Origin of the sequence: Ruegeria sp. ANG10 (genome assembly GCF_040705255.1) — a bacterium.
Classification (GTDB): Bacteria; Pseudomonadota; Alphaproteobacteria; order Rhodobacterales; family Rhodobacteraceae; genus Ruegeria.
Genome location: NZ_JBFCVU010000002.1, coordinates 391,956 through 445,766, shown reverse-complemented (window position 1 = coordinate 445,766; position 53,811 = coordinate 391,956). Strand labels below are relative to the sequence as shown.

Below are 53,811 nucleotides of genomic sequence, written 5' to 3'. Positions count from 1 at the left end.
CTTTGACGGTGACTTCTTTATCCATCGGTCGCTTGAACGTCTCGGCCATTTCCTTGGTGAAAGCGGCTTTGGCGCCAGTCAACGCGACATAGTCCTGTGGACGTTTCGGACCCGACACGGCCGGAACAATGGTGCCCATGTCGAGCGACAGGGTGTCCGTGTAGATCGGGGCGTAGCTCTCATCCCGCCACAGGCCGTTTTCCTTGGCGTAAGCCTCAACCAACGCAAGGCGATCCTCGTCGCGTCCGGTATTGCGCATGTAACGCAGGGTTTCGCCATCAATCGGGAAGAAGCCGCAGGTCGCACCATATTCAGGCGCCATGTTGGCAATGGTCGCGCGGTCAGCCAGTGGCAAGCGATCCAGACCGCTGCCGTAGAATTCGACGAATTTGCCAACCACGCCTTTTTCGCGCAGCATCTCGACCACTTTCAGAACCAGGTCGGTGCCGGTGGTGCCTTCGACCATCGCGCCGGTCAGTTCAAAACCGATGACCTCGGGGATCAGCATTGAGATCGGCTGACCCAGCATCGCGGCTTCGGCCTCGATCCCGCCGACGCCCCAACCCAGAACGGCCATGCCGTTAACCATGGTGGTGTGGCTGTCGGTGCCAACCAGAGTATCGGGATAGGCAACTTCCTCTCCGTTCTGGTCTTTGTCGCTCCAGACGGTTTGGGCCAGATATTCCAGGTTCACCTGATGGCAGATGCCGGTGCCGGGGGGCACGACGCGGAAATTGTCAAACGCTGACTGGCCCCATTTCAGGAACTGATAGCGTTCCATGTTCCGTTCATATTCGCGATCCACGTTCATCTGGAACGCGCGCGGATTGCCAAACGCATCAATCATGACTGAGTGGTCGATAACCAGATCCACCGGGTTCAACGGATTGATCTTTTGCGCGTCACCACCCAGTGCTTTGATCCCGTCACGCATCGCAGCCAGATCGACTACGGCCGGAACGCCCGTGAAGTCCTGCATCAATACGCGGGCAGGGCGATAGGCGATCTCGCGCGGGTTTTTACCACCATTTGCGCCCCATTCGGCAAAGGCTTTGATGTCATCAACCGAGACAGAAAACCCGTCATCCTCAAACCGCAGGATGTTTTCCAGCACCACTTTCAGTGCCGCAGGTAGTCTGGAAAAATCACCCAGACCGGCCTCTTGCGCGGCACGAATCGAGTAATATGCGATGGACTTGCCGTTCACATTCAAGCTGCGGCGTGTCTGCGCTGAATCCTGTCCTACGGTAATGGGCATTGTTGGCCTCCCTTTCAAAATACTGGGTTTGGGGATTTGCTGATTGTTTTCTGTAGCATGATTGCCGTGCATTCAAGGCTTAGATACCTTGACCTCTAAATTGTATGCTAACGTATACAATTCAAGGGCGATTGTTTTAAATCTCAAGAAACCTTGATTGGCGGTTGAGCGTTGATCCGTTTAAACCGGATAAGCACCCCAAAAGTCCGAGATTTCATATGTTCAGAATTGCTCCTGTCACTGTGTTTGTTTCCCTGTTTCTGGCCACCTCAGCCGTGGCCGAGAATGACCCGGTTGTGGTCGAACTGTTCACGTCACAAGGGTGTTCGTCCTGCCCGCCAGCTGATGAGTTGATGCATGATCTGGCACAGCGTGACGATGTGATCGGACTGGCCCTGCATGTGGACTATTGGGACTATATCGGTTGGAAGGACGAATATGCCGATCCCAATCACACCCTGCGTCAGCGCGCCTATGCGCGTCAGGGCGGGCGGTCGATGATCTACACGCCGCAGATGGTTATCAACGGTCAGCAGGATGTGGTCGGTGCAAAGTCGCAAGAGTTGGAGTATCTGATCGACGCTCATCTCAAAGCCGCACCCGAGGCCGAAGTAGTGGCGACCCGTTCGGGCAACGATGTCACGGTCAATGTGACGCCGGTCGAACTGCCAGAGGGTGAGCTGTATGACGTGCGCGTGGTGCAGTATGCACCGATGCGCCATGCCTCGATCCGCCGAGGAGAGCTGGCAGGGCATGAGCTGGACTATGCAAATGTTGTGGATACCTGGCAGGAGGCCGGGCAGTGGGACGGGGTGGCGCCGCAGCAGTTTTCGGCGGTGTTGACCTCGGACCTGCCAGCGGTCGTTCTGGTGCAGAAGGTCGGGCATGGCCCAATCGTTGCCGCCACCAAGGTCAAGTGATCAGGGCATATCCTCGGGCTGAACACCAAGTCCGTTCCAGGCTTTCCAACGCCGGTGAATCCAAAACCATTGCCCCATGTGCTGCCGCACCACGGCTTCAAGATCATCATTTGTGAACTGCGTCATGGTTTTGGCGTCAGTATGCGGAACCGGGTCATGCAGTACGATTTCGAAGTCAATGCCATTGGGCTGACGGATCGCATAGCAGGGGATCAGTTCGGCTTTGTATTTCATTGCCAATTCGGCGTTCAAAATGGATGTCACGGCCGGTTTGCCGAAAAACGTCAGCTCTTCCCCGCCGTGGGCGTGCAGGTCTGAGACGATGGCGATGATGCCGCCGCTCTTGAGGGCGCGCACCATCTCAACCATGCCGCGGCGGCCCTGTTCGAACATGGGCGCGCCGGTCTTGTAGAACGCATCAACATACATGTCGTTGAAATAGGGGTTCGCCATACGACGATAGAGGCAACCGATGGGCTGTCCACTGCGGGTTTGCAGGGCGATCCGCGCAGCCAGATAATGGCCAAAATGCGCGGTAATCATCATGACGGGTCGCCCTTCGGCCACAGCAGCGTCAAAGGCAGCAATGCCAGGGCCGGAAACCTTGGCAGTGGCCTGGCGTTCCGTGAACCCTTCGGGCGAAAAATGCTCCATGATGGCGCGACCTGCATTGTCGGGCACAGCACGGCAGATGCGTTTCACTTCGGCGTCCGACAAGTCAGGGCGGGTGAGTTTCAGGTTATTGCGCACCCGCTTGGTGAAACCGACCAGAGGGGCAAGCCCGCGTACAATGGCCCCCATAGTTTCGATACGCCGTTCATACGGCAACAGCCGCATTGCCCCGATTACACCTTTCAGAAACAGGCCGGTGACATAGTATTTTCGAAGCGCCCCGCGGCTTAGTTCCGACTTTTCGACGGGCATAATCTGGTCTCACCGGCTATTGCATTTTGCCGGGTCAGACATACAAGGCACATTCCGCGACCACAAGCATTCCTATGATCTAAGTAGTGGTGCTTGCCTAATCCTCATTGTCTTCTTCGATCAGGGCGATCGTTCCTTCGTCAATAAGGGCACGAATAGCGCCAACAATCTGCGTCATGGCATCTTCAGCCTCGGATTGTTTGACTTTGCCGTGTTCGCCGATTTCTTCGCGCAGGTTGTCGGCCATTCGCGATGACATGTTGGACAGCAGGAACTCGACCGTTTTTTGGTCATCGTCCGTTGCGGCCCCGGCTAACGCGGTGACCAGATCGGCCTGATCCACGCCGCGAAGAATCGCCGGAACATCGCGCGGAAGAATACGGGCGGGGACATGTGCAAAGGTAAAGATCGAACGGCGCACGACGCTGGCGAAATCCGAGTCATCTTCGTCCAGCGCGGTCAGCAACCCGTCGCGGGTGGAGGCCGTGGATTGATTCAGAATCGCGCCCACGCGCGCCCCGGGACCATCGGCAAAGGCCTGCGACGGTCTTTGGTCCAGCTGAGCTGCCAGCGACCAGCCGATACGTTCCACCGCCTCGGGTGTGACATTGGCAGTTTTCGAAATCGCAAAGGTGATCTGACGGGCAACAGGACCGGGCAGGTTCCCCAAAAGCTGCGCGGCTTTTGCGGTTTCCAGTTTCGATAGCATCACGGCGGCGATCTCGGTGCTTTCTGCTTGTGCCATGGCAGCCAGGTCTTCGGTTGGTACCTCGCGCAGCCGTTGCCACGGATCGCCGATCTGGCGCACCCCGGCCACCTTACGCAGCCGCGCGGCTGTGGCCGGGGCAATCTTGCCATCCACCGCGTCCAAAGCACCGGCCAGACCGTGCGGGAAAGACAGGCCGACACTGTCCAGCGCCTGTGCAAACTCCTGCGCCACTGCGTCCAATGTCACACGATCCACCAAGCCCATCTCACCCAGTTGATGGGTCAGTTTTTCCTGCAGATCATCGGGAAGGTCTTCCAGCGGGATATCCGCGCCTTCATTCAGCAGCAGCCGCACGACCACTGCGGCCTTCTGCCGGTTGCTGAGTGCGCGGGGGATGACGCGAGGCGCGTCACTGTCCGCCTGATCTGTCACCGGAGCCGCCCCCGGTGCCACCTGTATCAAAGTGTTTGTGTCCTGCATCTGCCTGCGGTGCCATAGTTGCGTTCCACAGGCAGATTACGGAGAGTCGGGTAAAGAAAGGCTGAAGCTTAGTAGTTATAGGTCAGCCCGGTGCGGATTGCCTCGCGCAGCGACGCCTCGGCCCAGGTCCCTTCACCACCGCGCGCCTTGATCTCGCGCCACTGGGCAATTGCCAGATCGGTTTTCCCTTCGGCCACAAAGCCCTGACCCATATAGCTGCGTGCCAGGATATTGTCGGGGTTGGTTTCGATGGCATTGGAATAAAAGACATTGGCCAGCTCAAGCTCACCCATTTTGCGATAGGTAAAGCCCCAGTAGGTCAGCACACGATCATCGTTTTGATCCATGATGCGTAGAATATTCTGAGCGTTTTCTAACTGGCCGTCATATGCCAATTCGCGCACGGCTTCATACAGCTCATCTTGGGTAAAGTTGGTCTTGTCCGGCTTGACACAGCGCCCGGCATCCTTGTCGTAAACGCGGCCAAACAGGCATTTCTTGGTTGTGTTCGTTGGTTTGGGGGCTGTACTGCCACCGCCACCCGCGGCATATGCCGCCGGTGCAAAGACAAAGGCCTGAAGGGCAATAGCTGAAACAAATACAAGACGCATTTTCCTACTCCGTTCTCTGGGCTGCTCTGATCAAGCATAGTGCGATCTGATAAAAAGCTAACAATCGCGGCCTCGCTTTTATTCACAAGTAGGAAATAAAATTCTCAGCTGTTTACGATTTTCGCGCAGGTTTGGGTTTCGGGGTCCCAGTATGTCCCGTCCGCGCAGGACTGGGTTTGCTTGGAATGGCCAGTACAGGCCAAAGCGACCGAAGCTGAAAACGTAAGGGCCAAGGCGCAGAGAATTGTGCGGATCATGCTATTTCTCCCGTTCGGAAATACACGCGCACCATAGCTGATTTTGAACCGTCTGGCAAAAGAACAGGGCCCGGATCGCGTTGTGCGAACCGGGCCCTTTGAACCGATTGAACGGTCAGGATTTATTCGCCAAACACGCGGGCGAAGATCGTGTCGACGTGTTTGGTGTGGTAACCGAGGTCGAACTTCTCTTCGATTTCTTCAGGGCTCAGCGCGGCGGTGACATCGGCGTCGGCCAGCAGCTCTTCTTTGAAGTCGGTGCGATGTTCCCACACTTTCAACGCGTTGCGCTGAACCATGGCATAAGCATCTTCGCGGCTGACCCCTGCTTGGGTCAGCGCCAGCAGAACCCGTTGGCTCATCACCAGACCGGGGAATTTGTTCATGTTCTCCAGCATGTTCTCGGGGAAGATCAGCATCTTGTCGACCACGCCTGTCAGGCGAGCCAGTGCAAAGTCCAACGTGATCGTGGCGTCCGGTCCGATCATCCGTTCGACCGAGGAATGCGAGATATCGCGCTCATGCCAGAGCGCCACGTTTTCCATTGCCGGGATCACTGCCGCGCGCACCATACGTGCCAGACCGGTCAGGTTCTCGGTCAGGACCGGGTTTTTCTTGTGCGGCATGGCCGACGAGCCCTTTTGACCCATCGAGAAGAACTCGGCCCCTTCCAACACCTCAGTCCGCTGCATGTGGCGGATTTCGATTGCGATGTTTTCAATGCTGCTGGCGATGACGCCGAGGGTCGCAAAGAAGGCCGCGTGGCGGTCGCGCGGGATGACTTGTGTGCTGATCGGCTCTGGGACCAGACCTAGCTGATCGCAGACATGTTCTTCGACGCGGGGGTCGATGTTGGCGAATGTGCCAACCGCTCCGCTGATCGCACCGGTGGCGATTTCCGCACGGGCATCGCGCATGCGGGACAGGTTGCGGTCCATTTCCGCGTAAAAACGGGCAAAAGTCAGGCCCATGGTGGTCGGCTCGGCGTGTATGCCGTGGCTGCGGCCGATGCGGACGGTGTTCTTATGTTCGATCGCGCGGCGTTTCAGGGCGGCCAGCAGACCTTCGAGGTCAGCAATCAACAGGTCGGCGGCGCGGGTGAGCTGCACGTTCAGGCAGGTGTCAAGTACATCCGAAGAGGTCATACCCTGATGGACAAAGCGTGCCTCTTCACTGCCGACATGCTCGGCCAGATGGGTCAAAAAGGCGATAACGTCGTGCTTGGTGACGGCTTCGATTTCATCGATGCGAGCCACGTCGAATTCCACGTCCTTGGCCTTCCAAACTGCCTCGGCATTTTCGCGCGGGATAACGCCCAGATCGGCCATGGCGTCGCAGGCGTGTGCCTCGATCTCGAACCAGATGCGGAACTTGGTCTCGGGCGACCAGATGGCAACCATATCGGGGCGGGAATAACGTGGAATCATTGGCGGCGAGACCTTTTTGTGTTTGGGATAGAGCGTTGGCGCGGGGTTTAAACCCAGCCGCACAAGGGAACAAGGCACGAGTGCAAGTATGAGACGGTTTGCCCTGATTTTGGCCGTTTGGCCGGGTATTTTGGCGGCGGAAGAGTTTCGGACATTGACCGGAGACGAGATTCTGGATGCCTTGACCGGTCAGAAGCTCGATTATAGAGACGGCGTCTGGCAGACATTCGATGAAACGATGCTGACGCAGTATTACTCGGGCCGCCCAAGCGCGGGCCGCTGGGCGGTGCGCGAGGATCGGTATTGCTCGGTCTGGCCACCGTCTGATCTGTGGGCCTGTTACGACGTTCAGAAAAAGGATGACGTGATCCGGTTCGTCGACGACAGCGGAGGCACTACCGACGGGACTTATGCCGAATGACCCTGCCGAGCAGCCTAACCGAGTTCGAAGGTAGCTGGAGCTTGAGCCGAACCATTAACGATGCGCGGGCAGGGCAGGTCGTGCAAGCCGAAGGTCATGCGGTTTTACGCCCGTCCGAGGATGGGTTGATCTATGACGAAGAGGTCACATTGCGCGTTCCGGGGCAGGCCGAGATGACAGGCACCCGGCGCTACCTATGGCGGGATGCAGGCGAACGGGTTTCGGTTCATTTCGAAGACGGGCGGTTTTTTCATAGATTGAAGCTGGGGCATTCGCGGTCTAATGATCATCATGATTGTCCGCCAGACAGCTATGACGCGGTTTATGATTTCTCAGCTTGGCCGATTTGGTCCGTCCACTGGACGGTGAACGGACCGCGAAAAGCCTATGAAATGAAAACCGAATACCGCCCTCGATAGCGCAATCATCTTGAAGTCTCGATGTGAAATGGGCCATCCTGTGCCCAAATTTCCATCCGAACGTGGAGAAACGAAAATGACTACAAATGTTCTGGCCGAAGCAATCGGTCCGCGCGAGGGCACAGCGCTGCGCTTGAAACAGGTAGCGCTGGTTGCGCTGGGCATCGTGGCCCTGGCGATTGCTGCAAAGATTAAAGTGCCGATGTGGCCGGTTCCGATCACTATGGGCACCTTTGCCGTGTTGACCATCGGTACCGCCTATGGCGCGCGTCTGGGTTTGATCACCATGCTGGGCTATCTGCTGGTCGGCGCGCTGGGTTTTGACGTTTTCGCCGGGTCCTCGGCCGAAAAATTCGGGCTGACCTACATGATGGGCGGCACGGGCGGTTATCTGGTCGGCTACCTAATGGCTACCGTACTGCTGGGCGCGTTGGCCGCGCGCGGTTGGGATCGCTCGGTCGGGAAACTGGCGCTGGCGCTGGTGCTGGCCAATGTACTGATCTATGTGCCCGGCCTGCTTTGGCTGGGTCAGCTCTATGGTTGGGATAAGCCGATCCTGGAATGGGGTCTGACGCCCTTCCTGATGGGGGATGTGATCAAACTGGCGCTGGCCGCTCTGCTGATCCCCGGCCTGTGGAAACTAGTTGGCGACGCCCGCAACTGATTTCCGAAAACCCATGTAAATGACACCGCGCCCAGAGCAATTCGGGCGCGGTTTTTTGTGGCCCATTCCAAGAGATGCTGGACAAAAGCGGCCGCCAGAGTCCAAGCTGCATTCAACGAAAACATCAGGTTATTTAGAAATGAGAATTTTTACTGGCTCGACTCTCGCCGCCTGTGCCGCCCTGTGGTTGGGGGCCGTGACACCTGCGTTTGCCGATACTCCTGTCACATATACCGAAGCAGGGCGCGCCCTGTTTGGCTTTTCGGTACCCGACTATTGGGTCGTGCGAACGGGCGGCCCGCGTGAGATTGAGGATACCGAACTGGGTGATCTTCGCGCGGTCGCACGTGTCATGGCCATACGGCCTTTGACCGATGACAACGTCTGGATGGGGTTTGTTTCACCCGCGGGCGTAAAGTCAATTAACGATGGACTGCAATATCTTGAAGATATTGATAAGTTTCTTGTTGAAGATCCCGAAGTCACCAACACGTCTGACACACGAATTGGCGGTTTACCGGCGCGGGTGATCCGGGGGACCGGCACCCGTGACGGGCGTGGCATCAACTTTACGGCCTCGGTCATTGACTTGCCAAACGGTCGCGTGGCCGTTGTTGTCGCGATCCTGCGCAATGGCGCTGATCCGGCATATGTTGACGACCTGAATGCCGTTTTCGCTTCGTTTCGGGCCTCGCAGTAAGGAGATGTGCTGATGATCACAAAACGTATCAAACGTACAATCCTTGCGCTGGGGCTTGGGGCCGCAAGTTTTACTCTGTCTGCGTGTGACGGTGTTTCAGTTGGTGTCGGCTATGGATACGGCTACGACCCGTTTTATGACTCGATGCTGTGGAATGACTATTATCGACGCGATGTTGACGTAGATATTGATGTCGACCGGCCTCCGCGGCCGAAGCCGCCTGCGGGTAAACCTCCGGCAAGACCAAAGCCGCCGGTTGCAAAACCACCTGCGCGACCGCGTCCGCCAGTGGCGCGACCACCCGCAGCCAGACCGCCTATCCATCGCCCGGCGCCACGACCGCGCAGATAGTTTCAGAGGGTCAGTTCAGAAGTTCCGTAGTGATATGGGCTGACCCTTCCAACGTTCTGTGTACAGGGCATTTATCTGCAATCTCCAGCAGTCGGGTACGCTGTTCCTGATCCAGCGGTCCTTCCAGGCGGATTTTGCGGCGGAACACGTCGATCTTGCCGTCTCCGGCAAGACCGGCATCCTGACCATGTACTTTGTTGTGGCAGACATCGACCGAGATACCCGTCAGTGGCCACCGCTTGCGTCGCGCGTACATGCGGATAGTCATCGACGTACACGCCCCCAGGCCCGAGGATACAAAGCCGTAGGGCGACATACCCTGATCAGTACCGCCATAGGACTCAGGTTCATCCGCAACCGCGTGATGCCGGGGGCCGGATTGGATATCCTGCAGGAACCCTGAGGCATCAACCTCGGTCACGCGCACCACGCCCTCAGGCGCGCCCGGCGGTGGTGCCGGCGGGCAGAGTGTGACGTATCGCTTGACCCATGCCGCGATCACATCCGCCGCGTATTCAGCATCCGAAGCCCGCGTAATTAGGTGATCGGCATCGTCCAACGTAACAAAGCTCTTGGGATGTTTGGCAGCCAGAAAGATGGTGCTGGCATTGTCGATGCTGACGGTTTCATCCCGCGGGGCGTGCAGAACCAGCAGGGCAGCTTTCAGATCGGCAATGGCTGGCGTCAAAGCCGTTTCTGAAATGTCGTCGACAAAAGCCTTGCCGATGCGGAACGGGCGACCGCCCAGCATGACCTCGGCGGAACCGTCTTGTTCGATCTGTGGCAGGGCAGCTTCAAAATGGTGCGAGACATGTCCGGGATCAGCAGGCGCGCCCAGCGTGACCACTGCCTTGACGCTTGGGATTCCAGCGCGCGCACGCAAAACGGCCGCCCCACCCAAAGAATGACCGATCAGCAGAGCGGGGGCCATTTTGCGCCCGGCCAGATAGTGGGCGGCAGCAATCAGGTCTTCGACATTCGAGGTAAAAGTGGTGTTCGCGAACTCTCCGCCCGAATGACCCAACCCGGTGAAGTCAAAACGCAATACAGCAATGCCCATAGCCGCCAGACGCGCAGCAATACGGCGGGCGGCGGGAATATCCTTGGAACAGGTAAAACAATGCGCAAACAACGCGGTCGCTAGTACCGGTCCATCCGGCAAATCAAGGCGCGCAGCCAGCTGGTTGCCGTCGTGACCGGCAAAAGTGATGCGTTCGGTGGGCATGACAATTCCTTACCTATCGGGATGGCCCCAATAGTGTGTGCTTCGGTCTGGGCACTCAACCCCATTGTAAGAAGCGTCACGGGAAGGTGAGGGGAATACAGATATTTGGGTCGGATTCTTGGGAGAATTTGATGTTCAATATTTGTGATGCTTAATCAGTCAAATATTCGTTTTAATTATTTTGCTCTGATGTCCATCTTGCAGGTGTCACACACAGTCAGCCAAGGAGGCTAACATGGTACATACTGCATCCGCCCCGCGTGGCGTGGTTATTCGCCCTGATCTTTTGATCATCATTGCCCTGACCGGATTTCTGGGATTCTCAGTGGGGCAAAATTGGCCACAGGCGGCACCGTCTACGACCGAAGCCGCCATCCCGTCCGAGGACTGGCACGGGAATGTCCGCCGCTCAACCTGGCCGGACTGAACCTTTACGCAAGCCCCATAAGCTGAGAGTCGAACGGGTATGTGGTGAGGTTTTCATACCCATCCTCGGTGATCAGCACCTGATCTTCCAGCTTGACCGAGAAATCGCCCCCAACCTCGCCACAGGCGGCTTCGACACACAGCACCATGCCGGGCTCAAGCGGGTAATCGTATGAGCCCGGCACCGCCTTGTCCGGATGGGCAACAAGCGGCCATTCATCGCACAGACCCACACCATGCATCAGGCAGCCATATTTTTGCGCTTGAAACTTGTCATCAAGCTTGTGCGCGTTGGCCGTCAGCTCGGGGATCATTACACCGGGTTTCAGCATCTCCATATTGGTCATGATGTGTTCATGAGCGTGCTGCATGGTGTAGATCATATCGGGTCGTGGTTTTTCATCTCCGATCCACCATGTGCGCGAGATGTCGATGCAGATACCGTAAGATCCGATCAGATCGGTATCAAAGGCGATGATTTCGTTCTTTTGCGTGATGCGCGGGCCGCATTCCTGAAACCAAGGATTGGTGCGCTGCCCCGAGGCCAACAGGCGGGTTTCAATCCACTCCCCACCGCGCCGGATATTTTCGGCATGAAGCACGGCCCAGATGTCATCCTCGGAGGTCTTGCCGTCACCGACATTGGCGCGTGCGAACTTCTCCATCTCGGCCACCGCGGTTTCACAGGCGTGATTGGCACAGCGCATGGCCAGGATCTCATCCGTGCCTTTTACGGCGCGGGTCTTTTCGGTGACCTCTTCGCCCTCCATGATCTCGAACCCTTGGGCCTCAAGCGCGCGCAGGCCGTGCAACATGATCTTGTCGACGGCCAGCCGTTTGTTGCCACCGCCATGTTCGTCGATCAGCAGCCGTACCTCGTTCGAGAACACGTCGGCCTGAACATCCACCTTGTCACCACGGTCAAAATAAAACAGGTCCGCGCCCGAGCGTTGTTCGCGCACTAGCGGATTGAATTTCGACAGGAAGGGAGAGTTCTTATAGTCCCAGATCACCATATAGCCATCGGCACACAGCAGCACGGCGCGGAACGGGTTGTGGGTGTTCCACAACTGCATATTGGTGCTGTCGGTGGCATAACGAATGTTGAGCGGATCAAACATCAGCAGCCCACCATAGCCACGATCCACGATGGCCTTGGTCAGGCGCTTCCACCGGTATTCCCGCATCCGCGCCAGATCGGGCAGGGCAAGCCCGGCGGCTTCCCATTCGGTAAAGGCCAGCTGCGTCGGCCCGATCTCAATCCGATCATTCTCGTTCGGGGTGCCGTCGCCAAGCGTAGCGCCCTTTGTCGGGTCGATCTTGCGGGCGTCGCGATAGTGCTGGTTCATAGTGGGTCTCCCTGCCTGCGGTCGAGCGTGGAGAATCATTTCCTCCGCGTCTTGAAGGTTTGCGACCGCGCATCCGTCGCTTTTTGACCGACAATCCAGTAAACTGGTGTTAGGTCAAAGGCATGACGATCCTCCAGACCTCAATTCCTTATGATCCGCTTGCCCCACGTCCTTTGCCCGGTATCCAACCGGGCAGCATGGGTGATTGGCTGCATTGTGATGATGTGTTTGCCGCGCAGATGCAGCGGCGCACGACGTTGTTGGCCGAAAGACGGGCAGAGGTTCTGGCGCTGGACCCAAGTGCCGAAACTGCGGCGCAAGAGCTGTTGGACCTTGTCCTAAAGCACGCTTACCCAGGGTGTTCGGACCGGGTCACACGCCCGGACGGGCAGGGTGTTGAAATCGACCGCTCTAACCCCATGGATACGCTGTGCCACCTGGTGCAGGAAGATTTCTGCATCCTTCAAAAGCACCGGGATGAACACGTTCTGACCGGGGCCATCCTGTGTTTTCCCGCAAGCTGGCGTTTGTCTGAAAAATTCATGCGCCCCTTGATCGACATTCATGGGCCCGTCGCCAGCTATGATGCCGATATCGCCCGCCGCGTGCAGCGCCTGTTTGACGGAATACAATCTGACCGTCCGCTTTGGCGCTTCAACGCCTTGTGGTACGAGGACGCGGAACTGCACCAACCCCGCAGTGCCAGCGCACCGCGTGATGTCCAAGAGCCTGGGGGCGCACGGTATCTGCGAAGCGAACGACAGACGCTATTGCGTCTGCCTGAAACGAAGGCCGTGGTCTTTTCAATCCATACTTATGTGCTTGAGGCACAGCACCTGCGCAAAGCGGAAAACCCCGCCTAAGTGGCGGGGCTTCCAAGGAGGGTCTTCGGTTTAGTGCTACATGCCAAACGCGTTTGCGACACCGGCAATTGCCCCGCTTGTGCTGAGAGCGGAGATTGCGACGGAGTAGGCAAGTACCTGAGTATTAAGGCGAAAATCTTCACCTTTGATCAGGTTCACTGCGGCCAGAGAGACCGCGATCGGAACTGACACGCTTGCCACGGCCCCGGTCAATCCCCAACTGGACAGTCGCAGGATATCGCTGGGCTTATCGTGGTCGAGGGGGGGCGTATCTTCGTCCCGATCAGTAGGCTGCTCAATAGGTTCTGTCCGGAAAGCGATGCTGAGCAACTGCTCATCCGACAGCTGGATCGGCCGGGCTGCTGGTTTCAGCGCCTCTTTTTGTGGCTCATCCAGGTCTTCTTCAGTAATGGCCAGCCCCGCGAACGGGCCTGTCACTGCCTCGAAAATCTGTTGTCTGTTACGTGGTTTGGAAGGCGTCAGCGTGTTGAACGCGCTCATGAACTGTTCCACGGTCAGAACTGTGTTGGGCGACAGCCATTCGACGCGCTGCGTCGCGCAGATATCAACCATCCGATACAGGATGACCACCAACATAAGCTCTGATATTTCACTGTCATCCAGCAGCGCCGAGACCGGAGAAATAGTGATCGCCAAACGGCTTTGCGGAAGGGTCACAATCGGCCGATGGGCGGTCTTTAACCCGGCGGCACGGTCCAACCGCTCAAAACGGTCTTCTGCTCCGGTCGCCTGAGTTTCCAATGTCAGGCGCACCAGATATTGGCTGGATACGATGCTGGCTTCGGTAGCGCTTAGCATGGTCTTACGCTCGACCAGATGGCCATAGTCTTCCAACGTCGCGGCGACGATGGTGCCGAACCGCTCGATCGCGCCTTCGATCTCACCGTCGAATTGAAGACCACCATGATAGCTGTGCTTCGTAGTCACTGCGCTGTCCCTTGTCGCATCCTATCTTACCAAACAGGTTAACAAGCGATATGGGGCAGAATTTGGCAGAAATGGAAAAAAATCCAAAATTGGCAGGATTGATTACTCTATGGAAACCTAGACATTTTAGGGGCCACTTAATGTCTGTGGCAACAATGTGGCCGGATTGGGGTGTGCAGGCGCGGATTTGTGGCAGGTCTTAGCCGTCGATTCGGGCTGCCATAATCGCAATGGATTGCTGATAGACCGTGGCTGCGTTCCATTGCTGAATTACAGCGAAATTGGGTTGCCCCGGCTGGTAGCCACGCCCCGGTTTCCACCCTTTTTGGCGTAGAAAATTGGCTGTCGAGGCCAGAGCGTCTGTCATATTGTAGAAATCGACCTGGCCGTCGCCGGTTGCATCGACCCCATAGGTCAACGCATTACCCGGCAGGAATTGAGTGTGCCCCAATTCGCCATGTTTGGCCCCTTGGGTTGCCGTCGTAATACTGCCTTGATCGACCAGTTTTAACGCACCGATGGCATGAGGGATAAAGAAGTCAGAACGGCGACAATCGTAGGCCAGTGTTGTGATCGCAGAAACAACCTGACTGTCCCCCATGAAATTTCCGAACCCCGTTTCCATCCCGTGAATGGCGATAAGCACCCCGCTAGGGACGCCGTATTGACGTTCCAATGCGGCATAGAACTGTGGGTTGCGGGCCTTGCGCTTGCGTCCTTGTGACACGATCGCGTCGGCACCGCGCACACGCATGAATTTGTCCAACGAGTACTTAAAGCTTTTCTGATTGCGGTCCGCCGCGATTGTCCGGGTGGCGTATTGGCTTTGCGCTAGCGCCTTCAATCCCTTCTTTTTAACGCCCGCGCGTTTGGCCTGTTTGGCAAAGTCCTTCTTCCAGACCTCAAACCCGCTGCTGGTATTGCCGCAAGGGGCGCTGGCCGCAATTGTGGGCAGAGCCAGCGCAAGGGCCAGTAATATTGCAAATCGCTGCATGAAAAGAATCCTTAAGAAAGCTAATTCCAACCGACCCCACGATCCGAGTGGCACTTATAATGCACGCTGCAGATCCTCGGCCGTCAGGACGGGCTGAATTTCGATATTGGCGTTCAATGCAGCAAACAGGGGCTCGTTGATTTTCGGCATGCGGGCTTGATCGGTTTCCTCGAAAATGACAATCCCCATGCGCTTTCCGTGTTCCAGCGCGAAATAGGCGGCCTCGGCATTAACGTCTTTTACAAGCGCTTCGATAGCTTTTCCCAGCGATCCGTCCCGTTCTGCCTGATTGCCTTTTTCAACCGGTATCGTGAATTTCAACATCAACCGCATCGCGCCCTCCCAAAACCCTCTGATCAATACTTTGGGAAGAGGCTCGGACGTTCGTGAGTGTCAGTCAAGATGTGTTATCCTGAACGGCAAAAGGGCGCCCGATGGGACGCCCTTTGCTTTTCTTAAGTTCAACCGCAGCTTAGCAGCTGTAGTACATGCCGTACTCAACAGGGTGCGGGGTATGCTCGTAGGTTTCGACCTCTTCCATCTTCAGTGCGATGTAGCCGTCGATCTGGTCTTTGGTGAACACGTCGCCCTGCAGCAGGAAGTCGTGATCTGATGCCAGGGCTTCCAGAGCTTCACGCAGGCTGCCGCAAACGGTCGGAATATCGGCCAGTTCTTCGGCAGGCAGATCGTACAGGTTCTTGTCCATGGCTTCGCCCGGATCGATCTTGTTCTTGATGCCGTCCAGACCGGCCATCAGCAGCGCGGCAAACGCCAAGTAGGGGTTTGCGGCCGGATCAGGGAAACGGGCCTCGACGCGCTTGGCTTTCGGGCTTTCGGTCCACGGAATACGGACACAGCCCGAACGGTTACGGGCCGAATAGGCGCGCAGAACAGGGGCCTCAAAGCCCGGGATCAGACGCTTGTAGCTGTTGGTCGACGGGTTGGTGAAGGCGTTCAGGGTCTTGGCGTGCTTCAGAACACCACCGATGAACCACAGGGCCTCGTCTGACAGATCAGCGTATTTGTCGCCGGCAAACAGCGGCTTGCCATCTTTCCAGATCGACATGTTCACGTGCATGCCGGTGCCGTTGTCGCCTGCAATCGGTTTCGGCATAAACGTCGCCGATTTGCCGTATGCGTGCGCAACATTGTGGATGATGTACTTGTATTTCTGCAGCTCGTCGGCCTGTTTGGTCAGGCTGTCAAAGATCAGACCCAGCTCGTGCTGGCACGAGGCAACCTCGTGGTGGTGTTTGTCGACCTTCATGCCCAGACGCTTCATGGTCGACAGCATTTCCGAACGCAGGTCCTGCGCTTCGTCGATCGGGTTGACCGGGAAGTAACCACCCTTGACGCCAGGACGATGGCCCATGTTGCCCATCTCGTACTCAGTATCGGTGTTCCACGATGCGTCAGTTGCATCAACTTCGTAGGATACTTTGTTGATAGTGTTCGAGAAACGAACGTCGTCGAACAGGAAGAACTCGGCTTCGGGGCCCATATAGGCCACATCACCGATACCCGATGCCTTCAGGTAGGCTTCGGCTTTCTGAGCGGTGCCGCGCGGATCACGCTCATAAGCTTCGCCAGTGTCGGGCTCAACAACCGAGCAGTGTACGCAGATGGTTTTTTCGGCGTAGAACGGGTCGACATAGGCGCTGTCGGTGTCGACCATCAGCTTCATGTCTGATGCTTCGATCGACTTCCAACCCGCAATGGACGAACCGTCGAACATAAAACCTTCTTCCAGGAAATCTTCGTCGACCTGGTCGGCCATCAGGGTCACGTGCTGCAACTTGCCGCGCGGGTCGGTAAAACGAACATCGACGTATTCGGCGCCTTCGTCCTTGATCAGCTGAAGAACTGCGTCCTTGCTCATACTCTTATTCCTCTATTGGGTGTTCGATTACAGGGCTTCCGAACCGGTCTCGCCGGTACGGATGCGAATGGCTTGTTCAACGGGCGAGACAAAGATCTTGCCGTCGCCGATCTTGTCGGTTTTCGCGGCAGAGACGATGGCCTCGATGGCGGCGTCGACCTGATCGTCATCCAAAACGACCTCGATCTTCACCTTAGGCAGAAAGTCGACCACGTATTCGGCACCGCGATAGAGCTCGGTATGGCCTTTCTGTCGGCCAAACCCTTTGACCTCGATCACGCTGAGGCCCTGGACACCCACGTCCTGCAGCGCCTCTTTCACTTCGTCCAGTTTGAACGGTTTGATGATCGCTTCGATCTTCTTCATCCCGGGCTCCTATAACACTTGTCAGAAAGGCACTGATCACGTCTAAGATCGGTCGGCAATCTGATTGCGAAAATGGCCGGGCCCTTGTGGTGAGAAATTAAGCGGCGGGTGAAATTTTGATCAACTTGCACAAAAAGTAATCAGAATTGAATCGTCGGGGGAATTTGAGATGACGGAATTGCTGACAGCTGCGCAGATGCGGGCCATCGAACAAGCCGCGATTAAGTCTGGCGAGGTAACCGGTCTGGAGTTGATGGAACGGGCCGGGCGCGGCGTTGTCGAGGCGATTTTCGAAGAGTGGCCGGAGTTGGCGAAAACCTCTGGCCGAGCGGTGGTGTTGTGCGGGCCAGGGAACAATGGCGGTGATGGATTTGTCGTTGCCCGTTTGCTGAAAGAGTGGGGGTGGGAGGTCGAGGTTTTTCTTTATGGAGATCCGCAGAAATTGCCGCCGGACGCGCGTAAAAATTACGAACGCTGGACCGGCATGGGAGGCGTCGAACCTCTTGATGGACAGTTGGAGCCTTCGACACGCAAGGCCAATGTGGTTGTTGATGCCCTATTTGGTACAGGGCTTACCCGCCCCATATCGAATCTTGGTCTCCTTATGCTTGACCTGCATGACAGTCAGGGGCTTGGTGCCGCTATGGAGGTGGCGCAAAGACCTGACTGGTGTCCGCTGATTGTGTCAGTTGACCTGCCAAGCGGTTTGTGCAGCGACAGTGGTCGTGCTTTGAGCGCGCCGGATTTCGTAGGACTTCCAGCTAAATTAGAGGCAATGTCTTCCGCTAGCGATCTTACTGTCACCTTTCACAGTAAAAAGCTGGGTCACACGCTGGCTGATGGGCCTGAATTGTGCGGACGTGTTGTCGTTAAGGGGATCGGGCTAAAAGTGTCCAAGAAGGATGAGTGTGTATCTGAGGTGCATGCCGGTTCTGGTCGGAGAGGAGGTAAAGAGAGTACATCGCACAAATACTCCCACGGCCACGCCCTGATCCTTTCGGGTGGCGCCGGGAAAACCGGGGCCGCTCGGTTGGCGGCGCGCGGGGCTCTGAGGATTGGGGCAGGGCTGGTGACGCTGGGGGTGCCTCCGGCGGCGCAGATGGAGGTCGCGGCGCAGGTCACGGCCATCATGTTGCGGCGGGTTGAGGGGGCGGAAGGCCTGACACAAGTGCTGCAGGACGAGCGGCTCAACGCATTGTGCCTTGGCCCCGGGTTGGGGCTGGAACGTGCGCGGAATTTGGTGCCAGCGGCTCTGGCTGCAAAGCGCGCGACTGTGCTGGATGCGGACGCGTTGACGGCTTTTGCGGATGATCCCGCAGTGTTGTTTGCGCATTTGCACGAAAACTGCGTTTTGACACCTCATGGTGGTGAATTTACGCGGCTGTTTCCGGATATCGCAGAAAAGCTGTCGGCACCCGCAACCAAAGGCCCGGCCTATTCCAAGGTGGATGCAACACGCGAAGCCGCCAAAGGGGCAGGGTGTGTTGTCCTGTTCAAAGGGCCGGACACAGTGATCGCTGCGCCGAACGGACGGTGTTCGGTCAATGCAGCAGTCTACGACCGTGAGGCCCCGTGGTTGGCGACGGCCGGGTCCGGCGATGTTCTGGCTGGTTTTATCACCGGGCTGCTCGCGCGTGGATTTGACCCGATGCAGGCCGCAGAAACAGCGGCTTGGTTGCATGTGGAATGCGCGCGTGCATTTGGTCCGGGTCTGATCGCTGAAGACCTGCCCGAGTTGCTTCCTGAAGTTTTCAAACAACTTAATATATGATTTTTTAGGCAGATTTTGGCCGATCCGCCCGATCTTCGGCGGCATTTGGCCGACGGGTTTGCGGTGCGGTCAAATCGAGTGTTTGCCAGACGCATAGCCGGGCGTCAGAATTCGCTTGGAGCGGGTCTCCGGCTGCGGTCTTCCTGCAGGTAATACGTTGATTAAAATAGGAATTATTTCTGACTTTCCTGCTCTGAGTGGCAGACATGCAATACTTTGAAAGTATCGCAAAAGGCCACTGGAGCCATGGCGGCATGCGCGCGATTGATGAGCAAAGAAAGCCGGAATTTTCAAGGTGAATGAAATGACCCAGAAACTAAAACTGTCCTCAATGGCTGCGATGCTGGTTGCAACAACAGCAATTCCCGCGGCGGCCGAGTTGAAATACGAAAACAACAGCGGCGGTTACGTTCTGTTGTATGGACAGCTCGATCCGGTGATTGTGTCGGTCGACGATGGTGAGGAAACAGAAACGCGCTTGCTGGACAACGACCTGTCCAACAGCCGCGTCGGCCTGCGGCTGATGCAGCCCTATGGCAGCAATGAATTCATGTTCCGTTTTGAAACCGGACTGGGTCTGCCGAGTACGGGAACGGCCAACCAGAATGGAACCAACAATGACGGATGGTCACGGGAAGACATTCGACATGTCGATTTCTCGCTGAAGGGGGGATACGGCAAGTTCGCGGCCGGGCAGGGTAGCATGGCGTCGGACGGCGCAGCTGAGGTCGACCTGTCTTATGTCGGAACGGCTTTGTATTCCTTTACGAACGACGAAAACGGCGCGTTCTTCTATCGCGGCACGGACGGTGTTCTAAGCGGTATCACCGTCGGTGACTCTGCCAGCAACTTTGATGGCGCGCGCCGTGGTCGTATTCGTTACGACACCCCCGATTTCAACGGATTCTCAGCGGCAATTGCCTACGGTCAGAACATTCTGTCCAGCAGCGACGACGATGACTACTACGACATCGCGGTTTCTTACGGCAATACTTTCTCAAATGGCGTGGAGTTTGCCGCAAGCGTGGCCTATGCGGTGCGGGATTTTGACAATAGCTCGGGTGAACGCAAAGACACGATCGGGTCCGCTTCGGTTTTGCTGCCCAGCGGTTTCAGCTTTACGGCCGCTTTAGGTACGCGTGATGACACTGCCACCGGTGCCAGCGACCCGGACTATTGGTACACCAAGCTGGCTTACGAAGGCGACTGGGTGTCCTGGGGCAAAACTGGTGTAGGGATCGACTATTTCGATGGGTCGGATTTCGAAAACGACGGGTCCAGCACAAAATCCTGGGGTATCGCCGTCGTTCAGCGGATCGACAGCATCAACACCGATGCGTACCTGAAATATCGCAATCATGACTTCGACGACACCGTGGACTTTGACAAGAACGAAGCCTGGGTCTTGGGGGCGCTCTGGAAGTTCTGATCCCGACCTTCTTGGGAATAGGCGCCCCGGCGCAGTCCGGGGCGTTTTTTTGTTCAAATCGACGGCAAAACAAGGCTCATCCGGGCTTTGCCCCCTTGCGCGTGGGCGGCTGGGCAAATAGAAGGCGTCAAATTTGCCCGGCGCGCCGTTTTGCGCGCCCCGAATCCTATGGGGACTACCATAATGCAGGTTACCGAGACGCTGAACGAAGGTCTGAAACGCGGCTACAACATCGTTGTGTCCGCAGCCGAGCTGGACGACAAGGTCAACGAAAAGCTGACCGAAGCGCAGCCCGAAGTTGAGATGAAGGGCTTCCGCAAAGGCAAGGTGCCGATGGCCCTGCTGAAAAAGCAGTTTGGTCAGCGCCTGCTGGGCGAAGCGATGCAGGAAAGCATCGATGGTGCCATGAACAAGCACTTTGAAGACAGCGGTGAACGCCCTGCACTGCAGCCCGACGTCAAGATGACCAACGAAGATTGGAAAGAAGGCGACGACGTTCACGTCGAGATGTCTTATGAGGCGCTGCCGGAAATCCCTGAAGTTGACCTGAAATCGGTTGAGCTGGAAAAGCTGGTTGTCAAAGCTGACGATGAGGCCGTCGAAGAAGCGCTGAAGAGCCTGGCAGAAACCGCGCAGGACTTCAAAGCGCGCCGCAAGGGGTCCAAAGCCAAAGACGGCGATCAGGTTGTGATCGACTTTGTTGGCAAAGTGGACGGCGAAGAATTCGAAGGTGGCTCGGCCGAAGACTACCCGCTGGTTCTGGGCTCGAACAGCTTCATCCCCGGCTTCGAAGAGCAACTGGTCGGTGTGAAAGCCGAAGAAGAAAAAGACGTGAACGTCTCCTTCCCCGAAGAATACGGCGCCGAAAACCTGGCCGGTAAAGACGCAGTTTTCACCTGCACGGTGAAGGAAGTGAAAGAGCCCGTTGCAGCTGAGATTAACGACGAGCTGGCCACCAAGTTCGGTGCCGAAGATCTGGCTGGTCTGAAAGCTCAGATCGCTGAGCGTCTGGAAGCTGAGTATTCCGGTGCGTCGCGTGCGGTCATGAAGCGTGCGCTGCTGGACGCGCTGGACAAGATCGTTTCCTTCGATCTGCCGCCGTCGTTGGTTGAAGCAGAAGCCAAGCAGATCGCGCACCAGCTGTGGCACGAGGAAAACCCGGAAGTGGAAGGCCACGACCACGCTGAGATTGAACCCACCGACGAGCACAACAAACTGGCCGAGCGCCGCGTGCGCCTGGGCCTGCTGCTGGCCGAGTTGGGTCAAAAGGCCGAGGTTGAAGTCACCGATGCTGAGATGACGCAGGCGATCATGAATCAGGCGCGTCAGTACCCGGGTCAGGAACGTCAGTTCTTTGAGTTCGTGCAGCAGAACGCTCAGATGCAGCAGCAGCTGCGCGCGCCGATCTTCGAAGACAAAGTCATCGACTATATCGTTGAACTGGCGCAGGTGGCTGACAAGGAAGTCAGCAAGGACGACCTGCAAAAAGCCGTTGAGGCACTGGAAGAGGAGTAATCCTCTTCCGTCCTACCCACAGGGCACAAAAAAGCGGAGCCGTCTGACAATCAGACGGCTCCGGTGGGTGGCTTTTGATCTTATGAGGTGAGGGGGTCAGGCCTCATGAGCAAAAGCACGGGGGGTACTCAGCAGAGCAGTCTTTTGCTCTGGCGTGAAACGATCTGACAGCGCTTCGATCAGTTTAAGCACGTCTTTGACTTCGTCTTTTGATTTTGCCGAATGCATCTGTTCGACGAAGTATTTCTCAAGCTCGGTCAGCGGTTGGTGATCGACATTAGCGGGTTTTTCGGCCTTGCTGAGCGCGAACAGACTCAGCGCCTGTTCTTCGGTCAGAAAGACATCATGCTCGATTCCCGCATAGTCCCGAATGCCCGAAATTCGTTCATCCGAGCAATCCATCATCGCTGCCATCGCAACCACTTTGCCCATTGGTTTCGCACTACCGAGGTAGTCATACGGGGCATTGCCCGACCGTTGCAGAACACGGTTCATGATCGGATCAATTACGGCGATCGAGTCCAGTACGCCAGCGGTTTTGGCGTATTCGAACGAGCCGATCATGACTTCGCTGGTCACATAGGACACTGAATTTTTGCCGCGCCCTCGGCCCAGTCGTTTGGTGTCGACACAGAACCGGGTCGCTTCCCAGACCTGTGAACTACGCAAGGGCGGTTCACCGTCCAGAATTGAATTGAAGACATCCGCAAGCATGTGTGGACCTGTGGTCTGCAACAGGCGCATACACCCAACGACTTCCCCCTCGTCGTTGATGCTGACTACGTGTGCAGGATTCAAGTCGTCGAACATATCGCGTTCGCGGCCGTCTACTATGTTGACCTCCCAGCCCAAACGATCGCCGAACACGCGGGCCCGTAGTTTGAACATTTCGTCCAGGACATCACTAAACATATGTTGGTTGATACCATCAATTACGATGATCATTTCCATCCCCCTACAGTCTGGTTACCGTGACTCGAGAGTTAACCAAGTCGCGGGCGGAAACTATTGGGGGTTTCCCGTATTTTTTGCGATTTTTTGCTTATCCTGGGGCGATTAAGCCCAAACCAATCGCCCGGCCAATGGCCTGAGGCGTGGTTAACGCGCCCAGTTTTTCACGGCCTGAGCGCATGTGAACCTCGACGGTTCGGTGGGAAATCGACAAAATATCACCAATATCTTGTTGCGATTTACCCTCAGCGACCCATTGAAGGATCTCTTTTTCGCGTGTCGAAAGGGCGGGAAGGTACAATGCCTTGGCCAGAACCCCGGACTGCATCACTGTGTCATGCGCATGCACGGCGGCCATTTGCAGGTCGCCCATAACTTCTCTTTTGAGCGACTCCCATTCAGAATCTGAACAATCGCGGGTCACGCTCAGTATTCCGCATTCGCCGTAAGGGCCGCGGACAGGAACGGTTAAACCACGCGGGGTAATGCCAAAATCATGTGCATCGCGGAACACGGCGTTAAACTTTTCGTCGTGATTGAAACGGCCCCAATCGACCGGTGCAATGCTGAGAACCGATTGGTATATGGTTGGATCGAAATGGTGGTAACCATGGCTGCCGTAATGGATTTTCCATTCGTCAGGGTAATTCGCATACCCCTGAACGTCACCTTTCACAGGATTCAAAGTGGCATAAGACGCATAGTCAAAGCCGAGTTCCTCGCAGACCGAGTTGATTATGTCTGCGGTCGACTTTTCCTGTTGGTCGAGCGCGGCCAAGTCTATGAGTTTCACCTGTCCAACCTTTTACATAGCGCTTTCCACCCCCCGAAAGCGCACAGTCTGTCCGTATTCAAGCCTACGTTGCGTCAACCGAGGTATTAAGCGCAAGGGAATTGTTCATATCGCACAGGCATAATGCGTACTTAGAGCAACATAACAACGTGAATCTGGGGTATTTGGGTGGAATTCCGCCGATTCTGACGCGAATTGGCATCGGATGTTTACGTTCTTTGCACAAGTTGAGCGGGAATTCATTCGGGTACAAGACCGGTTTCAACCAGCATTCCGCGGGCTTTGGCTTCGGGCCAATACCCTTTGGCGTACAGGAAGATTGCCCTTTGCTGATCGCCATCCGAAAGCAACCAGGCGCCGCGCAGATACTTTCCGGCAAACTCCAGATTGGTATCGGCGTCCAGCAGCCCCTGTGCATTTCCGCTGTAGCCCATAGAGCGTGCCGTCGCGGGCAGGATTTGCAACAGACCGTAATAGGGCCGGTTCACAGCCCACGGGCGATGAGTGCTTTCCCGGATCGCCAGTTTGTGTACAAGCTCGCGGGGGACTTCGTGGTGATCCGCCCACTTATTGATCGAGGCCCGCAACTCAGGCGTTTCGTTGGGGTAGAGAGGGGGATCGAATGCGTCTTGCGACACCGTCTCCGGCCCTCCGCAAGCAGCGAAGGGGATCATCAGCATCATGGCCAGAGCGCTGCGGCGCAGGTAAGAGGTCATCTGTGTACTCCGAATTTCAGGGCGCGATGATAGGAAACGAATGCCCATCTGCAAGCGTAGGTTTGAGATGTGGCCGAAATTTGCCCGTTTTGCGTGTGCATGAAAAAAGGCCGCACAAACCGGTGCGGCCTTTTCGAAATTCGATTGAACCAGATCAGGCTTTGGCTTCGTCTTCTTCAGCCGGAGCTTCTTCGGCAACCAGCTCTTCATCTTCCGAAGCAGCGGAACCGATATCGTCGAACAGTTCGGCGATTTCGAATTCAGCAGCGGCTTCTTCTTCAGCAGCCAGTTCCTGGATCGATTTGCCCGACGCCTGCAGTTCGGCTTCTTCTTCCGAACGGGCGACGTTCATCTTGATTTCAACTTCGACCTCAGGATGCAGTTTGACTGCGAGCGAGTGCAGACCCAGTTCCTTGATCGGTGCGATCAGGGCAATCTGTTTCTTGTCGACGGTGAAACCAGCTTCGGTTGCTGCGTCTGCGGCGTCACGCGGGGTGACCGAACCGTACAGAGCGCCGGCATCCGATGCCGAGCGAATCACGATGAACTGCTGACCGTTCAGCTTTTCAGCCAGTGCTTCAGCTTCTTTTTTGGTTTCCAGGTTGCGGGCCTCAAGCTGCGCTTTCTGAGCTTCGAACGAGGCGATGTTCGACTCGGACGCGCTCAGCGCTTTGCCTTGGGGCAGCAGGAAGTTGCGGGCGTAGCCGGACTTGACGTCAACGACGTCGCCCATCTGACCCAGTTTCGCAACGCGTTCCAGAAGGATAACTTGCATGTCAGTCTCTCCTTACTTCACGGCGTAGGGCAGCAGGGCGAGGAAGCGGGCGCGCTTGATAGCACGGGCCAGTTCACGCTGCTTTTTCGCCGAAACGGCGGTGATGCGGGAAGGTACGATCTTGCCACGCTCAGAGATGTAGCGCTGCAGCAGACGGGTGTCTTTGTAGTCGATCTTCGGCGCGTTGTCGCCCGAGAACGGGCAGACCTTGCGGCGGCGGAAAAATGGTTTTGCGGCCATGGTTTAAGTCCTTTCGTCAGGCGTTGATCAACGGCGCTCGCGGCGGCCTTCGCGCTCATCGCGCTTCTGCATCTGGACCGAAGGGCCCTCGACATGCTCGTCGACCTTGATGGTCAGAACGCGCATGACATCATCATGCAGGCGCATCAGGCGCTCCATTTCCTGAACGGCGCCAGCGGGGGCGTCGGTCTTCAGGAAGGAATAGTGACCTTTGCGGTTTTTGTTGATCTTGTAGGCCATTGTCTTAACGCCCCAGTACTCGCTTTCGACGACGTTACCGCCGTTGTCCGCCAGAACGGTGCCGAAATGTTCGACAAGGCTTTCTGCCTGCGCGTTGGACAGGTCCTGACGCGCGATCATTACATGCTCATACAGCGGCATGTGTACTCCTGTTTCTATCAAGGCGCATTTCATAGGCGGGGCCATTTTGTCCTTCGCGACCCTGCCACGAGAGGCTGCGCGATTCATGTGATTTGCGAAGGATGGCCCCATATACACGTTTGAGCGTGAGGGACAAGCCCCGCCACAGACGCCTTGGCGGTGTCGTGCTATTAACATCCAATTAACATTGCACTGCCCAATTCCTGACGCTTTTCGGCTCAAAGTTGTTTTTCATACCGGGGACTATCCGGAACTACCGGACCCAGAACGGCAACCTGAAAACAGGGTGAGAGAGATGACCGCGATGAATACGAATGCATTCGAAGAGTCCGCAACCTCAGCGAACTATGAGAAATCTGTACCAGTTCTGATCGCCTTTGCACCGAATTGGAGGGTTCGGATGGTACTGGCCCGCGTCTTGGGCGCCTTTCTAATTGTGATGGCGTTTTCCATGTGGTTGGTGGCCGGTTCCGCAATGGCCGCCGAAGTCTGGCCGATCAAGCTGGCCGCGTCACTTATGTTCCTGCTGGTCGGGGTCAGCCTGCTGACGATTCAGCTGCTGGATGCCCGCCCGGATGCTTATTTCGATCCGATCCGCCGCGAGGTTCGGGTTCTGCAAAAGAACGAAAACGGTCGCCCGCAGACCGTTCTCCGCCGCAGCTATGACACCTTGGGTGGTGCGCGCTTTGATGACGACCAGGTCGAACTGTACGATGTTGACGGCAGCCTGCTGATGAAACTGCCGCTGCAATCGGCGGATGTCAGCCGAGCGCTCAAAGGACAGTTGAGCGGAAGTGTAACAATCTTCGCGTGATTTTTATTCTGTTCATCTAGGAACAGAAACTGTGAGAGAATAATACTTGTGTGCTGCCCTTGGGCAGCACATTTTCGTTATCGAGCAACCCATTCGGATTGCATCCATAAAATTTTGCGGAGATTACCATGAAATCCACCCTTCTTGCTGCTGCACTGGCCGTTTCGGCAACATCGGCGTTTGCCAGCGCCGAGAAATACGTATTGGACCCCAGCCACAGCCAGGTCGTCTTCAGCTATAACCATCTGGGTTATTCCACTACAACCGGCATGTTCTCGGGCTTTGAAGGCGAGATCATGTTCGATCAGGAAGACCCCGCGGCATCCAGTGTCTCTGTTTCGATGCCTGTGATTGAAATGATCACCGGTTGGAAGCCACGCGAAGATCACTTTATGACCGAAGATTTCTTTGGCGCCGCCGAAGGTGATTTGGTCACCTTTACCTCGACCGGTATCGAAGTCACCGGTGAGAACACTGCCAACATCACCGGTGATCTGACGATGAATGGCGTGACCAAATCAGTCGTTCTGGATGCCAAGTTGAACCAAGTGTCCGAGCATCCTATGGCGAAAAAACCGTGGGCGGGTTTTGACGCGACCACCACACTGGTCCGCAGCGATTTTGATCTGGGACAGTTTGCACCGTTTGTCGGTGATGAAGTCGAAGTCCGGATCTCGGTCGAAGCTGTGAAGGCTGAATAAGTCGCACTCGATCTTCTGAACGAAACCGCCGAGGCACGTCGCCTCGGCGGTTTTTTCTATTCGCCGCGTTGCGCGACCAGTTCCACAGAAACCGCAACCGCAAAGGCCAGCGAGTCCTCGCCGGACATGGATTTTCCGACGTCGAAGTCCAGCCGGTTCAATTCCAACGCGCCGGACATCGTGGCCGTGTTGTCTTGAAGATCAAGCGTGAAGGGCAGCGCGACATCCACAGTTTTATCGCGGATGGTCAGCGGGCCGCGTGCTTCGTAGCCGGTGTCGGTCTTGAAAAGGTCGGCTTTGAACTGGGCAGTCGGAAATTGGGTACTGTCAAAGAAATCGGCACCCATGGCCTGATCCGTAACCGTTCCAAGGCTCAGCGAAGGAATGGCGATTGTGACGTCCACTGTACCAGCCAGGCCCGGCGCGGATGGGTCTTCAAAGGCAATTGCTGCGGTCCAATCGGCGAATGTGCCGGTCACTGGGCTACCCAGTTGGGTGATCGTAATGGACAGGGTCCCATCCTGTACTTGCCAGTCCGATTGCACCTCGATCAGTTCTGCGGTGTCGGTTGCGGCGGCGGAGTGATCCGAGAAGACGCCCATGGTCCAGCCGCCAAGCAGAACTGCGCCCCAGATTGCCAATGCAGCAAAAGCCGGCAGTGCCGAGTGATGCTGGGCAGGCGGTTGCGGCGCATCCGAGCGGCCGGGTAGCATCCGGCGCAAAGTACTGTCCTTATCGACCACATGGTGCTTGAGGGCGCCTGCGATGTGCAGGATGAGTGATCCGGCTAGAACCAGGATAAACAACCAGTGCAAGCCAGCTGTGGCTTCAGCGACATAGGGTGACTTGGGCACGAAGGGCAGATTTTGTCCAAAGGGCCACAGGATCGGGGCGAAACCTTCCGCTGCGGCATGGTGCAGCCAGCCAGTCAGGGGAACCAGAACCAGCGAGGCATAGAGCATCCAGTGTACGACCTCGGCGGCGAAGGCTTCGGGTTTGTTGTCTGCGTTCAACAGGCCGGGCTTCGTCTGGGTCAGCGCCCATAAGATGCGGGCCAGCGCGACAAAAAAGACGGTGACCCCGACTGTTTTATGGAGCGAGAACAACTGAACTGCCCGAACAAGATCCTCTTCGGTGGTGGGGATGGACGGATCATAGATTGCGTGGGCCAGATTGTTGGCGAACCATCCCAGCGGCAGGGCGGTAAAGATCAGCAAGGCGGTCAACCAGTGAAAGGTCTTGGCCACACTGCCATAGCTGGAAAAGGTGTTGGTCGAGGGCATCGGTTGCTCCATTCTGGGGTGGCTGCGTTCAACCTAAAGCCATGGGATCAGGACGCAATAGCGAGCCACGCACAGCAACAGTGCCAGATTGCAGAGGTCAGGCAGTGCTTGTGCCGCGCCCGCGCACGGTTTACACCCCGCCGCAACCTAACGTCATCCAAGAGGTCGCAATGACACGCGCATTCGTTTTTCCGGGGCAGGGTGCCCAAACCATCGGAATGGGCAAGGCTCTGGCCGAGGCTTATCCGGCTGCTCAGGCTGTGTTCGACGAGGTCGACGAGGCGCTGGGTGAAAAGCTGAGTAGCCTAATCTGGGAAGGTGATATTGCGGATCTGACGCTAACGCAGAACGCGCAGCCCGCGCTTATGGCGACTTCAATGGCGGTAATGCGCGCGCTGGATGCCGAAGGCGTTTCGGTGACTGACGCAGCATTTGTCGCCGGTCATTCGCTGGGTGAGTATTCCGCGCTGGCCGCTGCCGGAGCGTTGTCGGTTGCCGATACGGCCCGACTGTTGCGCACCCGCGGTCAGGCCATGCAAAGCGCCGTACCGGTAGGCGAAGGTGCAATGGCTGCCATTTTGGGCTTGGATTTGGGCGCCGTACGCGCCGTGGCCGAGGAAGCCGCACAGGGCGAGGTCTGTCAGGCCGCCAATGACAATGACCCGACACAGGTCGTGGTTTCAGGGTCCAAAGCTGCCGTTGAGCGTGCCGCCGAGATAGCCAAGGAAAAAGGTGCCAAGCGCGCAGTGATGTTGCCGGTTAGCGCACCGTTCCATTGCGCGCTGATGCAGCCTGCCGCAGACGTGATGGCCGAGGCGCTGTCAGAGGTTGAAATCAAGGCACCCGTTGTGCCGCTGGTGGCCAATGTGCGGGCCGAGGCAGTCTCGGACCCTAGCCTGATCCGTCAATTGCTGGTCGAGCAGATCACCGGTTCGGTCCGGTGGCGTGAAAGCGTGCAATACATGGCGGCGCAAGGCGTGACCGAGACCTGGGAGATCGGCGCTGGCAAGGCACTGTCGGGCATGGTCCGCAAGATTGATCGGGCCATTGTGGGCAAGGCCGTGAGCACACCGGAAGAAGTGCAAAAGGTCATTCAGTCTGAATCGTAAGTTAAAAACCGACACAACGGACGCACCAAGAGGGAAACCGAATGTTTGATTTGACAGGTAAGAACGCGCTGATCACCGGCGCTTCGGGTGGTATTGGGGGCGATATCGCGCGCGCCCTGCATGGCGCGGGTGCCACTGTGGGGTTGTCTGGTACGCGGGTCGAACCGCTGCAGGCGCTGGCGGATGAGCTGGGTGAGCGCGCGCATGTTCTGCCGTGTAACCTGAGCGATCCCGAAGCCGTTGCAGCATTGCCAAAGCAGGCCGCCGACGCGATGGGTTCGGTCGACATTCTGGTAAACAACGCGGGTATCACGCGGGATAACCTTTTCATGCGGATGTCCGACGAAGAATGGCAAAGCGTGATTGATGTGAACCTGACTGCCACGGCAAAGCTGTGCAAAGGCGTATTGCGCGGCATGATGAAGGCGCGTTGGGGTCGGATCATCAACATCTCGTCCGTGGTCGGCGCAACCGGCAATCCGGGTCAGGTCAATTATGCAGCGTCCAAGGCCGGTATGGTCGGTATGACCAAGTCGCTGGCCTATGAGGTCGCAAGCCGCGGAATCACGGCAAATGCAGTGGCCCCGGGATTCATCACAACTGCGATGACGGATAAGCTGACCGAGGATCAGAAATCGGGAATTCTGGTTCAGGTTCCTGCCGGTCGTATGGGCGAGCCGTCAGAAATTGCTGCGGCAGTTCTGTACCTTGCAAGCCCCGAAGCGGGATATATCACCGGAACGACCTTGCATGTGAACGGCGGTATGGCCATGTTGTGAGCGCACACCGGGGCAGGCGCGAAAGCGTTTGCGTCGGGCGTTGTCTGTGCTATAGGCGGCGCATGTATGCAGGGGTCGGCCAGTGGGTCGGCCTTCTACTTTCCCGGCAATCGGGAAACCAAACCGCCCGGACCGGGCAAAATCAAGCCAGCCTGAGCGGGCAAGGGCAGAACCGGGCACTACGCCCTGAAATGGAATGAGGAATAGACATGAGCGACGTCGCAGATCGCGTTAAAAAGATCGTTGTTGAGCACCTGGGTGTTGAAGAAGACAAAGTGGCAGAAAACGCTTCCTTCATCGACGATCTGGGCGCAGACAGCCTGGACACTGTTGAGCTGGTCATGGCCTTCGAAGAAGAGTTCGGCATCGAAATTCCCGATGACGCAGCCGAGACCATCCAGACCTTTGGCGACGCCGTCAAATTCATCTCTGAAGCGTCCTAAGCGTTTCAAACCCTTAAAAGCGGCGCTTCCGGGCAACGGAGGCGCCGTTTTTTATGCCCATCACAAATTCATCCTTGCTTGGCGCTTTCTTGCTAAGCACTGTTTGAACAGAGGCAATTTTCTGAGCGGGCAGGGCATGATACGATCCACCCCGACGATAAACACGGCACGCTTGATGCTTTGCGCCATGCGTCCCGAAGATTTCAACCGGTTCGCCGAGATCTGGCGCAACCCGTGCATCGTGCGGCATATCGGTGGCAAACCAAGGTCGCGTGGTGAGGCGTGGGATTCCTTCCTTCGCAATGCCGGGCACTGGCAGATGGCCGGGTTCGGGCATTGGGCGGTTTTGCAGCAATCGAATCGCCAGATGATCGGACAGGCCGGTTTTTTCTACGGCAACCGTTCGATGGGTGAAGATTTCGACAGTTACCCCGAAGCCGGATGGATTTTGGTGCCCGAAGCGCAGGGGCAGGGTTTGGGCATAGAAGCGGCCCAAGCGGCGCATGATTGGTTCGACCGCATCATGCCTGGGCCCTTGGTTGCAATGGTAAATTCGGCCAATAGCGTCTCGCAGAAACTGGCTGAGAAGCTGGGATATGTGCCGATGCGCGAAGATAAGTACAACGGGTCTGAGGTTGTATTGCTGCGCCGAAATGGCCCTCCGAAACGTCACTAGTCTTCAATTGCGGCGATGCCGCAAAATGTCCTCAGTTTGCCGAAACTGGTAAAATCCGGGATCGGTCCGGTGTGTATGGTACACTGGATTGACATGCGATTGAGCGGAGGAGCGGGCTCATGAGGATTTACCCTACTATGGAACTGCAGAACGGCCGGTGCGTGACGCTGGACAAGGGCCGTCTGGACAACGCCATGATCTGGCACGTGGACCCGGTTGAAACAGCACGCAGCTGGTCGGCCGCCGGGGCCGAATGGATGCAGCTGACGGATTTCGACGCGATCGAAGGGCGCGACACCAACGCCGAGCTGGTCGAAGAAATCATCCGCTCGGCTGAAATGCCGGTGCAGCTGGCTGGTGGGATGCGCGCGCGCGAACATGTCGAACATTGGATCGACAAAGGGGCCGGGCGGGTCGTCATTGGTACGCTGGCTGCGCGTGACCCGATCTTGGTAAAGGAACTGGCCAAGTTTTACCCGGATCAGATCGTTCTGGCGGTTGATGTCTGGCAGGGCTTTGTCATGACCGAAGGCTGGCGCAGTCAAAGTGCCTTTACCCCCGAAGCCTTTATCGAAGCGTTCGCGGACACCCCGTTTGCGGGTATTGTGGTGACGGATATCGACAGTGACATGGAAGATGTCGAGGCGCAGTTGGGTCTGATCTCGGGTCTTGCGGAAAAGTCCCGTACCCCCGTTATCGCCAGCGGTGTGGTGCGCACGGCGGACGATATCTCGCGCCTGGCCTATATCCACAACATCTCGGGCGCGATTGTCGGGCGGGCACTGTTCCGCAAATCGCTGAGCCTGGAAGATGCGCTGGAAGTGGCCAAAACCGCGCATGAGCCCGTGGCGCAGTTCCAGTAATAGACAAATCACTCGGAAACCGCCTTTTGCCCGCGCGGGTAGAAGGCGGTTTTTGATTTCTGAACCTTTCCAACGGTGACAGGCGGGTTTTCTTTCGGTTTTGGCGGGATGATGCCGGAAGGGATTGTGCCGTGGCTCTTGCCCCCGGCCCCCACGCCGGGGTATGAGCGGTTCTCAAATAGGAAGCAGGCAAGAGGCATTTCATGCGCAGAGTCGTTGTAACCGGTCTGGGATTGGTCACTCCGTTGGCCAGTGGGGTCGAGGAAAGCTGGTCACGGCTGCTGGACGGAGAATCCGGCGCGGGCCCGATCACGCAGTTTGATGCTGAGGCAAGCGGGGTCACCACGACCTATGCCTGCGAAGTGCCCCGTGGCGACGGTACGAACGGCACGTTCAATCCCGACGATTGGATGCCACCGAAAGAGCAGCGCAAGATCGAAGATTTCATCCTGTATTCCATCGCAGCAGCAGATATGGCCTGCCAGGATGCGAATTGGCTGCCCGAGGATGAAGAAGATCGCCTGCGCACTGGTGTTCTGATCGGCTCGGGTATCGGTGGGCTGGGTTCTATCGCGAACACGGCCAACCTGATCCGTGACAAGGGTCCACGCCGCGTGTCGCCTTTCTTTATCCCTGGCGCGCTGATTAACCTGGCCTCGGGTCAGGTCTCGATCCGTCATGGCTTTAAAGGCCCGAACCATTCGGTGGTGACCGCCTGTTCGACCGGCGCACATGCCATTGGCGACGCCAGCCGTATCATCCGTGCCGGTGATGCGGATGTCATGGTTGCAGGTGGCGGCGAGGGTTGCATCTGTGAGATCGGCATTGCGGGCTTTAATGCGTGTAAGGCGCTGTCGACCAAGTACGCCGACGATCCGAAGAAAGCCAGCCGCCCTTATGACGTCGACCGTGACGGGTTCGTCATGGGTGAAGGCGCAGGCATTGTCGTGCTGGAAGAGTACGAACATGCCAAGGCGCGCGGTGCGAAGATTTACGCCGAGGTTCTGGGCTATGGCATGTCCGGTGACGCCTATCACATCACCGCACCGTCCGAGGACGGCGACGGGGCAGAGCGTTCCATGAAGGCCGCGCTACGCAGTGCCGGGCTGGAGCCGAAGGATCTGGATTATATCAACGCGCATGGAACTTCGACCATGGCGGACACAATTGAACTGGGCGCGGTGGAGCGTCTGTTGGGCGACCATGCGGGCAACGCAACCATGTCGTCGACCAAATCGGCCACGGGCCACTTGTTGGGCGCGGCTGGCGCGATCGAGGCGATCTTCTCGATCCTGGCGATCCGCGATCAGGTGGCTCCGCCGACGATCAATCTGGACAACCCGGCGGTTGAGACGCCGATTGACCTGGCACCGAATGCAAAACGCGAGCGTGAGATCAACGTGGCCTTGTCGAACTCGTTCGGGTTTGGCGGCACCAATGCCAGCGTGATCTTCGGAAAGGCCAGCTAAATGTGGCGGGCTTTGGCATCAAACGCGCTGACCATACTGGTGGTTGGCCTGTTTCTGATCGGCGGTCTGATCCTTTGGGGGCAGTCGCAGTACAAGGCCGAAGGCCCGCTGGAAGCCGCCATGTGCCTGCAGGTGAAAAGCGGCTCAAACATGACTCGCGTCAGCCAGCAGCTTGCAGATGAGGGCGCCATCAGCAGCGCCATGATCTTCCGGATGGGTGCGGATTACACCGACAAGGCGCAGCAGTTGAAAGCGGGTAGTTTTTTGGTTCGTGAAGGCGCGTCGATGGCGCAGATCATCGACGACATCACCAGCAGTGGTGCCAGCACCTGCGGATCCGAGATTGAATATCGCGTTGGCGTCACACGGGTACAGACCCGCGTGCGTGAGTTGAACCCAGCCACTCTGGAATTTGTCGAGATTGCGAGTTTCGAGGCTGGAGAAGAAGAAGCCCCTGCTGAATACTCTGAAAAGCGTCAGGACGCCGACACCCGCTATCGCGTTTCGGTCGCCGAGGGCGTGACCTCGTGGCAGGTGGTTGAGGCGCTGAAGGGCATTGACGCCCTGACCGGCGAGGTGTCCGAGGTTCCGGCCGAGGGTATGCTGGCCCCCGACAGCTATGAACTGGCCCCGGGCGATGACCGGGCGGCTGTGCTGCAGGACATGCAGGCAAAGCAACAGTTGCGGATCAATGCGGTTTGGGAAAGCCGGAAGGACGATTTGCCGATCAGCAGCCCCGAAGAGATGTTGATCCTTGCCTCGATTATCGAGAAAGAGACCGGCGTTCCACATGAGCGCGGCCAAGTGGCCAGCGTCTTTGTGAACCGGCTTGAAAAAGGCATGAAGCTGCAGACAGACCCGACCGTGATCTATGGTGTCACCAAGGGGCAAGGTGTGCTGGGCCGCGGTCTGCGTCGCAGTGAGTTGCGCCGTGCAACTCCTTGGAATACTTATGTGATTGATGGTTTGCCGCCCACACCGATTGCCAATCCCGGCCTCGCAAGCCTTGAGGCCGCGGTGGCCCCAGACAGCACAGACTATGTGTTCTTTGTTGCAGACGGAACTGGCGGGCACGCTTTTGCTGAAACTCTGGATGAGCACAACCGTAACGTCGCCAAATGGCGAGAGATAGAAGCCGAGAGAAACAGCTCGAGCAACTAAGAAAAGGGCCGCGTCGAAAAACGCGGCCCTTTCTTTTTTATTATGCGGCAGGACGCCTGCGTGGGCGGCGACGTTTTGACGACGCAGGTTTCGACGTCGAATTCGCTCCGTGCGGTTTACGCCCCCGGAACCCACCGCGATTGCGCGGCTTTTTGGGTTCAGCATATTCAGGCATAGTGCCACTGGCGACCGGAATTTCGATCTTCATCAGCTTTTGGATCTGCAGTAGCTGGTCCAGTTCATCCGGCGCGCAGAAAGCAATGGCTTCGCCTTCACGACCGGCGCGGGCAGTGCGGCCAATGCGGTGGACATAATTGTCTGGCACCTCGGGCAGGTCATAGTTGATCACATAAGCAACACCAGGAATGTCGATACCACGCGCGGCCACGTCGGTGGCGACCAGCACGTTGATCTCTCCGGCGCGGAAGGCCTTGATCGCGCGGTCGCGCTGGCCTTGGCTTTTGTTACCGTGGATGGATGCCGCGTTGAAGCCATCAGCCACAAGGCCCTTCATCAGCTTTTCAGCACCGTGTTTGGTGCGGGAGAAGACCAACGTCAGGGCGTCCATGTCAGCAGACAGAATTTCGCGCAGTTTTTGCGGCTTTTCGCCCCGGCTGAGGAAATGCACAGACTGCGTAATCTTGTCTGCTGCCTTACCCGGGGGTGAAACCTGCACCCGCTGCGGGTTGGTCAAGTAGGATTGGCTGAGCTCTTCCATCTGTTTCGGCATTGTGGCCGAGAACAACATGGTTTGACGCGGCGTTCCCAATGCAGGCGCGATTTTGCGCAGGGCGTGGATAAAGCCCATGTCCAGCATCTGGTCGGCCTCATCCAGCACCAGATGGCGCACCGAGCTGAGGTCTACGGCACCGCGCTCCATCAGATCGATCAGGCGCCCCGGAGTGGCAACCAGAATATCGGATCCACGAGACAGGAACGAAATCTGCTTGCCGATGGATTGCCCGCCGACCACGGTGGCAACCCGCAGTTTCGTCTTTTGCGTCAGATTGCGCAGGCTTTCCGCGATTTGGTTCACCAGTTCGCGGGTGGGGGCCAGGATCAAAGCCTTCACCGTTTTCGGCGCAGGTTTGCCCGGTTGCGCCAGCAGATGATCAATCAGCGGCAGACCGAAGGCCAGGGTCTTGCCGGTGCCGGTCTGGGCCAGCCCAAGAATATCATGCCCGTTCAGCGCCAGCGGAATGGCCTGGTTCTGGATCGGCGTGGGTTGTGTGAAATTGGCGCGTTTCAGTGCGTCGTTCAGTGCGGGCGCGAGGCCCAGCATATCAAAGTCGAACAAATAACTATCCTTTGCCGCCCACAGCTTTGGCACATGGGCAAGTCACGATGGGTCGCATCCGCGACCGGCAGGGTTGGTTGGGACCTCGGGATAAGCAGGCGAGTCCTGCGATATCCGGTCGTCGCGTCAAGAACCCTGCGTGATGGGGAACTGTGGGTGGATCGGGCGCTGTGGGGGCTGTTGATTGCCCGAGTGCTCACGCGGCAGCGCTGTTTCAGGGCACATGCGGGTTGTAACGGCGAATGTCAAGCTATCGGGCAGGGTTTTCTATGTCCTGTACGACGGTGTTGCTTGGTTACTGATCCAACCCGACGGCCTGATGGATGGCGAAACCGGTTTTGACAGCGCGATAGGTCGGGAAGGGCATCCGCCCCGAGGTCTCGATATCGCGCTGGATCCAGTCGTGATCCTCTAGCTGATGCAATGAGGCGGATAAGGCGCGGTCTGTGATGGTGATCAGGTCCGACTTGATCGCTGAAAAGCGATGCGGGGTGCCGGTTAGGGCCAGGATGGGAACGGTCCACGACTTTCGAAGAAGCTTGTGTGTGGCGTCATCCGGGGCAACCTGAATGATCGCGCTGGCGATACGTGCGGCTTGGGTGCCGGCGGGGGTGAGGCGAAACTCGGGGCGCAGGGGATGGCCATGGCCGGGGTTACGCTCGAGCAATTTGAGTTGGACGAGGTGATCGAGACTTGCCGCAAAGGCCGTTCGACTGGCGCTAGTAGCAGCGAGCAAAGGGGCTTGTCGTCCGGAAACACCGGAATGCATCAGCGCCAGAATGTTCAGTGACCATGCGCGGGAGGTGAGCTTGACAAGTAGAGTTATGTCCATAAAATATAGTAGCTATATTTTAATGCAAAGGAAAGTTAAATGCCGCATGTTTCGTTAAAAAACACGATCACGTTTGCGATTTCAGTCAGGGATCGTCATGCCAGTGCGGATTGGTATCGTGACATGCTTGGGTTCGAACTTGTTCATCACATCGATGAAGCCGGGTGGAGCGAAATGCGCACCAATGTGAACGGAGTGACATTGGGTCTGGGAGAACAGGCCGAGCCGTCACCGGGCAATTGCGTACCGGTCTATGAAGTTGGTGATATTGCTACGGCGCGTGGTGCGCTGGAAGCTGCCGGGGTAGCGTTTGATGGCCCGACGGAAACGATCGAAGGGATGGTCAGCACGGCCACATTCTATGATCCGGATCGCAATGCGATGATGCTGGCGCAAGATTTGACGGGCGGTTAATCTTAACACAGCGTACGATTGTTGTTGCGTTTGATGTTGCGTAACACATTGACTTTGCGTGCTTAATCACGTAGAAGTTATGTCATGCTAGAAGAAGTGGGCGACGGCCCCGGGGGCGACCCGGTGGCCGTTTTTCGTTTCTCTCGTGCGGAGAAAACTCACGCATGAGGTCACAGGCAAACATGACTTTGATTACCCCGGAAGAGCGGATTTCTCAGACGGCTGACTTGTTGCAGTCCCTTGAAAGATCCATTCGCGATCTGCGCCAAGCAGCGGAAGAACTGCGCCAGCAGATTGGTGCCGGGGAGGATGCAGACCTTGCCGGAGCAGGCAAGCAACTGGGTCAGCTAGAGGGGCTGATCCGCAGTTGCCAGAAAGTGGAGACAAGCTTTGTCGAACAACATCACAGACAAGCCGGAATTGCCCAAGGTGGGTATGCGCTCGACCTTGAGCGCGCTCGATTTGAAATCGGGTGCAGGTTGGCTCGCCTCCGCAGATGCAGCGGTTCGGGAGAGATTTCTGAGTGAGATCGGGGAGGGGGGGCTGTGCGCCCTCCCTTTCCTGTTCGAGTTTTGGGCGTTGCCGCATCAGTTGCCGCCCGAGGGTGATTGGCGATCCTGGGTGATTATGGGCGGACGTGGCGCGGGCAAGACACGGGCTGGGTGCGAATGGGTGCGGTCGATGGTCGAGGGGGCGAAGCCGCTGGATCTGGGTGAGGCCAGCCGTGTGGCTTTGGTCGGAGAGACCTTTGATCAGGTGCGCGATGTCATGATCTTTGGTGACAGCGGGATAATGAAGTGTTCGCCGCCGGACAGGCGGCCCAGTTGGAAGGCATCTGAGCGCAAACTGATCTGGCCCAATGGGGCCGAGGCGCAAGCATTTTCGGCACATGATCCCGAGGGGTTGCGGGGGCCCCAGTTCGATGCAGCCTGGGTGGACGAGCTGGCCAAATGGAAAAAGGCCGGGGAAACCTGGGATATGCTGCAATTCGCGCTGAGATTGGGCGATCAGCCTCGGGTCTGCGTGACGACCACGCCGCGGAATGTGAAGGTTTTGAAAGAGTTGCTGGCGTCGCCTTCAACGGTGCAGACGCACGCGCCGACCGAGGCGAACCGGGCAAATCTGGCGGAGTCCTTTTTGGAAGAGGTGCGCACTCGCTATGCGGGCACGCGGCTGGGACGGCAGGAGTTGGATGGCGTATTGCTGTCGGATGCCGAAGGGGCGCTGTGGACGGGCTCGATGCTCGAGGCGGCACGGTTCGCACAGGTGCCCGATTTGGACCGCATCGTGGTGGCGCTGGACCCGGCAGTGACGTCCGGTTCAGATGCGGATGCCTGCGGGATCGTGGTCGTGGGTGCTCAGCTACAGGGGCCACCCGAAGAGTGGCGCGCTTACGTGCTGGCCGACCGGACGTTGCAGGGTGTTGGTCCGACGGGCTGGGCGCAGGCGGCTATTGACGCGATGGATGAGTTCGGGGCCGAACGGCTGGTGGCTGAGGTCAATCAGGGCGGGCAACTGGTGGAAGAGGTCGTGCGGCAGGTGGACCCTCTGGTCCCGTTTCGCGCGGTGCGCGCGTCACGCGGCAAGGTCGCGCGGGCCGAGCCTGTGGCGGCGCTCTACGAGCAGGGACGGGTGTCTCATGTGGTGGGGCTGGACGCGCTGGAGGAGCAGATGTGCCAGATGACCGCGCGGGGGTTCGAGGGGCAGGGTTCGCCAGACCGGGTCGACGCGCTGGTCTGGGCGCTTCATGAGTTGGTTGTTGGGCCTGCGGGAGTGTATCGGCGGCCTAGGGTTAGGGCGTTGTAGAGGAATCTAAGCTGGGGCTCCAGCTATCCACAAGACATGCCAATACTCATGACCAAGTGCCTTCCCCTGAAGTGTTGCCTTACACCTCGCTTGATGCGAGCATTTCGAGATGGAGGCATAGCCATGAACATCTGGGTTGCTTTACGAGGTAACATTGTTGCGGCGATGATCTGTGCCGTCGTCGGGCCCGTTGCCGCGCAAACCACACAATTGCCAGAACGGACAACACCAAGGCCGGAAACAACCAGTGGGGTTCCTCACGTCCAGATTGGTGTTGAGGCTGTCCCAGAGTTGACCGAAGACCTTTTAAGGCGCGTCAACGAAATTCCTGACGTAGAAATTCGCGAAACTGTCGTCTCATTGCCCGGAGCCAAGGGATTCTGGTTAGCAGATAATATTCCTTTGGAACGTCCAGAAGTGATTGTTGGCGGACGGGAGTTTGCTCATGTGCATCCTGATGGCTCACTCCATGCATCGCTTGACCCTAAAACGGCGCGGGCTGCGATAGATTCAGGTTGGGCCGTCGCCCATCCTTGGTCGCAAAAAAGGCCCGGATGGGAAGGATTTGTGATGATATTCACTCCTTCTTCAGCAGACGAACTTGAAGTTGTTTTTCAATTGGTTTTGGGATCCTACAATTATGTGACCGGTAGGTCATTGCAGGAGCAATAGTATTTTGCGGTGAAGTAGATCATTTCCTGACGCCTTTGTGTTGCCCAACCCCCGTACGCCCTATTCCCAAGGCTTAAACTTCTCTGCGTCATAACTCCTTTCAACAAGCCGGGCAGAGCGGCGGCAGAAAGGAGCATCTGGACATGGTATTCGATTTCTTGCGTCGTGGAGCGGCTGAGAAAACGCCCGAGGCGAAGGCGAGCGCGGCAGGGCCTGTGGTGGCGTGGCAGACTGGGGGGCGCGTGGCGTGGAGCCCTCGGGACGCGGTATCGCTGACGCGGACGGGATTTTCTGGGAATCCGGTGGGGTTCCGCTCGGTCAAGCTGATTGCTGAGGCGGCGGCGGCTCTGCCGTTGGTGTTGCAGGATCGCGAACAGCGCTATGAGACGCATCCGATGTTGACCCTGATGCGTCGTCCGAACGCCGCGCAGGGGCGGGCCGAGTTGATGGAGGCCGTGTTCGGCCAACTGCTGCTATCAGGCAACGCATATGTAGAGGCGGTGCAAGCGGAAGGCGGGTTACCGGTAGAACTACATGTGCTGCGCTCGGACCGGATGAGCGTGGTGCCGGGCTCGGATGGCTGGCCCAAGGCGTATGATTACAGTGTCGGTGGCAAGACGCATCGTTTTGCGGCTGAAGTCATCTGTCACATCAAATCCTTTCACCCGCAGGATGACCACTATGGGTTTTCGCCGATGCAGGCGGCGGCCATGGCGATTGACGTGCATAACAGCGCGTCTCGGTGGTCGAAATCGTTGTTGGACAATGCGGCGCGGCCATCGGGGGCGCTGGTGTGGAAAGGCGATGGCCATGGGGTGATGGCCGAGGATCAGTTCCGTCGTCTGTCCGACGAGATTGAGCAGAACTATCGCGGTGCGCGCAATGCCGGCCGTCCGATGGTTCTGGAAGGGGGGCTGGATTGGAAGCCGATGGGCTTTTCCCCTTCGGACATGGAGTTTCAAAAGACCAAGGAAGCCGCCGCCCGCGAGATCGCGCTGGCCTTTGGGGTCCCGCCAATGTTGCTGGGAATTCAGGGTGACGCGACCTATTCGAACTATCAGGAGGCCAACCGGGCGTTTTATCGCCTGACTGTTCTGCCCCTGGTGACGCGGGTGGCGGCGGCAGTGTCAGAGTGGCTCTCGGGCTTTTCTGGCGAGGATTTGATACTGAAACCCGATCTGGATCAGGTGCCCGCGTTGGCTACCGAACGTGATGCGCAGTGGACCCGAGTCAGCCGTGCCGATTTCCTGACAGATGCCGAGAAGCGGTCTTTGCTGGGGTTGCCGGCACTGGCGGAGGATGCGGATGGCTGAAGGGTATCCGCCGTTCGATTGCGCGCCGGGCTTGCGTCTGGCCGCGCATGAAAGGGTGGCCGAGATCCAGCATGCGCATCTGTGCAAACGGCTGGATCAGATCGAAGAGATGATGGAGCGGCTAGAGCGTCGGTTGTGGCTGACGGTTTATGGCGTCGCGGCGGTGATCCTGGCGCAAGCGTTCCAGTCATTTTTGTCGGTAACGCCATGATTTCAAATGTTTACGAGGAGTTATTGATGGATTTAGAGCATAAATTTGCGCGGTTCGGTGATGGGCTGTCGGTGTCCGAGGATGCAGTGATCGAAGGATATGCCAGCCTGTTCGGTCAGGTCGATCAGGGCTGTGACGTCGTTCAGAAAGGTGCCTATTGCGCGTCCCTGGACGGGCTGGTGAAGGCCGGGCAGCGGGTCAAGATGCTGTGGCAGCACGACCCGGCGCAACCTATCGGCGTTTGGGACGAGGTGCGCGAAGACGACAAAGGTCTGTTGGTCAAAGGACGTCTGTTGGAGAGTACGCAAAAAGGCCATGAGGCGGCAGAGTTGATCCGTGCAGGTGCCATGGACGGTCTGTCGATTGGCTATCGTACTAAGCGAGCCGTTAAGAATGACAAGGGCCAGCGGGTCCTGACGGAACTGGAGCTGTGGGAGGTGTCGCTTGTGACTTTCCCGATGCTGCCCAGTGCGCGGGTGGCGGCAAAGGGGACAACCCCGGATGCCGAGGAAACCCTGCGCAGCATAGCCGAGGTGTTCAATGACGCCCGGCAGGAGCTGGCGCGACCCTAGCGCGCCTCAAACCCACCCAAGAATGGAAGTGCTTATGAGCAAGACCGAAACCCCGGCCTTGACCGGAGAGGGTGCGCCCCTGGTTCAGGAGGTGAAGCAGGCGATGGCTGGCTTCGTGAATGAATTCAAGGGCCTGAAGGCTGAAGTGAAAACCAAACTGCAACAGACAGAAGAGCGACTGACTATGCTGGATCGTAAATCAACCATCGCGGCACGCCCGCATCTTGCGGCATCGATCACCGAGGGCGCACCGCACCAAAAGGCTTTTGACGCTTATGTGCGTTCGGGCGACGATGACGGCCTGCGTGGGCTGGATATGGAGGCCAAGTCGCTGACCAGTGCGGTCAACAGCGATGGCGGTTATCTGGTTGATCCGCAAACCGCCGAGATCATCAAATCGGTGCTGAAATCAACCGCCTCGATCCGTTCGATCGCCTCGGTGGTGAATGTCGAAGCGAATTCGTTCGATGTGCTGATAGATCACACCGACGTCGGTGCGGGATGGGCGGATGAGGCCTCGGCCGCGACCGAGACCGCGACCCCATCGATTGACCGCATCTCAATCGCGCTGCACGAGCTGAGCGCGCTGCCGAAAGCGTCGCAGCGCCTGTTGGATGACAGCGCGTTTGACGTCGAAGGTTGGCTGGCAGGTCGTATCGCTGACAAGTTTGCTCGCGCCGAGGCGTCGGCGTTTATCAGTGGCGATGGTGTCGACAAGCCGAAGGGCATTCTGGATCATGCCAAGGTCGACAATGACGTCTGGGATTGGGGCAATATCGGCTACGTTCCGACCGGCATTGATGGCGGTGTTGAGGCGGATGCTATTGTCGATGTTGTCTATGCGCTGGGCGCGCAGTACCGGGTCAATGGTACCTTCGTGATGAACTCGAAAACTGCGGGCCTGATCCGCAAGTTGAAGGACAGCGATGGCCGTTTCCTGTGGTCGGATGGTCTGGCCGCTGGCGAGCCTGCACGCCTGATGGGCTATCCTGTGCTGATCGCCGAGGATATGCCGGATGCGGCATCCGACAGCTACTCGATTGCCTTCGGAGATTTTCAGGCTGGCTACACCATCGCCGAACGCCCCGATCTGCGCGTTCTGCGCGACCCGTTCAGCGCCAAACCGCATGTTCTGTTCTACGCGACCAAACGCGTCGGCGGCGACGTGAGCGACTTTGCTGCAATCAAGTTGGTGAAATTCGGCACTGCCTAAGCGGTGGCGGATCCCGGGGGGCTGGGTAACCGGCCCCTCGGGCGGCGGGTACGGGCCGGGGTGAGATCCCCTGCGTTGTCTAGCTGCTCCCCTCCGTCCGAGCAACGTGGGGCGGCGCGTGCCTGCCAATTTCCTGAAGTGACAACCCCCGGAGGGGGCCGAGATTGCGGAGTGAATGGATGATGTTGATCGAAGAAACCGCCATCGCGGATGCGGCGTTGCCGGTGGACCAGTTCAAGGCGCATCTGCGTCTGGGCACGGGCTTTGTCGAGAGCAGTGTGCAGAACGAGGTGCTGAACGGGTTCCTGCGGGCGGCGATCGCTGCGATCGAGGCGCGCACCGGCAAGGTGCTGATTGAACGCGAATTTTCTTGGAGCCTGAGCGGATGGCGCGATGCTGCAGGCGAGGTGCTGCCGGTAGCCCCGGTGGTGACTGTGGGCGCGGTGACAATCCGCGATGCGGCGGGTTTGGAAAGCACAATCGCGCCCGATGCCTATCGGCTGGAACAGGACAGCCAGCGCCCCAGGCTGCGCCCAAAGGGCGCGATGTTGCCGAACATTGCGACAGGCGGCTCGGTGAAAATCACCTTTGCTGCAGGGATGTCGGCAGATTGGGGTGGGCTGCCTGCTGACCTGGGTCAGGCGGTTTTGTTGCTGGCCGCGCATTACTACGAATACCGCGACGAGACTGCTTTGGGTGCTGGTTGTATGCCCTTTGGCGTAACCAGCCTGATCCAACGCTATCGCGTCGTGCGCTTTGGCGCAGGGGTGACGCAATGAAGGCGCCGCGACTGAACCGAAAGCTGGTTCTCGAAGCGCCAGTCCGAACTGCCGACGGCGCAGGTGGGTACACCGAATCCTGGGCCTCGCTGGGTACAGTCTGGGCCGAAGTTACCGCACGCAGCGGGGCCGAGCGTCAGGTGGCTGGGGTGCCAGTTTCGCGCGTGGGTTACCGCATCGTTGTGCGGGGTGCGCCCGAGGGGGCATTGATGCGCCCGTCGCCGGACCAGCGTTTTACCGAAGGCACACGCCGTTTTGTTATTCGCGCGGTCGCCGAGCGTGACCCGCGTGGCCAGTACTTGACCTGTTTCGCAGATGAAGAGGTGGCGGCATGAGCTATGGCGTTTCAGCGGCCTTGCAAGCGGCGGTCTATCAGCAGCTTTCAGGCGATGCGCAGGTCAGCACGCTGTCAGGGGGCGCAATCTATGACGCGGTACCTGCAGGGGTGGTGCCCCAGACTTACGTGACATTGGGCCCGGAAGAGGTCCGGGATGCCTCGGACCGATCTGGCGCTGGTGCTTTGCATCGGTTCACGGTGTCGGTGATGTCCGAGGCCGCCGGGTTCGGTGCCGCCAAAGCCCTGGCGGGGGCGGTGTGCGATGCGCTTGAGGGTGCGGCACTGACCCTCGATCGCGGGCGATTGGTGGGGTTGTGGTTCGAACGCGCCTCGGCCCGCCGCACGGGAACCGGCGGAGCCATCCGCCAGATCGACCTGAGATTCCGCGCCCGCGTGGAAGACGACTAAGCAATCAACGGAGAGAGCATATGGCTGCCCAGAACGGAAAAGACCTGTTGGTCAAAGTGGATATGAACGGCTCGGGCCTGTTCGAGACCATCGCGGGGCTGCGGGCCACGCGGGTCAGTTTCAACGCGGAAAGTGTGGATGTAACCAGCCTGGAAAGTCAGGGCGGTTGGCGCGAGCTTTTGTCGGGCGCAGGGGTGAAATCCGCAGCGATCTCGGGCTCGGGCGTGTTCAAGGACGCAGGCACTGACGAACGCGCAAGACAGCTGTTCTTTGACGGTGAGACACCGAACTTTCAGGTGATCATTCCCGATTTCGGCATCGTCGAAGGCGCATTTCAAGTCACCGGCATCGAATATGCAGGGTCGCACAATGGCGAGGCGACCTATGAGATGAGCCTGGCCAGCGCCGGCGCTTTGGCCTTTACGGCGCTTTAATCCGATGGCCAATCCGTGGACGGGTGAGGTGGCATTGACCATCGAAGGAGAGCGGCGGGTGCTCAAGCTGACGTTGGGTGCTTTGGCGGAATTGGAACAGGAGCTGGGCACCGGGTCTTTGGTGGAACTGGTGCAGCGCTTCGAAGGTGGGGCCTATTCCAGCGGTGATGTGCTGGCATTGATCGTAGCCGGGCTGCGAGGCGGGGGCGCCGATGTCGCCCGTTCGGATCTGCTGCGGGCCGAGATCGAGGGCGGGCCGATGGCTGGCGCCAAGGCTGCGGCTGAACTGCTGGCGCGGGCCTTCATGGTACCGGGTGGCGCATGAGCTGGTTTGACTGGCCCTCGCTTATTCGGGCCGGTTTCGTCGGCCTGCGCCTGACGCCGGATCAATTCTGGCGTCTGACCCCGGCCGAGCTGCGGCTGATGTTGGGGCAAGGGGCCGGGATGCCAGCAATGAACCGGGCGGGGTTGGACGCTTTGCTGGCGGCCTATCCGGACAAGCAACAAGGAGAGCGTGATGACGGATCGTGACGGGTTGGATGACCTGCAGGAACGGGGTGAGGCGCTAGGCGACTCGTTGGGGGATGCCGCGTCGATGGCTGCGGCGTTCGACAATCAGATGAAGCGGATCAGCGCCGCCTTTGAAGAAACCGGCAAGGACGTCGCCACTTTGGAACGGGGTATGTCCGGCGGACTGCGCAAGGCGTTTGACGGCGTGGTACTGGACGGCATGAACCTGTCAGATGCGCTGGATGTGCTGAAGAACTCGATGATCCGCACGGCCTATTCGGCGGCGATCAAGCCCGTGACGGATCATTTTGGCGGCATGCTGGCCAATACGGTCGGTGGTCTGGTGCAAGGGATTTTGCCCTTTGCAAATGGCGGCAGCTTTTCGCAGGGCCGGGTGATGCCCTTTGCCAATGGGGGTGTGGTCAGCGGCCCCACAACCTTTCCAATGCGCGGTGGCACCGGTCTGATGGGCGAGGCCGGCCCCGAGGCGATCATGCCTCTGGCGCGCGGGCCAGATGGCAAGCTGGGCGTGCGGACATCCGGCGGAGGGCGCGCAGTGAACGTAGTGATGAATATTACAACGCCGGACGTCCAAGGGTTCAGACGCAGTCAGGGTCAGATCGCCGCTCAGATGAGCCGCGCCTTGGGTCGCGGCAATCGCAATAGGTAACACGAGGGAGCAGCTCATGAATTTCCACGAGGTAAGATTTCCCGCCAGCCTGAGCTTTGGTTCGGTGGGCGGCCCTGAGCGGCGCACGGACATCGTGACGCTGGCCAACGGGTTCGAAGAACGCAACACGCCCTGGGCGCATTCCCGTCGCCGCTATGACGCCGGGCTGGGGATGCGGTCGTTGGACGATATCGAGACACTGGTTTCGTTTTTCGAAGCCCGCCAGGGGCAGATGTTCGGTTTCCGCTGGAAAGATTGGTCGGATTACAAGTCCGGGGCTGCGACAGCAGACGTCGCAGTGGATGATCAGGTTATTGCGCGTGGCGACGGTACAAGCACCGAGTTTCAGCTGGTCAAAACCTACAGCTCGGGCGGGTTCAGCTATGTCCGCCCAATCGTCAAACCGGTTTTGGGTACCGTGCGGATCGGCTTGGAACAGGATCAAATGCGCGAAGGCGTAGATTTTGAAGTGGATCTAAACAGCGGTCTGATCACGTTTACAGCGTCGCCGCCTGAAGAGGTGGAAATCACCGCCGGGTTTGAGTTTGACGTCCCGGTTCGTTTTGACACCGACAAGATTCAGACCAGTGTTGCCAGCTTTCAGGCAGGCGACGTGCCCAATGTTCCGGTGGTTGAGGTGCGTGTCTGATGAGCGGCGATAAACAAGGACTGCACGCCCATCTGCAAACTGGGCTTACCACTACCTGCCGATGCTGGGCGATCCGACGTGAAGACGGGCAGGAATATGGCTTTACCGATCATGACATGGAACTGAGTTTTGACGGGATGACCTTCAAGGCCAGCTCGGGCCTGACGGCTACGGCGATCGAACAGGCCACCGGACTGTCTGTCGACAACTCTGAGGCCATGGGGGCATTGTCCGATGCCGCCGTCACAGAAGAAGACATCGAAGCGGGTCGGTTCGACAATGCTCAGGTCCGGGCGTGGCTGGTTAACTGGGCCACGCCTGAACTGCGTTTTCTGCAATTCAAAGGCTCGATTGGTGAGATGCGCCGCGCAGGTGGTGCATTTCACGCCGAATTACGCGGTTTGACCGATCTGCTCAACCGACCGATGGGCAGGGTTTACCAGAAACCTTGTACGGCAGTTCTGGGGGACGGTGATTGCAAGTTCAATCTCAGCGCGCCAGGATATCAGGCCGAGGCTGAAGTGGTCGCTTTGACCGCCGGCACTGTCCTGCAATTGAAAGGGGCAGAAGCACCGGATGAAGCCTGGTTCAGGCGAGGCAGGTTGGATGTTGTGTCCGGGCGGGCAACCGGGTTGTGGGCCGCAATCAAACAGGACGACCGGATCGCGGGTGGGCGCAATGTTACGCTTTGGTCTGGGATCGGCGGCGGCCTGGCCGTCGGTGACCGGGTAAAGCTGACAGCAGGGTGCAACAAAAGCATGCACACCTGCCGGAAAAAATTCAATAACATCATAAACTTTCAGGGGTTCCCTGACCTGCCCGGTGAAGACTGGGTGATGGCGGTGCCCAAGCAGGGCAATCCCAACACTGGGGGAAGCAGACGATGAGCGGCCATAGGCAGGATATTGTCGATGAGGCGCGAGGCTGGCTGGGAACGCCTTACGTGCATCAGGCTTCGGTCAAAGGAGTGGGTACGGATTGTCTGGGCCTTTTGCGTGGTGTGTGGCGCGCGCTGCTGGGGCACGAACCCGAAACGGTGCCGAGCTATAGCATGGACTGGTCTGAGCCGCAGGGCGAAGAGCGCATGTGGGCTGCGGCCCGCCGTCACCTGATTGAAAAGAACCCCAGTACTGCGAAGGTGGGCGATGTTTTGTTGTTCCGTATGCGCGATGGGCGTGTTGCCAAGCATGTGGGTATCGTCAGCGAAACCGCACCCGCACTGCGGTTTATTCATGCCTATTCCGGCTATGGCGTCGTCGAAAACGCGCTGAGTGATCCCTGGCGCCGCCGAGTGGTCGCCTGTTTTGAATTCCCGCTGGAGGATACGTGATGGCTACAATAATTCTGTCTGCAGCAGGGGCCGCGGTCGGCGGAGCGATTGGCGGCACTGTTGCGGGGCTGTCGACCGCGGTGATCGGCCGCGCCATCGGGGCAACGCTGGGCCGGGTCATCGACCAGCGGTTGATGAGCCAGTCGGTCATGGGCGGCGGCAGCGAAGTGGTCGAGACCGGGCGTTTGGACCGTTTCCGCCTGACCGAATCCGGAGAAGGCTCTCCGGTCGCTACGGTTTTCGGGCGTATGCGTGTGGGTGGTCAGGTCATCTGGGCGTCGGATTTTCTGGAAACCAAAAGCACAAGCACAACCTCGCAGGGCGGCGGGGGAGGCAAGGGATCTCCGAAATCGCCCGAGGTCACAACAACCACGCACAGCTACAGCTATTCGATTTCTCTGGCCATTGCGGTAGGGGCGGGGCAAATTTCGGACGTCCCGCGCATTTGGGCGGATGGCGAGGAACTGGAACTCGCAACCCTGAACATGCGTATCTATCGGGGGAATGACCATCAATTGCCGGACCCTCTGATCGAAGCCATTGAGGGTGCGGGCAATGTTCCAGCCTATCGTGGAACGGCTTATGTTGTGATCGAAGGTTTGCAACTAGCGCCGTTCGGAAACAGGGTGCCGCAATTTTCATTCGAAGTCGTACGTCAGGAACAACCGGGATTGCCTGATACGCCGGATGCCCTGTTCAAGACCATACAGGGCGTTGCCCTGATGCCGGGCACCGGTGAATATGCGCTGGCCAGCGAACAGGTCAATTACACAAAAGGGCGTGGGCAAAGCTGGGCGGCGAATGTCAACTCTGCCTCGGGGAGGCCGGACCTTGTGACCTCGACCCGGGCGCTGCAACGTGAGTTGCCCTCCTGCGAGGCGGCCTCGTTGATCGTGTCGTGGTTTGGTGATGACCTGCGGTGCGGACAATGTCAGATTCAGCCCAAGGTTTTGAGCAAAGATATCGAAGGCAAGAACATGCCCTGGCGCGTGGCAGGTGTGACCCGCCAGACCGCCCAAACTGTCCGGTACGAAATTGATCGCCCCGTCTATGGCGCAACCCCTGCGGATCAATCCGTAGTTCAGGCAATCCGGCATATGAAAAGTATTGGCAAACGGGTTATGTTTTATCCGTTTATCCTGATGGATCAATTGCAAGGCAACGGTTTGCCAGACCCGTGGTCGGATGCAGCAAACCAGCCGCATTTGCCTTGGCGGGGGCGCATCACGCTTAGCACTGCGCCCGGTCGACAAGGATCACCGGATCAAACGGCAACGGCCGACGCACAGGTGGCCGCGTTCTTTGGACACGCACGCGCCAGTGATTTTGTCGTTGGGGATGGCGAAGTGACCTATAGCGGCCCTCAGGAATGGGGATTGCGCCGGTTCATTCTGCATTATGCGGCATTGTGTAAAGCTGCTGGAGGGGTGGAGTCTTTTTGCATCAGTTCCGAGATGCGCGGGCTGACCCAGATACGCGGTTTGAACGGTTTTCCAGCTGTTTCCCAGATGCAAGCCTTGGCCGCCGAAGTGCGTGAAATCTTGGGACCAGGCACAAAAATCGGGTACGCAGCGGATTGGAGCGAGTATTTCGGCTATCAGCCGAACGATGGAGCCGGGGACCGTTATTTTCACCTTGACCCACTGTGGGCAGATGAAAACATCGATTTCGTCGGCATCGACAATTACATGCCCCTGTCGGATTGGCGGGATGGCGAGGATCACGTGGATCTGAAAGCCGGCACAGACGCAATCTATGACCTCGACTACCTTCGGGGCAATATCGAAGGCGGTGAAGGCTATGACTGGTATTATGCCTCGCCGGAAGAGGCCGAAGCCCAGATACGAACGCCGATCACGGATGAGGAGCATGACGAGGCGTGGGTCTGGCGTTACAAGGACCTACGCAATTGGTGGTCGAACCGGCATCACGAACGCATTGGCGGAGTGCGTCAAGCGAACCCGACCGATTGGGTGCCTGGTTCAAAACCGATCTGGTTTACGGAACTTGGTTGCGCGGCCATCGACAAAGGAACAAATCAGCCGAACAAGTTTCTTGATCCGAAATCCTCGGAGTCTAGTCTGCCGAGGTACTCTTCCGGTCGGCGCGATGATTTCATGCAGGTGCAGTACTTGAAAGCGATGCATAGCTACTGGTCTGATCCGGCAATCAACCCGCTTTCGGATCAATATGATGGTCAGATGGTTGATATGGCGAACGCCTATGTTTGGGCATGGGATGCGCGTCCGTTTCCAACGTTTCCGAACCTGCGAAGCCAGTGGAGCGACGGGGCGAACTATCCCCGAGGTCATTGGTTGAATGGACGGTCTGGCACGCGGGCTCTGGCCTCTGTGGTCACTGAAATCTGCCACGGCGCCGGAGTAACGGATATCGACGTGTCGCGTCTGGAGGGCGTCGTACGGGGCTATCTGGTTCAAGATGTCTCCAGCGCGCGTGCGGCATTGCAGCCCTTGATGCTGCGTTATGGGTTTGATGCGATTGAACGGGATGGTGTGCTGTTGTTTCAGATGCGCGACGGTCGCAAGGTGGTCGGATTGGATACAGACGATCTGGCAGACAGTTCTGATATCGAAGGTCGCGTGGAATATCGCAGAGAAGCTGAGGCCGAAATGACAGGCCGCGTTCGGTTGCGCTTTGTACAATCGGACGCCGATCATGATGTTGTGTCAGAAGAGGCCATCTTGCCTGACACTCGAACGCATTCGGTGGCCGTGAACGAGATGCCTCTATCGCTGACACGCGCCGAAGGTCGTCAGACCGCAGAGCGCTGGCTAAGCGAGGCGCGGGTTTCACGCGAGACAGCGCGCTTTGCTTTGCCACCGTCGATGCTGCATCTGGGCGCGGGTGACGTCGTTAGCCTGACCAAAGACGGGCAGAGTGCGCGCTATCGCATCGATCGCTTAGAGCAGGCCGATCTACAACTGGCCGAGGCAGTGCGGATCGAACCCGGTGTCTATGCGCCATCTGATCTGCCTGACGATCAAGTGTCGATCAAACCCTTTGTGGCACCGGTTCCCGTTTTGCCTGTGTTCATGGATTTGCCGTTGCTGACCGGATCAGAAGCGCCGCATGCCCCATACTTTGCTGCATCAGCCAATCCATGGCCTGGCAGTGTTGCAGTCTACTCGGCAGCCAGCGACGAAGATTATGCTCTGCAAGAGGTGATCTCGGGCCAAGCGGTGATTGGTTTTACCGAAACCCCGCTTAGGCGCGCAAGTGCCGGTGTCTGGGATGAAGGGGCGCCGCTACGCGTCAATCTGGTGGACGGTCTGCTGGAATCGCGCCCACGAGACGCGTTGTTAAACGGGGCGAACCTGGCTGCGATCGGGGACGGGACGCCCGGCAATTGGGAACTGTTCCAATTCGCTGACGCCACCCTGCAAGAGACGGGTATCTATACGTTGTCCGGGCGCTTGCGGGGTCAGCTTGGGACAGATGCGATCATTCCCGATGTCTGGCCCGATGGGTCGATGTTCGTCCTGTTGGATCAGCGTGTTTACCAAACCGGCTTGTTGCGGTCCGAGCGGCGCGTGAGCAAGCACTACCGCATTGGTCCGGCAACGCGTGGGTATGATGAACCGTCTTATGTCCATCTTGTCGAGGCGTTCGACGGCAACGGGTTGCGCCCATACGCACCGGTGCATCTGAAGGCGATGGGAACAGCCGCAGGTGATCAACTGTCGTGGATACGCCGAACCCGGCTGGATGGGGACGACTGGGCGGGGATCGAAGTGCCGTTGGCCGAGGAAAGCGAATCCTACCTTCTGCAAATACGAACCAACGGGACCCTGGTACGGGAACAGATCGTGAGCGATCCAAACTGGACCTACACGTCAGCTATGAAAGCAGACGATGGGATCAACGGGCCATATGAAGTCCGCATTGCACAGGTTTCAGCTAGCTACGGGCCGGGACTATTCGCCCAAGTGACAGTCGGGTGATCCACTGAATGCGCCCTATCCTGCACGGAGATGTCGCGGCGGCGGCGCGGGCCTTGCTGGCCGCGCTACCGCACGATCGTGACCGTCTTTGTACACGTCTCATCCAAGAAGCTGAGCTGGCCGACCAATATGTCGGCCAGACGGGAAATCTTCATCCATTGTTCGGGAATGGTTCTTTGATGGCAGCTGCGCGAAACAGACGGCTGGCGGATGAACCCGGTTTTGATGATGTGCAATATTGTCGCTGTTTCGAACTGGTTTTGCAGCACCTGATCCGGTTTCAGATCAGCCGGACGCACAGCTGACGCATTTCGTAGCGGCAAGGTCCAGATTCAATCGACCGCCCGGAATCTCATCGCCGCAATCTTCGCAATACCCGAATTCTCCTTCGTGTATGCGGTCTAGGGCGGCTTGTAACCGATGCGCCTCGATATCCCGATTGGCCTGTTGTGCCTTGGCCATCGCCTGATTCTGCAGGGCATCCATTCTGCTAAGGCGACCGACGGCCTGCTGATCAAGCTCGACAACGGCCCGAGCCTGCTTTTCCGCCGCGGAATGTTCTGATAGTTCAGCCAATCTTGCCTGAATTTTCGCTTCATAGCCTGCCAAATCAGTTTCATTCATTTTCGTTACTCTGCCGATCACGGGTTTGCGTTTGGCGTTTTTCCCACTAAATGGCATTCTAGGCGCAGCAAAGGATCAAAAGCCATGTTGGAAAAGCGCAGTCAGGTTACTCCTGTCGACCCGGTTTGGAACCGCATCACGACCGAAGCCCAAGCGGCGGTCGAAAGCGAACCATTGATGGGGGGGCTGGTTCACGCCTGTATCCTGCACCACCGAAGCCTTGAGCGGGCCCTGTCTTACCGGGTTTCGGCCAAGCTGTGTTCGAACGAAATGTCGATGATGGTGCTGCGTGAAATCGTGGATGAAGCCTATGCAGATGACGCCTCACTGCTTGAAGCCGCCCGTGCGGACCTGATGGCGGTCTATGAACGTGATCCGGCATGCCACCGATTGTTGCAGCCGATCCTTTATTTCAAAGGCTACCAGGCGATGCAGGCGTATCGCGTGGCTCATTGGCTGTGGAAAAAAGGGCGTCACGATCTGGCGTATTTCTTCCAGATGCGCTCGTCCGAGATTTTCGGGATCGACATTCACCCGGCTGCGAAAATCGGCAAGGGCATCATGATCGACCATGCCCATTCGATTGTCATTGGTGAAACCGCTGTTGTCGGTGACAATGTATCGATGTTGCATTCCGTGACGCTGGGCGGCACTGGTAAGGAAGAAGAGCAGCGCCACCCGACCATCGGTAACGGTGTGTTGATCGGGGCCGGGGCCA

At 57.8% G+C, this 53,811-nt stretch carries 62 protein-coding genes (2 of these 62 running past the window's edge); 39 read left to right on the top strand and 23 right to left on the bottom strand.

Translation table 11 applies throughout. The features are described 5' to 3' along the window. Positions 1 to 1,258: the 5' end (the start) of an aconitate hydratase AcnA gene (gene acnA / locus AB1A64_RS06285; RefSeq protein ID WP_366550624.1), read on the bottom strand. It extends 1,433 nt beyond the left edge of the window; 1,258 of the gene's 2,691 nt are visible here — the first part of the coding sequence; the start codon lies at positions 1,256 to 1,258; its stop codon lies off the left edge, out of view. A 218-nt stretch (positions 1,259 to 1,476) separates the two neighbouring features. Between acnA and AB1A64_RS06280 the strand changes: the two genes are divergently transcribed. Continuing rightward, the gene (locus AB1A64_RS06280) at positions 1,477 to 2,178 is read left to right on the top strand and encodes a DUF1223 domain-containing protein (protein WP_366550623.1); all 702 of its coding nucleotides are present in this window, start codon (positions 1,477 to 1,479) and stop codon (positions 2,176 to 2,178) included. Here the strand turns inward: AB1A64_RS06280 and AB1A64_RS06275 are convergent, their stop codons facing one another. The 5 genes from AB1A64_RS06275 to purB all read right to left on the bottom strand — a co-directional run bounded on the left by AB1A64_RS06275 (position 2,179) and on the right by purB (position 6,586). Then, on the bottom strand, positions 2,179 to 3,102 hold the full coding sequence (locus AB1A64_RS06275; protein ID WP_366550622.1) for a lysophospholipid acyltransferase family protein: 924 nt from the start codon (positions 3,100 to 3,102) through the stop codon (positions 2,179 to 2,181). It lies immediately after the preceding gene. A 97-nt stretch (positions 3,103 to 3,199) separates the two neighbouring features. After that, positions 3,200 to 4,291, bottom strand: a complete 1,092-nt coding sequence (locus AB1A64_RS06270; protein ID WP_366550621.1) for a FliG C-terminal domain-containing protein — start codon at positions 4,289 to 4,291, stop codon at positions 3,200 to 3,202. A gap of 68 nt (positions 4,292 to 4,359) precedes the next feature. Next, complete coding sequence (locus AB1A64_RS06265; RefSeq protein ID WP_366550620.1) at positions 4,360 to 4,902, bottom strand: hypothetical protein; 543 nt, start codon at positions 4,900 to 4,902, stop codon at positions 4,360 to 4,362. A 104-nt stretch (positions 4,903 to 5,006) separates the two neighbouring features. After that, on the bottom strand, positions 5,007 to 5,159 hold the full coding sequence (locus AB1A64_RS06260) for a chitin-binding domain-containing protein (RefSeq protein WP_366550619.1): 153 nt from the start codon (positions 5,157 to 5,159) through the stop codon (positions 5,007 to 5,009). 122 nt (positions 5,160 to 5,281) lie between these two features. Beyond that, positions 5,282 to 6,586 (bottom strand): adenylosuccinate lyase, encoded by a 1,305-nt coding sequence (purB, locus tag AB1A64_RS06255; protein ID WP_366550618.1) that lies wholly within the window; start codon positions 6,584 to 6,586, stop codon positions 5,282 to 5,284. Between the two features lie 88 nt (positions 6,587 to 6,674). Between purB and AB1A64_RS06250 the strand changes: the two genes are divergently transcribed. From AB1A64_RS06250 to AB1A64_RS06235, 4 genes are all read left to right on the top strand, one after another. After that, positions 6,675 to 7,007: a hypothetical protein gene (locus AB1A64_RS06250; RefSeq protein WP_366550617.1), complete on the top strand. Its 333-nt coding sequence runs from the start codon at positions 6,675 to 6,677 to the stop codon at positions 7,005 to 7,007. After that, on the top strand, positions 7,004 to 7,426 hold the full coding sequence (locus AB1A64_RS06245) for a DUF6314 family protein (RefSeq protein WP_366550616.1): 423 nt from the start codon (positions 7,004 to 7,006) through the stop codon (positions 7,424 to 7,426). Before AB1A64_RS06250 ends, AB1A64_RS06245 begins: the two co-directional genes overlap by 4 nt. A gap of 76 nt (positions 7,427 to 7,502) precedes the next feature. Further along, on the top strand, positions 7,503 to 8,090 hold the full coding sequence (locus AB1A64_RS06240) for a biotin transporter BioY (RefSeq protein ID WP_366550615.1): 588 nt from the start codon (positions 7,503 to 7,505) through the stop codon (positions 8,088 to 8,090). A 139-nt stretch (positions 8,091 to 8,229) separates the two neighbouring features. After that, positions 8,230 to 8,790: a hypothetical protein gene (locus AB1A64_RS06235; protein ID WP_366550614.1), complete on the top strand. Its 561-nt coding sequence runs from the start codon at positions 8,230 to 8,232 to the stop codon at positions 8,788 to 8,790. Between the two features lie 361 nt (positions 8,791 to 9,151). Here AB1A64_RS06235 and AB1A64_RS06230 read toward each other — a convergent pair whose 3' ends face one another. Further along, complete coding sequence (locus tag AB1A64_RS06230) at positions 9,152 to 10,366, bottom strand: bifunctional alpha/beta hydrolase/OsmC family protein (RefSeq protein ID WP_366550613.1); 1,215 nt, start codon at positions 10,364 to 10,366, stop codon at positions 9,152 to 9,154. Positions 10,367 to 10,601: 235 nt separating this feature from the next. Here AB1A64_RS06230 and AB1A64_RS06225 point away from each other — a divergent pair, with 235 nt between their 5' ends. Then, positions 10,602 to 10,793 carry a hypothetical protein gene (locus AB1A64_RS06225; protein ID WP_366550612.1) on the top strand — a complete coding sequence of 64 codons (192 nt, stop codon included), beginning with the start codon at positions 10,602 to 10,604 and terminating at the stop codon, positions 10,791 to 10,793. 4 nt (positions 10,794 to 10,797) lie between these two features. Here AB1A64_RS06225 and dddP read toward each other — a convergent pair whose 3' ends face one another. Further along, positions 10,798 to 12,141, bottom strand: a complete 1,344-nt coding sequence (gene dddP, locus AB1A64_RS06220) for a dimethylsulfonioproprionate lyase DddP (protein WP_366550611.1) — start codon at positions 12,139 to 12,141, stop codon at positions 10,798 to 10,800. Positions 12,142 to 12,263: 122 nt separating this feature from the next. Between dddP and AB1A64_RS06215 the strand changes: the two genes are divergently transcribed. Beyond that, positions 12,264 to 13,004, top strand: a complete 741-nt coding sequence (locus AB1A64_RS06215; RefSeq protein WP_366550610.1) for a DUF3445 domain-containing protein — start codon at positions 12,264 to 12,266, stop codon at positions 13,002 to 13,004. Between the two features lie 36 nt (positions 13,005 to 13,040). Here AB1A64_RS06215 and AB1A64_RS06210 read toward each other — a convergent pair whose 3' ends face one another. From AB1A64_RS06210 to AB1A64_RS06190, 5 genes are all read right to left on the bottom strand, one after another. After that, positions 13,041 to 13,952 carry a hypothetical protein gene (locus AB1A64_RS06210; RefSeq protein WP_366550609.1) on the bottom strand — a complete coding sequence of 304 codons (912 nt, stop codon included), beginning with the start codon at positions 13,950 to 13,952 and terminating at the stop codon, positions 13,041 to 13,043. A gap of 199 nt (positions 13,953 to 14,151) precedes the next feature. Then, complete coding sequence (locus tag AB1A64_RS06205) at positions 14,152 to 14,946, bottom strand: lytic murein transglycosylase (protein WP_366550608.1); 795 nt, start codon at positions 14,944 to 14,946, stop codon at positions 14,152 to 14,154. A gap of 54 nt (positions 14,947 to 15,000) precedes the next feature. Continuing rightward, the gene (locus tag AB1A64_RS06200) at positions 15,001 to 15,279 is read right to left on the bottom strand and encodes a hypothetical protein (RefSeq protein ID WP_366550607.1); all 279 of its coding nucleotides are present in this window, start codon (positions 15,277 to 15,279) and stop codon (positions 15,001 to 15,003) included. Positions 15,280 to 15,418: 139 nt separating this feature from the next. Beyond that, positions 15,419 to 16,825, bottom strand: a complete 1,407-nt coding sequence (gene glnA / locus AB1A64_RS06195; RefSeq protein WP_170359023.1) for a type I glutamate--ammonia ligase — start codon at positions 16,823 to 16,825, stop codon at positions 15,419 to 15,421. A 27-nt stretch (positions 16,826 to 16,852) separates the two neighbouring features. Then, a complete protein-coding gene (locus AB1A64_RS06190) occupies positions 16,853 to 17,191 on the bottom strand; it encodes a P-II family nitrogen regulator (RefSeq protein WP_058280621.1) in 339 nt (112 codons plus the stop codon). A 169-nt stretch (positions 17,192 to 17,360) separates the two neighbouring features. On the opposite strand from AB1A64_RS06190, the gene AB1A64_RS06185 reads away from it, so the two are divergent. The 3 genes from AB1A64_RS06185 (at position 17,361) to tig (ending at position 21,906) form a co-directional block, all read left to right on the top strand. After that, positions 17,361 to 18,962 (top strand): NAD(P)H-hydrate dehydratase, encoded by a 1,602-nt coding sequence (locus tag AB1A64_RS06185; RefSeq protein WP_366550606.1) that lies wholly within the window; start codon positions 17,361 to 17,363, stop codon positions 18,960 to 18,962. A 304-nt stretch (positions 18,963 to 19,266) separates the two neighbouring features. Further along, complete coding sequence (locus tag AB1A64_RS06180) at positions 19,267 to 20,391, top strand: porin (RefSeq protein ID WP_366550605.1); 1,125 nt, start codon at positions 19,267 to 19,269, stop codon at positions 20,389 to 20,391. Between the two features lie 183 nt (positions 20,392 to 20,574). Beyond that, positions 20,575 to 21,906 carry a trigger factor gene (gene tig, locus AB1A64_RS06175; protein ID WP_366550604.1) on the top strand — a complete coding sequence of 444 codons (1,332 nt, stop codon included), beginning with the start codon at positions 20,575 to 20,577 and terminating at the stop codon, positions 21,904 to 21,906. 96 nt (positions 21,907 to 22,002) lie between these two features. On the opposite strand, the gene AB1A64_RS06170 is transcribed toward tig, so the two are convergent. The 6 genes from AB1A64_RS06170 to rpsF form a co-directional block, all read right to left on the bottom strand. After that, positions 22,003 to 22,851: an acyl-homoserine-lactone synthase gene (locus tag AB1A64_RS06170; protein WP_170359015.1), complete on the bottom strand. Its 849-nt coding sequence runs from the start codon at positions 22,849 to 22,851 to the stop codon at positions 22,003 to 22,005. 97 nt (positions 22,852 to 22,948) lie between these two features. Then, positions 22,949 to 23,650 carry a LuxR family transcriptional regulator gene (locus tag AB1A64_RS06165; protein WP_366550603.1) on the bottom strand — a complete coding sequence of 234 codons (702 nt, stop codon included), beginning with the start codon at positions 23,648 to 23,650 and terminating at the stop codon, positions 22,949 to 22,951. Positions 23,651 to 23,889: 239 nt separating this feature from the next. Further along, entirely contained in the window at positions 23,890 to 24,330 is a 441-nt protein-coding gene (locus AB1A64_RS06160; protein WP_366550769.1) for a lytic transglycosylase domain-containing protein, read from the bottom strand. Positions 24,331 to 24,520: 190 nt separating this feature from the next. Then, the gene (gene rplI / locus AB1A64_RS06155; RefSeq protein WP_366550602.1) at positions 24,521 to 25,141 is read right to left on the bottom strand and encodes a 50S ribosomal protein L9; all 621 of its coding nucleotides are present in this window, start codon (positions 25,139 to 25,141) and stop codon (positions 24,521 to 24,523) included. Positions 25,142 to 25,153: 12 nt separating this feature from the next. Next, positions 25,154 to 25,381: a 30S ribosomal protein S18 gene (rpsR, locus tag AB1A64_RS06150; protein WP_005982441.1), complete on the bottom strand. Its 228-nt coding sequence runs from the start codon at positions 25,379 to 25,381 to the stop codon at positions 25,154 to 25,156. A gap of 27 nt (positions 25,382 to 25,408) precedes the next feature. Then, positions 25,409 to 25,762 (bottom strand): 30S ribosomal protein S6, encoded by a 354-nt coding sequence (rpsF, locus tag AB1A64_RS06145; RefSeq protein ID WP_366550601.1) that lies wholly within the window; start codon positions 25,760 to 25,762, stop codon positions 25,409 to 25,411. Between the two features lie 304 nt (positions 25,763 to 26,066). On the opposite strand from rpsF, the gene AB1A64_RS06140 reads away from it, so the two are divergent. After that, a complete protein-coding gene (locus AB1A64_RS06140; RefSeq protein WP_366550600.1) occupies positions 26,067 to 26,576 on the top strand; it encodes a hypothetical protein in 510 nt (169 codons plus the stop codon). A gap of 128 nt (positions 26,577 to 26,704) precedes the next feature. Then, entirely contained in the window at positions 26,705 to 27,277 is a 573-nt protein-coding gene (locus AB1A64_RS06135; RefSeq protein WP_170349076.1) for a YceI family protein, read from the top strand. 56 nt (positions 27,278 to 27,333) lie between these two features. Here AB1A64_RS06135 and AB1A64_RS06130 read toward each other — a convergent pair whose 3' ends face one another. Next, on the bottom strand, positions 27,334 to 28,560 hold the full coding sequence (locus tag AB1A64_RS06130; protein WP_366550599.1) for a cytochrome b/b6 domain-containing protein: 1,227 nt from the start codon (positions 28,558 to 28,560) through the stop codon (positions 27,334 to 27,336). Between the two features lie 170 nt (positions 28,561 to 28,730). Here AB1A64_RS06130 and fabD point away from each other — a divergent pair, with 170 nt between their 5' ends. From fabD to mltG, 7 genes are all read left to right on the top strand, one after another. Then, complete coding sequence (fabD, locus tag AB1A64_RS06125) at positions 28,731 to 29,669, top strand: ACP S-malonyltransferase (protein ID WP_366550598.1); 939 nt, start codon at positions 28,731 to 28,733, stop codon at positions 29,667 to 29,669. A gap of 41 nt (positions 29,670 to 29,710) precedes the next feature. Further along, the gene (fabG, locus tag AB1A64_RS06120) at positions 29,711 to 30,448 is read left to right on the top strand and encodes a 3-oxoacyl-[acyl-carrier-protein] reductase (RefSeq protein WP_366550597.1); all 738 of its coding nucleotides are present in this window, start codon (positions 29,711 to 29,713) and stop codon (positions 30,446 to 30,448) included. A 209-nt stretch (positions 30,449 to 30,657) separates the two neighbouring features. Beyond that, a complete protein-coding gene (locus AB1A64_RS06115; protein WP_008756330.1) occupies positions 30,658 to 30,891 on the top strand; it encodes an acyl carrier protein in 234 nt (77 codons plus the stop codon). A gap of 136 nt (positions 30,892 to 31,027) precedes the next feature. Next, the gene (locus tag AB1A64_RS06110) at positions 31,028 to 31,567 is read left to right on the top strand and encodes a GNAT family N-acetyltransferase (protein WP_170375817.1); all 540 of its coding nucleotides are present in this window, start codon (positions 31,028 to 31,030) and stop codon (positions 31,565 to 31,567) included. Between the two features lie 119 nt (positions 31,568 to 31,686). Then, a complete protein-coding gene (locus tag AB1A64_RS06105) occupies positions 31,687 to 32,430 on the top strand; it encodes a 1-(5-phosphoribosyl)-5-[(5-phosphoribosylamino)methylideneamino] imidazole-4-carboxamide isomerase (protein ID WP_170349071.1) in 744 nt (247 codons plus the stop codon). 203 nt (positions 32,431 to 32,633) lie between these two features. Continuing rightward, a complete protein-coding gene (fabF, locus tag AB1A64_RS06100; RefSeq protein ID WP_366550596.1) occupies positions 32,634 to 33,899 on the top strand; it encodes a beta-ketoacyl-ACP synthase II in 1,266 nt (421 codons plus the stop codon). Then, positions 33,900 to 35,060, top strand: coding sequence for an endolytic transglycosylase MltG (gene mltG, locus AB1A64_RS06095; protein WP_366550595.1), 1,161 nt, complete (start codon positions 33,900 to 33,902; stop codon positions 35,058 to 35,060). A gap of 40 nt (positions 35,061 to 35,100) precedes the next feature. On the opposite strand, the gene AB1A64_RS06090 is transcribed toward mltG, so the two are convergent. Together AB1A64_RS06090 and AB1A64_RS06085 are read right to left on the bottom strand one after the other, a co-directional pair. Beyond that, positions 35,101 to 36,357, bottom strand: a complete 1,257-nt coding sequence (locus tag AB1A64_RS06090) for a DEAD/DEAH box helicase (RefSeq protein WP_366550594.1) — start codon at positions 36,355 to 36,357, stop codon at positions 35,101 to 35,103. 295 nt (positions 36,358 to 36,652) lie between these two features. Beyond that, complete coding sequence (locus AB1A64_RS06085) at positions 36,653 to 37,189, bottom strand: winged helix-turn-helix transcriptional regulator (RefSeq protein ID WP_366550593.1); 537 nt, start codon at positions 37,187 to 37,189, stop codon at positions 36,653 to 36,655. Positions 37,190 to 37,228: 39 nt separating this feature from the next. Here AB1A64_RS06085 and AB1A64_RS06080 point away from each other — a divergent pair, with 39 nt between their 5' ends. The 19 genes from AB1A64_RS06080 (at position 37,229) to AB1A64_RS05990 (ending at position 52,774) form a co-directional block, all read left to right on the top strand. Further along, a complete protein-coding gene (locus AB1A64_RS06080) occupies positions 37,229 to 37,603 on the top strand; it encodes a VOC family protein (protein ID WP_366550592.1) in 375 nt (124 codons plus the stop codon). Positions 37,604 to 38,038: 435 nt separating this feature from the next. Next, positions 38,039 to 39,409 (top strand): terminase family protein, encoded by a 1,371-nt coding sequence (locus AB1A64_RS06075; protein ID WP_366550768.1) that lies wholly within the window; start codon positions 38,039 to 38,041, stop codon positions 39,407 to 39,409. Positions 39,410 to 39,532: 123 nt separating this feature from the next. Next, positions 39,533 to 40,081, top strand: coding sequence for a luciferase family protein (locus tag AB1A64_RS06070; protein ID WP_366550591.1), 549 nt, complete (start codon positions 39,533 to 39,535; stop codon positions 40,079 to 40,081). A gap of 143 nt (positions 40,082 to 40,224) precedes the next feature. Further along, on the top strand, positions 40,225 to 41,394 hold the full coding sequence (locus AB1A64_RS06065) for a phage portal protein (protein WP_366550590.1): 1,170 nt from the start codon (positions 40,225 to 40,227) through the stop codon (positions 41,392 to 41,394). Continuing rightward, positions 41,387 to 41,605 carry a hypothetical protein gene (locus tag AB1A64_RS06060; RefSeq protein ID WP_058280601.1) on the top strand — a complete coding sequence of 73 codons (219 nt, stop codon included), beginning with the start codon at positions 41,387 to 41,389 and terminating at the stop codon, positions 41,603 to 41,605. Before AB1A64_RS06065 ends, AB1A64_RS06060 begins: the two co-directional genes overlap by 8 nt. Before the next feature lie 26 nt (positions 41,606 to 41,631). After that, on the top strand, positions 41,632 to 42,177 hold the full coding sequence (locus AB1A64_RS06055; protein WP_366550589.1) for an HK97 family phage prohead protease: 546 nt from the start codon (positions 41,632 to 41,634) through the stop codon (positions 42,175 to 42,177). Positions 42,178 to 42,211: 34 nt separating this feature from the next. Beyond that, a complete protein-coding gene (locus AB1A64_RS06050; protein ID WP_366550588.1) occupies positions 42,212 to 43,390 on the top strand; it encodes a phage major capsid protein in 1,179 nt (392 codons plus the stop codon). Between the two features lie 179 nt (positions 43,391 to 43,569). Beyond that, positions 43,570 to 44,169 (top strand): head-tail connector protein, encoded by a 600-nt coding sequence (locus tag AB1A64_RS06045; RefSeq protein ID WP_366550587.1) that lies wholly within the window; start codon positions 43,570 to 43,572, stop codon positions 44,167 to 44,169. Then, positions 44,166 to 44,504 carry a phage head closure protein gene (locus tag AB1A64_RS06040; RefSeq protein ID WP_366550586.1) on the top strand — a complete coding sequence of 113 codons (339 nt, stop codon included), beginning with the start codon at positions 44,166 to 44,168 and terminating at the stop codon, positions 44,502 to 44,504. Before AB1A64_RS06045 ends, AB1A64_RS06040 begins: the two co-directional genes overlap by 4 nt. Further along, positions 44,501 to 44,914: a DUF3168 domain-containing protein gene (locus tag AB1A64_RS06035; RefSeq protein ID WP_366550585.1), complete on the top strand. Its 414-nt coding sequence runs from the start codon at positions 44,501 to 44,503 to the stop codon at positions 44,912 to 44,914. Before AB1A64_RS06040 ends, AB1A64_RS06035 begins: the two co-directional genes overlap by 4 nt. A gap of 20 nt (positions 44,915 to 44,934) precedes the next feature. Further along, a complete protein-coding gene (locus tag AB1A64_RS06030; RefSeq protein ID WP_058280596.1) occupies positions 44,935 to 45,348 on the top strand; it encodes a phage major tail protein, TP901-1 family in 414 nt (137 codons plus the stop codon). 4 nt (positions 45,349 to 45,352) lie between these two features. Continuing rightward, entirely contained in the window at positions 45,353 to 45,673 is a 321-nt protein-coding gene (locus AB1A64_RS06025) for a gene transfer agent family protein (RefSeq protein ID WP_366550584.1), read from the top strand. Then, complete coding sequence (locus AB1A64_RS06020; protein WP_366550583.1) at positions 45,670 to 45,879, top strand: rcc01693 family protein; 210 nt, start codon at positions 45,670 to 45,672, stop codon at positions 45,877 to 45,879. Before AB1A64_RS06025 ends, AB1A64_RS06020 begins: the two co-directional genes overlap by 4 nt. Further along, positions 45,866 to 46,528, top strand: a complete 663-nt coding sequence (locus tag AB1A64_RS06015; RefSeq protein ID WP_170349055.1) for a phage tail tape measure protein — start codon at positions 45,866 to 45,868, stop codon at positions 46,526 to 46,528. The genes AB1A64_RS06020 and AB1A64_RS06015 overlap by 14 nt, the downstream gene beginning before the upstream one ends. A 16-nt stretch (positions 46,529 to 46,544) precedes the next feature. Next, positions 46,545 to 47,177 (top strand): DUF2460 domain-containing protein, encoded by a 633-nt coding sequence (locus AB1A64_RS06010; RefSeq protein ID WP_366550582.1) that lies wholly within the window; start codon positions 46,545 to 46,547, stop codon positions 47,175 to 47,177. Beyond that, a complete protein-coding gene (locus tag AB1A64_RS06005; RefSeq protein WP_366550581.1) occupies positions 47,177 to 48,064 on the top strand; it encodes a DUF2163 domain-containing protein in 888 nt (295 codons plus the stop codon). Before AB1A64_RS06010 ends, AB1A64_RS06005 begins: the two co-directional genes overlap by 1 nt. Continuing rightward, a complete protein-coding gene (locus tag AB1A64_RS06000; RefSeq protein ID WP_366550580.1) occupies positions 48,061 to 48,507 on the top strand; it encodes an NlpC/P60 family protein in 447 nt (148 codons plus the stop codon). The genes AB1A64_RS06005 and AB1A64_RS06000 overlap by 4 nt, the downstream gene beginning before the upstream one ends. Next, positions 48,507 to 52,469, top strand: coding sequence for a glycoside hydrolase/phage tail family protein (locus AB1A64_RS05995; RefSeq protein WP_366550579.1), 3,963 nt, complete (start codon positions 48,507 to 48,509; stop codon positions 52,467 to 52,469). Before AB1A64_RS06000 ends, AB1A64_RS05995 begins: the two co-directional genes overlap by 1 nt. An 8-nt stretch (positions 52,470 to 52,477) precedes the next feature. Next, on the top strand, positions 52,478 to 52,774 hold the full coding sequence (locus AB1A64_RS05990) for a hypothetical protein (protein ID WP_366550578.1): 297 nt from the start codon (positions 52,478 to 52,480) through the stop codon (positions 52,772 to 52,774). On the opposite strand, the gene AB1A64_RS05985 is transcribed toward AB1A64_RS05990, so the two are convergent. Beyond that, positions 52,755 to 53,093, bottom strand: a complete 339-nt coding sequence (locus AB1A64_RS05985; protein ID WP_366550577.1) for a TraR/DksA C4-type zinc finger protein — start codon at positions 53,091 to 53,093, stop codon at positions 52,755 to 52,757. The two genes, AB1A64_RS05990 and AB1A64_RS05985, sit on opposite strands and share 20 nt — an antisense overlap. Positions 53,094 to 53,177: 84 nt before the next feature. On the opposite strand from AB1A64_RS05985, the gene cysE reads away from it, so the two are divergent. Next, a protein-coding gene (gene cysE / locus AB1A64_RS05980) for a serine O-acetyltransferase (RefSeq protein WP_366550576.1) crosses the window boundary here: on the top strand, positions 53,178 to 53,811 show its 5' portion. The gene runs 176 nt beyond the window's last position; 634 of the gene's 810 nt are visible here — the first part of the coding sequence; it begins with the start codon at positions 53,178 to 53,180; its stop codon lies off the right edge, out of view.

What these genes read in the sequence shown, in the direction of transcription:
- AB1A64_RS06280 (WP_366550623.1), top strand. Translation starts at nt 1,477, where the DNA reads ATGTTCAGAATTGCTCCTGTCACTGTGTTTGTTTCCCTGTTTCTGGCC.
- AB1A64_RS06275 (WP_366550622.1), bottom strand. Translation starts at nt 3,102, where the DNA reads ATGCCCGTCGAAAAGTCGGAACTAAGCCGCGGGGCGCTTCGAAAATAC.
- AB1A64_RS06270 (WP_366550621.1), bottom strand. Translation starts at nt 4,291, where the DNA reads ATGCAGGACACAAACACTTTGATACAGGTGGCACCGGGGGCGGCTCCG.
- AB1A64_RS06265 (WP_366550620.1), bottom strand. Translation starts at nt 4,902, where the DNA reads ATGCGTCTTGTATTTGTTTCAGCTATTGCCCTTCAGGCCTTTGTCTTT.
- AB1A64_RS06260 (WP_366550619.1), bottom strand. Translation starts at nt 5,159, where the DNA reads ATGATCCGCACAATTCTCTGCGCCTTGGCCCTTACGTTTTCAGCTTCG.
- purB (WP_366550618.1), bottom strand. Translation starts at nt 6,586, where the DNA reads ATGATTCCACGTTATTCCCGCCCCGATATGGTTGCCATCTGGTCGCCC.
- AB1A64_RS06250 (WP_366550617.1), top strand. Translation starts at nt 6,675, where the DNA reads ATGAGACGGTTTGCCCTGATTTTGGCCGTTTGGCCGGGTATTTTGGCG.
- AB1A64_RS06245 (WP_366550616.1), top strand. Translation starts at nt 7,004, where the DNA reads ATGACCCTGCCGAGCAGCCTAACCGAGTTCGAAGGTAGCTGGAGCTTG.
- AB1A64_RS06240 (WP_366550615.1), top strand. Translation starts at nt 7,503, where the DNA reads ATGACTACAAATGTTCTGGCCGAAGCAATCGGTCCGCGCGAGGGCACA.
- AB1A64_RS06235 (WP_366550614.1), top strand. Translation starts at nt 8,230, where the DNA reads ATGAGAATTTTTACTGGCTCGACTCTCGCCGCCTGTGCCGCCCTGTGG.
- AB1A64_RS06230 (WP_366550613.1), bottom strand. Translation starts at nt 10,366, where the DNA reads ATGCCCACCGAACGCATCACTTTTGCCGGTCACGACGGCAACCAGCTG.
- AB1A64_RS06225 (WP_366550612.1), top strand. Translation starts at nt 10,602, where the DNA reads ATGGTACATACTGCATCCGCCCCGCGTGGCGTGGTTATTCGCCCTGAT.
- dddP (WP_366550611.1), bottom strand. Translation starts at nt 12,141, where the DNA reads ATGAACCAGCACTATCGCGACGCCCGCAAGATCGACCCGACAAAGGGC.
- AB1A64_RS06215 (WP_366550610.1), top strand. Translation starts at nt 12,264, where the DNA reads ATGACGATCCTCCAGACCTCAATTCCTTATGATCCGCTTGCCCCACGT.
- AB1A64_RS06205 (WP_366550608.1), bottom strand. Translation starts at nt 14,946, where the DNA reads ATGCAGCGATTTGCAATATTACTGGCCCTTGCGCTGGCTCTGCCCACA.
- AB1A64_RS06200 (WP_366550607.1), bottom strand. Translation starts at nt 15,279, where the DNA reads ATGCGGTTGATGTTGAAATTCACGATACCGGTTGAAAAAGGCAATCAG.
- glnA (WP_170359023.1), bottom strand. Translation starts at nt 16,825, where the DNA reads ATGAGCAAGGACGCAGTTCTTCAGCTGATCAAGGACGAAGGCGCCGAA.
- AB1A64_RS06190 (WP_058280621.1), bottom strand. Translation starts at nt 17,191, where the DNA reads ATGAAGAAGATCGAAGCGATCATCAAACCGTTCAAACTGGACGAAGTG.
- AB1A64_RS06185 (WP_366550606.1), top strand. Translation starts at nt 17,361, where the DNA reads ATGACGGAATTGCTGACAGCTGCGCAGATGCGGGCCATCGAACAAGCC.
- AB1A64_RS06180 (WP_366550605.1), top strand. Translation starts at nt 19,267, where the DNA reads ATGACCCAGAAACTAAAACTGTCCTCAATGGCTGCGATGCTGGTTGCA.
- tig (WP_366550604.1), top strand. Translation starts at nt 20,575, where the DNA reads ATGCAGGTTACCGAGACGCTGAACGAAGGTCTGAAACGCGGCTACAAC.
- AB1A64_RS06170 (WP_170359015.1), bottom strand. Translation starts at nt 22,851, where the DNA reads ATGATCATCGTAATTGATGGTATCAACCAACATATGTTTAGTGATGTC.
- AB1A64_RS06160 (WP_366550769.1), bottom strand. Translation starts at nt 24,330, where the DNA reads ATGCTGATGATCCCCTTCGCTGCTTGCGGAGGGCCGGAGACGGTGTCG.
- rplI (WP_366550602.1), bottom strand. Translation starts at nt 25,141, where the DNA reads ATGCAAGTTATCCTTCTGGAACGCGTTGCGAAACTGGGTCAGATGGGC.
- rpsR (WP_005982441.1), bottom strand. Translation starts at nt 25,381, where the DNA reads ATGGCCGCAAAACCATTTTTCCGCCGCCGCAAGGTCTGCCCGTTCTCG.
- rpsF (WP_366550601.1), bottom strand. Translation starts at nt 25,762, where the DNA reads ATGCCGCTGTATGAGCATGTAATGATCGCGCGTCAGGACCTGTCCAAC.
- AB1A64_RS06140 (WP_366550600.1), top strand. Translation starts at nt 26,067, where the DNA reads ATGAATACGAATGCATTCGAAGAGTCCGCAACCTCAGCGAACTATGAG.
- AB1A64_RS06135 (WP_170349076.1), top strand. Translation starts at nt 26,705, where the DNA reads ATGAAATCCACCCTTCTTGCTGCTGCACTGGCCGTTTCGGCAACATCG.
- AB1A64_RS06130 (WP_366550599.1), bottom strand. Translation starts at nt 28,560, where the DNA reads ATGCCCTCGACCAACACCTTTTCCAGCTATGGCAGTGTGGCCAAGACC.
- fabD (WP_366550598.1), top strand. Translation starts at nt 28,731, where the DNA reads ATGACACGCGCATTCGTTTTTCCGGGGCAGGGTGCCCAAACCATCGGA.
- fabG (WP_366550597.1), top strand. Translation starts at nt 29,711, where the DNA reads ATGTTTGATTTGACAGGTAAGAACGCGCTGATCACCGGCGCTTCGGGT.
- AB1A64_RS06115 (WP_008756330.1), top strand. Translation starts at nt 30,658, where the DNA reads ATGAGCGACGTCGCAGATCGCGTTAAAAAGATCGTTGTTGAGCACCTG.
- AB1A64_RS06110 (WP_170375817.1), top strand. Translation starts at nt 31,028, where the DNA reads ATGATACGATCCACCCCGACGATAAACACGGCACGCTTGATGCTTTGC.
- AB1A64_RS06105 (WP_170349071.1), top strand. Translation starts at nt 31,687, where the DNA reads ATGAGGATTTACCCTACTATGGAACTGCAGAACGGCCGGTGCGTGACG.
- fabF (WP_366550596.1), top strand. Translation starts at nt 32,634, where the DNA reads ATGCGCAGAGTCGTTGTAACCGGTCTGGGATTGGTCACTCCGTTGGCC.
- mltG (WP_366550595.1), top strand. Translation starts at nt 33,900, where the DNA reads ATGTGGCGGGCTTTGGCATCAAACGCGCTGACCATACTGGTGGTTGGC.
- AB1A64_RS06085 (WP_366550593.1), bottom strand. Translation starts at nt 37,189, where the DNA reads ATGGACATAACTCTACTTGTCAAGCTCACCTCCCGCGCATGGTCACTG.
- AB1A64_RS06080 (WP_366550592.1), top strand. Translation starts at nt 37,229, where the DNA reads ATGCCGCATGTTTCGTTAAAAAACACGATCACGTTTGCGATTTCAGTC.
- AB1A64_RS06075 (WP_366550768.1), top strand. Translation starts at nt 38,039, where the DNA reads ATGCGCTCGACCTTGAGCGCGCTCGATTTGAAATCGGGTGCAGGTTGG.
- AB1A64_RS06070 (WP_366550591.1), top strand. Translation starts at nt 39,533, where the DNA reads ATGAACATCTGGGTTGCTTTACGAGGTAACATTGTTGCGGCGATGATC.
- AB1A64_RS06065 (WP_366550590.1), top strand. Translation starts at nt 40,225, where the DNA reads ATGGTATTCGATTTCTTGCGTCGTGGAGCGGCTGAGAAAACGCCCGAG.
- AB1A64_RS06060 (WP_058280601.1), top strand. Translation starts at nt 41,387, where the DNA reads ATGGCTGAAGGGTATCCGCCGTTCGATTGCGCGCCGGGCTTGCGTCTG.
- AB1A64_RS06055 (WP_366550589.1), top strand. Translation starts at nt 41,632, where the DNA reads ATGGATTTAGAGCATAAATTTGCGCGGTTCGGTGATGGGCTGTCGGTG.
- AB1A64_RS06050 (WP_366550588.1), top strand. Translation starts at nt 42,212, where the DNA reads ATGAGCAAGACCGAAACCCCGGCCTTGACCGGAGAGGGTGCGCCCCTG.
- AB1A64_RS06045 (WP_366550587.1), top strand. Translation starts at nt 43,570, where the DNA reads ATGATGTTGATCGAAGAAACCGCCATCGCGGATGCGGCGTTGCCGGTG.
- AB1A64_RS06040 (WP_366550586.1), top strand. Translation starts at nt 44,166, where the DNA reads ATGAAGGCGCCGCGACTGAACCGAAAGCTGGTTCTCGAAGCGCCAGTC.
- AB1A64_RS06035 (WP_366550585.1), top strand. Translation starts at nt 44,501, where the DNA reads ATGAGCTATGGCGTTTCAGCGGCCTTGCAAGCGGCGGTCTATCAGCAG.
- AB1A64_RS06030 (WP_058280596.1), top strand. Translation starts at nt 44,935, where the DNA reads ATGGCTGCCCAGAACGGAAAAGACCTGTTGGTCAAAGTGGATATGAAC.
- AB1A64_RS06025 (WP_366550584.1), top strand. Translation starts at nt 45,353, where the DNA reads ATGGCCAATCCGTGGACGGGTGAGGTGGCATTGACCATCGAAGGAGAG.
- AB1A64_RS06020 (WP_366550583.1), top strand. Translation starts at nt 45,670, where the DNA reads ATGAGCTGGTTTGACTGGCCCTCGCTTATTCGGGCCGGTTTCGTCGGC.
- AB1A64_RS06015 (WP_170349055.1), top strand. Translation starts at nt 45,866, where the DNA reads ATGACGGATCGTGACGGGTTGGATGACCTGCAGGAACGGGGTGAGGCG.
- AB1A64_RS06010 (WP_366550582.1), top strand. Translation starts at nt 46,545, where the DNA reads ATGAATTTCCACGAGGTAAGATTTCCCGCCAGCCTGAGCTTTGGTTCG.
- AB1A64_RS06005 (WP_366550581.1), top strand. Translation starts at nt 47,177, where the DNA reads ATGAGCGGCGATAAACAAGGACTGCACGCCCATCTGCAAACTGGGCTT.
- AB1A64_RS06000 (WP_366550580.1), top strand. Translation starts at nt 48,061, where the DNA reads ATGAGCGGCCATAGGCAGGATATTGTCGATGAGGCGCGAGGCTGGCTG.
- AB1A64_RS05995 (WP_366550579.1), top strand. Translation starts at nt 48,507, where the DNA reads ATGGCTACAATAATTCTGTCTGCAGCAGGGGCCGCGGTCGGCGGAGCG.
- AB1A64_RS05990 (WP_366550578.1), top strand. Translation starts at nt 52,478, where the DNA reads ATGCGCCCTATCCTGCACGGAGATGTCGCGGCGGCGGCGCGGGCCTTG.
- AB1A64_RS05985 (WP_366550577.1), bottom strand. Translation starts at nt 53,093, where the DNA reads ATGAATGAAACTGATTTGGCAGGCTATGAAGCGAAAATTCAGGCAAGA.